The sequence below is a fragment of the Candidatus Edwardsbacteria bacterium RifOxyA12_full_54_48 genome (genome assembly GCA_001777915.1).
GTDB lineage: Bacteria > Edwardsbacteria > AC1 > AC1 > EtOH8 > UBA2226.
The window spans coordinates 280,001-337,671 of sequence record MFFN01000006.1; the positions used below are offsets into that span (position 1 = coordinate 280,001).

A 57,671-nucleotide genomic window follows, 5' to 3' on the forward strand; every position below is an offset into this window, starting at 1 on the left:
TGGTAAACGAATTGAATGACAGGGCCGGCACTATTTTGATTGCAGGGGTCATCCCGTAGAACAACCTGACATCAAGTTTTTTGCCGCCGCTCTCCCGGCTTTCCACCTTTTCCCAGTATATAGGATCGGCTCCGCTCAGCTCGAATTCCGAAGAAAATGAGATCTTTTGGAAACCCAGACCGGTCTGCAAATAGATATTGTCGCCAAAGATCCGGGATGCGCCGGCTTCAAAGCTCCAGATGCCGGAATGCGCCTGACGTTTTACCGCATCCGCCGGGATGGTATCGCTGAAATCATAACTTTTATCCCCCGAAGCCCGGGCGATGTGCAGTCCGGCCACCACCAGCCCCAGATCCCGGGCATATGATAAATGAAATTTATTGCCGGGCAGAGGAATGCTGTTGCGGGGTGACATCAGGGGATTGTTGGCTATGGCGGCGTTCAGGGCCGGGATCAAGGCTTCAATGTTTTTTTGATTAAACAGATCACCGAATCCCGCCCCAAAGGTGCCCAGCTTCTGTTCATCATCCGACCAGGTCCCCAAAAATGACATCCGGTTCCTGTCAAAGGGAAAGGAATCCAACTCCAGCGATAACAAGCGGGGATAGTTGTTCAATTCGGCCGGGAAAAGCCAGATATCGCCGGGATCGGTGGTAAATATGGCCGCCGGGCCCAGCGCGGACCGGGCGCTTTGGGTGGCAAAAGACGCTCCCCCTGAAAGCAGCAATGCCAAGGAGGCAAGCCCTAAAAAGGCTTTTCTCATACGTATTCTCTTAAAAGTTTTTTGGCAATCATAACTTCGGGAAATAAATAAATTAATAAACCTTATCCGTTTTTTGAACGTCCTTGTTGTCATGCCCGTGAAAACGGGCATCCAGGCCTGGATTCCCGCTGGAGTTTATCCTGAGCAAGGCCGAAGGGCGGGAATGACACATTGCGCTATTTATTTGCCAGAGTAATAAAAGGGCGAGTTCTGTCTGTTGAACTCGCCCTTAGATTTGGTAGAGATATTAGAACTTATAGGTGGCGGAGACCTGGGTGAACGGGGTGTTCGGATTTCCGCTCATCAGGTAACCTAAATCGAAGGGCTGTGCATCGTTCACTTTAACATCGATGTTCAGTTTGTTGAATTTGAAGCCCAAGCCAAAACCGAACTGGTAATCGGCGCTGGTGTATGTGCTTTCAATTTCCGTGTTGGCGGCGGTAGTGATGGTAGCGGTGGTTTTGGCTATATCCTTGCTGGCGCCGATCCTGAGGGTCAGCCATTTCAGCACGTCGGCTTCCACGGCTGCGCTGAAGCCCGGGAACAGGAAGGTGGAATACTTCTCCTCTGCAACGCCCATGCCCAGCACGCCGGTGGTATCCTCGATGGTTTCACTGGAGATACCAAAGTCCAAGCCGCCGATGACCCGGACGTTCTCCACCGGGGTGTAATTGGCACCGAACCCAGCCCAGAAATCGAAGGAGGACATTTCACCGCCCTCGGGATGCATGGAGGTGTCGCTGTAACTGGTTTTATAGCCGATAGATCCCATTGATATACCAGCAGTGGGCACCAGCTTGAGGTTATCGCTCATGCCGTACATAACCTGCAGGGCGACGTCAATGCCGGAGCCGCCGTCGGATTCCACGGTCTCGGTGTATGGCGTTATGGCCGGAGTGACATTGGGCCAGGTCAGATTCATCTCATCAGAGAAGGAATAGGTCTTGAAGGAGAACCCCAGGTTGGCCTCCATGTTCTCGGCCGGGGAATAACCCAAGCCAAAATTGAAATCCCATATCCCAGCTGATGTTTCATCATCATGATGAGGGGTAAAGGGATCAGTCACTGTATCGGAATAGGTGTAGGTGCTGGCATAGGCCGCCCGGGCAATATGCAGACCGGCCGACAGCCCTCCCAGGTCCCTGGCGTAAAACAAGTGCCACTTATTGTCCACGGGGGCCATTCCAAACGCAGTAGTAATCAAAGTATTGAACTCATCTTCGTTGGTGATCTTGTGGTTGATGTCCAAACCGGCCACGCCCCAAGTTTGTTCCTCGTTGGCAAAAGTTATTGCAGCGGAACCAAGATGGGATATTGAGTCAGGATTGGTGCCCAGTTCGGCCACTATCATTCTGGGATAGCTGGCCATGGCATTGGGATAAAAATAGATGTCCTCGAAGTCCCCGTCGTACATCCATGCCTTGCCCAAAGAGTTGACCCTGGCCTGGGTGGCAAATGTCACGTTGGCAATGCCGATAAGCATCACCAATGCCGATAAAATGGCTAATGACTTCCTCATTAAGTGGCCTCCTTAGTTGGTTGAATGGTTGTTTTCGGCGTGCTCAATGGTAAAGATATCACAAAAATCGGTTAAAAGTCAATAGTTAAAATCTGTAACTTAAAGCCGCCGAGGTGGCTGGCCAGGTCTTGCTCCCGCTGACGATATTCCCGCCGGAATACAGCAACTCTGGGTTGACCAGCAGATCCAGGTTAAGGTTGCCGGCCTTCAAGGTAAGGCCCAGATTTAGTTGATACGGTTGCTCCGAAGATTCGGAGCGGCTGGAAGTCCCGTCGGTAAAATCGATGCTATGTTTTACAGAAACCATACTCTGGGTGGCCCCCAGCCGGGCGGTGATCCAGTCGGCCAGATTGGCTTCCATCCCCAAGTGAAAGGCCGGAAAGGTCCATTCGGTGATGGTTTCCTTTATCTCGCCCGGGGAGCCGACAATCAGGGAATCCTCTATCAGCGACTTGGAATAACCCAAATCCGCCCCGGCGATCAGCTTAAGATGATTACGGAACTGGTAGTTCCAGCCGCAGCCCAGAAGGAACTGGGTGGTTTCGTCGCTGCCGGCCACAGAATTGGTGTCGCCGTTCTGGGTGTAACGATAGGCCATATGGGTATACCCGGCCTTTACCAGGGGGACGATCACCATGTCCTCGTTCAGGGCATAGAAGATCCTGCCATCAAAGGCCAGCCGCTTGGATCCGTCGGATAAGAACTCCTGGGCCGAATCCTGCCCCGAAAAGGAATAGCTGCTGCCGAAGGAAAAGTGGCTGTAGGAAACCGTGGCATCGGCCCTCAAATTTTCCCTGGGCTCATAACCGATCCCCAAACCCAGCTCGGTGATCCCGGCATCGGCCTTTCTTTCCTCGCCGGAATAGCTGTCAAGTCCCGACCAGGCCGAACGGCCCAATAAAATACCTCCGGTGATCTTATCAAATCTCCTGGAGTATAACAGATCGTAGGATGCTTTGGGCTGCTCGATCCCCATAAGGCGCTGCCCCAGGCCGCGGTCCTGCAGGCGGGTGATGATATCGACGCTGAAGGAATCGTTTTGAACCGGAAGCAGATGATCCAGCAGCTGGCCGTATCCGGCCGAATGATGGTTTATTGCCAGGCCGGCCACCCCAAAGCTCTGCTCCTGGTTGGCGTATAGCAGCCAGACCGAGCTTTGGGAAGCCACATCGGCGCCCTCATCTCCCAGTTCGGCCACCATCGAGCGGTAATAAAGCGGCCCAACGCTGGGAAATATAAAAACATTGCTGTTGTCCCAGACATAATCCGATGCACCGGACAGCGAAAGGACCCGGGTCTCGGTGGCCAGGGCGGGCGTTGATAAGAGGCCTATAGCAATAAAGACCCATTTAAATGGTTTTTTCATTTTATCTCCCAAGTTATTTTTTAGGCTGTTTATCCGAAAAATCAAACCTGAATTATTTTATCAGATTACAGGGATAAAAGCCATAAAAAAATGGCCGGTCAAAAGACCAGCCAAATGGTGTTCTCCGCCAGCGAACTATCGCCCGACAGGAAGCAATAATGGTGGGCCCAAGAAGAGTCGAACTTCTGACCTCGTCCTTATCAGGGACGCGCTCTAACCAACTGAGCTATGGGCCCAGACCTCTCCCTCATTCCCTCCCCTCGAGAGCCTGCCCCGAGACACGCTTGTATGGTGGCTATGAGGGGGGAGGGATGGGAGGGGTAAGAAAAAAGGTTATAGATTATAAGTTGTATACCTATAACCCATAACCTTCATAATATGAGGAAACTGAATAGGGTGGCACAGGGTTTGTTATCTCGCAATAATATCTTCTGGATTTATGCAGAACCCCATATCTCAATAAAGAGATGGTTCTACTGGTTCTCTAGAAAGGAGGTGATCCAGCCACACCTTCCGGTACGGCTACCTTGTTACGACTTCGTCCCAGTCACCAGTCCTACCTTAGGTACTGTTCTCCTTGCGGTTAAACAAGCAACTTTAGGTATTACCGGCTCCCATGACGTGACGGGCGGTGTGTACAAGACCCGGGAACGTATTCACGGCAGCATGCTGATCTGCCATTACTAGCGATTCCAACTTCATGTAGTCGAGTTGCAGACTACAATCCGAACTGAGAGGCCGTTTGGGGATTGGCTCCATCTTGCGATATTGCATCCCATTGTCGACCCCATTGTAGGACGTGTGTAGCCCTAGACGTAAGGAGCATGCGGACTTGACGTCATCCCCACCTTCCTCCCCGTTATCCGAGGCAGTCTTCTTAGAGGGTAATCCCAAAGGGAAAACAACTAAGAATAAGGGTTGCGCTCGTTGCGGGACTTAACCCAACATCTCACGACACGAGCTGACGACAGCCATGCACCACCTGTACTGATGTCCCTTACGGGAGGACCATGTTTCCATGGTTTTCACCAGCATGTCAAGCCTAGGTAAGGTTCTTCGCGTTGCGTCGAATTAAACCACATCCTCCACCGCTTGTGCGGGTCCCCGTCAATTCCTTTGAGTTTCAACCTTGCGATCGTACTCCCCAGGTGGGGTACTTAATGCGTTAGCTTCGGCACTCATCCTTTAAAAGAACGAACACCTAGTACCCATCGTTTAGGGCAAGGACTACCAGAGTATCTAATTCTGTTTGCTCCCCTTGCTTTCGCGCCTTAGCGTCAGTGCAGGACCAGAGAACCGCCTTCGCCACCGGTGTTCCTCCTGATATCTACGCATTTCACCGCTACACCAGGAATTCCATTCTCCCCTTCCGCACTCAAGGCCAATAGTATCGACTGCAGTTTCCCGGTTGAGCCGAGAAATTTCACAATCGACTTAAAAGCCCGCCTACACGCCCTTTACACCCAGTGATTCCGGACAACGCTTGCCTCCCCCGTCTTACCGCGGCTGCTGGCACGGAGTTAGCCGAGGCTTATTCCACTGGTACCGTCATTTTTATTTCGTCCCAATGAAAAGGGTTTTACATCCCGAAAGATTTCATCACCCACGCGGCGTCGCTGGTTCAGGGTTTCCCCCATTGACCAAAATTCCCTACTGCTGCCTCCCGTAGGAGTAGGGGCCGTGTCTCAGTCCCCTTGTGGCCGATCGCTCTCTCAAGCCGGCTACCCGTCGTCGCCTTGGTAGGCCATTACCCTACCAACTAGCTGATGGGACGCGGATTCATCTCTTAGCGAATTGCTCCTTTGATTTCAACAAGATGCCCTGTCGAAATATTATGCGGTATTATCCCCAGTTTCCCGGAGTTATCCCCCACTTAGAGGTAGATTATCCACGTGTTACTCACCCGTTCGCCACTATCATACATTCATATTGCTACAAACGCATGACCGTTCGACTTGCATGTATTAGGCACGCCGCCAGCGTTAGTCCTGAGCCAGGATCAAACTCTCCATAAAGAAAGTTTAATCATTTTAAACCTAGAATTTTCGAAGATCCATAAAGCTCAATAACAAACACACTGTGCACCATATTCAATTTTCAAAGAACTTAATCCCTTTCGGGCCAAGGTTTGTAATTATACACAAAACGGGTTCAGATGTCAATACCCTTTTACAAATAATTCAATATATTTTGCAATTATTTTTATATCTGCATTTTAAGCTTTCCCGGCCTTCCCTTATATAAGTGGTTGGGGCGCCGCTGTAAGTTATGCCCGGAACGAAAATATCCCTTAAAAACCGGTGTGGGCTTCATGTTATTTAGCCCACCGCTGCCGTCAAAGGCCAGTTATTCCTTCACTATCCTGGCCGTCAGCTTCTTGCTGAAATATCCCTTGGCAGAATAGGTGGGCTCAATGGTCACGTTGATGATGTATTCGCCGGGCGGGACCAGACCCCCCTTCTCGTCGGTGCCGTCCCAGACGATATTGTTCAGCCCCAGGGTCTCCCGGAACTCGTTGACCAGGTTTTTGACCAGGTTCCCGGCGCTGTCGGTGACCTGGATCTTGAAATCCCCCGGCTCGTAAAGGATCAGGGAGATGGTGGGCCCGGGAAAGTCTTTGCTCAGTTTCTTGGGATACAGTCCCTCTATATAGCCGTCTACGCCCACCCAGTAATACTGCACCGACTCCCGCTCCAGGACGAACACCTGGCCGTATCTCTTCCAGATGGCGATGCCCCGGGGCGATTCGAACTCGTTGTCGCCCTTTCCCTGCCGGCCGAACCCGGACACATATTTGAGGTCGTGGTCGAACTTGTGCACCTGGTGGTTGACCATATCGGTGGCATAGACGCTGCCATAGAAATCCAGGGCCAGCCAGGCGAAATAGGCCCCGGGCATGGCTATATCGCCGCCGGTGATCTCGGCCTTTATCTTGCCGAACTGGTCGAGCTTACGGACCCGGCCATTGACCGAGTCGGATACAACAATGACCGTCTCGTGGTGGAAATTCCACCGGTCGGCGAAATCGACCACCGCTATGGCCGATGGCCGGTCCAGTCTTCCCCCGACATCCATGATCCGGGTCCGGCGGCCCACCTTGTCATAAATCACAATGCGGTTATGATCGGTATCGGTCACATAAAGATTTCCGGCATCGTCCACTGCGCAGCCCATGGGATGTGACAGCTCGCCTTCCCCTATATTACGGATGAACTCCAGCTTCCCTTTCTCGTTGTACAGACAGACCACCCGGTTATTGTTCATATCGGCCACGTAGACAAAGCCGTCCTCGGTGGCCGCCACTCCCTGGGGATTATGGAACTGCCCGTTGCCGGACCCCAGGGAGCCATAGGCCGACAAACCGGCCAATCCGCGGTTATAGATTATCTGGTGGCGGTTTGAATTGGCGGCATAGACCGTCAGTTCGTCATCATCTTCAATGGTGGAGGGATCATCGGTGGATTTTAACTTTACCGCGGCGATGCCCTGCGGATCATCGAACCCGGCTCCCAGACTGAGTAAAATTTTTAAATAGAATTTCCCGGCCTTGTGAAAGCCATAGGAATGGCCATAGGGCGGCGGCACCAGCAGGCTGGGCCGGTATTCCTGGGCCGGCGCCGGCTTCCAGAAAAGTGCCAGCACAATGATCCCCACCCAACAGTGTTTTTTCACTGTAGAACAGATCCGGCTTTGCATCATAGTTTCTCCTCCAATAACCAACGGTATACGTAATAACCGACCATTACTTTTTTTATATAATTCCTGGTCTCCAGATAGGGTATCTCCTCGATCAGATAGTCGTCATCATTCCGACAGCGCTCCGATTTGAGCCACTGCTTGACCCGGTAAGGCCCGGCATTATAGGCGGCCAGGGTGTGAACGATTGAACCGTCGAACTGCTTAAGCAGGCTGGACAAAAATCTGGCGCCGTAGGCGATGGATGTTTCGGGGTGATACAAGGTATCGAGCCTGAATTTTTTCAAGCCGGACAGCCGCTGGCCGGTCTTGGGCATGATCTGCATCAGGCCCCTGGCCCCGGCCCGGGAGCGGGCGGCCGCCACGAATTTGCTCTCCTGCCTCATCACCGAAAGCACCAGGGCCGTTTCTACCGGGCTCTCCGCCAGGGCTGCTTCTATGGAGCGAAGATACCTTTGGGGATACAAGGTCTCTATCAAAGCCTTGGGCCGGGGCCCCATCCAGAGGTCAAACGATCTCTTGGCGCAATAGATGGCCTGGGGGTCCATCCCCGCCTGGCTGAAAAGCTGGGCCAGGTAATGAAGGGCCACCGGATCGTTCCAGCTGATCTTCCTGATGGCTTCGGCCAGCTTGGCAGCCTCATCCAGCAGGCCCATATCCACCAACCGGGATGCCTGGCTGAACCTCCGATGGTTTTTGATCCAGCTTTCCGGCTCAAGCTGGGGCTCGGCCACCGCGGAATCCAAAAAGGCCAGCTGGGCGACCTTGTCGGGAGAGAGGCTGTCCCCGGAAGGAGAGTATCCCATCAACTTTTCCCTGGCCCTCCAGCCGTAATAAGTATATTCGTATTTTGCGGCCAATTCCTGGTATTTCCCCCAGGCGGCCATGCTGTCGCCCCTCTCCTCCAGAGCCTTTCCCTGCCAAAAAACTGACACCTCTGCGAAATCACTCTGGGGGTATCTTCTCTGGGCCTCCCGCCAGTGTTTCAGGGCTCTGCCGTAGGCTTTCATTTTATACTGGCACCAGCCGGCCCTGAAAAGCGCCTCGTCAGCCCAACTGGTGCCGGGCTGAACCTCGGGCACCTTCAGATAGGCCCGGGCTGCCAGGGTCAGCTTGCCCTGCCGCTCCAAACATTTGCCTATCAGGTACTGGGCCTGGCCCAGCAGGCTGCTGCCCTTATTGAAACGGACGAACCTGGTCAGCAGGTTCCTGGCCGATTCATACTTTTTTTGGCTGATCAGCCGGCTGGCTTTATAGATGGTACCCTGGCGGACCGGCGGCGGGGCGCTGCCGGAGACCGACCCAGGCTGGGCCATCAATAGCGATATCAGCAGGCTATCGGGCCCTTGGTTGCTTCCGTCTGAAGCCAGGCTGTCAAAGATCCTGCCGGCCGTTTGGGACTGTCCCTGCTGCTGATAGCAGAACCCGGCGTTCATCCAGGCGATATCCGCCAGCAGGGGATCCTGCCGGGCCAGGTCCAGGAAATCATACAGGGCATCACGGTAAAGCCCGATCTTCTTCAGGCTGTATGCTCTCTGCCATTTGCAATCGATCCCCAGGGGAGAGCCGGGCCAACGCTGAAAAAAATCGTCCGCCTCCTTGATAGCGCGGTGATGATCGCCGGACAGGATCAACAGTCTGATTTTATTATGCTGCGAGAGGGAATCGCCCTGGATGCCTTTTAAGACATCCAGGGCCCTGTCGTATTCCAGCCACTCCCCCAGCATCATAGCCTGCTGTACCGCATCCGACGGTTCCTGGGAGGGAACGCTGCCGGGGGCCATGAACAGCAGGACCAGAAGCAGGTATTTCCTCATAGTCACATTTTAACCGATGCCGCAGTCATTTGTCAAAAGAAAAACGGGAAGAACAATTTTCTTCCCGTCGCCCCCGAGCCCGGCCACTATTTAAAAGTTTTTTTGAGATCGGCGATCAAGGGGTTGCTGCCGACCGGGGCCAACCCGACCTGGTATCTATCGCTGATGGCCGACGCAAGCCTGTCCTGCTCGGCGGAGTAAGCCTCCCTGGCGGCGATGGCTTTGTTCTCCCATTTATCGGAGATCATCCGCACTTCATCCCGGCGTTGGCTGGCATTTTTGAATTTGGTGCCGGCAATTACCGTCTGGTAACGAAGCAGGTCATTGCTGATGGACTGGGCCATCAGATCGGCAATATCCAGCAGCCTGATGAGATCGGCATGGAAAGCACTGAGTTTTTTATCCCCACCGCTGGCTTGGAGGCAAAACCCCGTTTTGATCTGGACCATATCCTGGGAATATTTTTGATAGAAATCCAGGGTGGCCTGTTGGGTGGAATAGGGCTGTTTTTCAAACTCCGATAAACGCCCCAGCGCTTGTTGATACTGCTCCACCAAGGGCTTGGTGGCAGCCAAATACTGCCCGCCGCCTCGGCAGCCGGTTATTGTTGCCAGCAAAGACCAGGCCAATAAGCAGGGGAATATCCTCCTCATCTATCTACCCTCCTTCCAAACAGTTTTTATTTAACTGTCAGCCACTGGCGCAATTATTTAAATGAACCCCCGTTTCCAGTACAGGGATATGATAGCCCTATTTGTCATGTTTTTCAAGGGGGGATCTCATTTATTTTCATCTAGCCTTGACCAGCGGCACCAGCATCTCCTGGAAGGTGGTTCCGCCGTGGTGGGCCTTCAAGTACACCTTTTCCTCGCCTAAAAGAAAATCCTTCAGGCACCACCCGTCTTCCATTATCAGCACAAAGTCGCCGATTCTTTCGGCCAGACGGGGATCGGCCGGACCCGGGCCGTAAAAGCCCTTTTGGATCACCTGGCCCCTTGAATATAATTTACCGGCCTTTCCCAGGCGAGAGGATACATATTGTTTAAACTGCTTTTCCCTGTCGGGGTGAATATAACAGTAGGCCACCCGCGGCTCCCCGCACAGGGGAAGGCTCAGGCATTGATTCAAATCCGGATGGTCCTTAAGCTCGATGACTTTTTGCTGGGGGGTGTCTGTCAGGCCGTGATCGGCCGTGATCAGCAGCAGCACATCCTCCCTTTTGACCGAATGCCAAAAGGAGGCGATCTTTTTATCCAGGCGGCGGAAGTGTGCCTTTACTTTGGGGCTGTCCGTCCCGTGCAGATGGCACAGATGGTCTATCTCCGGCCAATAGGCGGAGATGAAAGCCTGCCCCCTGGATCTTTTAAGGGTCGATCTCATCCCGGCAAACAGGCCGGATAGGTCCTGATATGGCACCGGAACAGCCCGGCCCCGGGTGGCTTTTGAAAAAGGCCCGTCGGCTATGAAGCCGGGGGTGACCATAAAGCTTTGAGCCTTTAATCTGTCAAATATGGGATCCCCTCCGATGAGGTTTTTGATGTCAACTCCAGCCTCGGGGAATTTGCCGCCGCCATAACGCGGCTGGCAGAACAGCACCTTGGACACCACCCCCAGCTCTTTCAGATAGACGAACCATCCGGTTATGGCATGCCGGTCGGGCGGAAGGCCGGTGGCAAAACTGGTGATGCCGCTGGCGGTGGTCGAGGGAAACACCGAGGTCATCCTGGCATGCAGATTCTCCTTCAGCCAGCTGTCCTCCCCCTGCTTCTGCAGAAAATGGTACCCCATTCCGTCCAGCACCAGCAGGATGATCTTTTTGTACGGCTTGAGGACGCTGGCCGGCAGCTGCCTCAGCTGGGCATACCCGGTCCTATGCCCGAACCTTCCGGCAATGCTGGCCATCAGGTTGACGATGCTGCCGCCGCTGTAATCGGGAAGGTATCTTTTGTCCATGGTATCCGCTTTATCGGTATTAAAATCAAATCCGGGCATTTCCGGCTTCCGGTCATTTCTGGCTGCTTTCCGGGGCCATTTTCCTTTTTATCGCCAGAACGACCTCATTGATCTCGGTCAGCCCGAAAAACTTGGCGGCCGCAAGGTAGAGCAGGATCAAAAGCGAAAGGAACCCGGTCAAAATACCGGCCTTGGGCCACAGCCCCAGCGAACCCATCTGCCGGAGCCAAAGGTCATTCAGGAAAAAGGCCCCAGCCCCGGTCAGCAGCGAGGCCGCGGTTATTTTTATCAGGGAGCGGGAAACAAGGCCCAGCCGGATATCGGGCAGGCGCTTTTTGATGAGCCACAGGCTGATCCCGGCGATAATGGTATAGGCCGCAGCATGTCCCAAAGCCAGGCCGGGGATCCCCAGCAGCCCGACCAGGGCAAAATTGATGATGGTGTTGGAGGCGTTGCCGACGAAGTTCAGCGCCAGCGGGGTGACGGTATCCTGCAGGGAGTAGAAGACCCGGTTCAGAAAGAGGTATATGGTAAAGGAGAACAGTCCCAGGGAATAGCATGACAGGACGGTGGCCATCAGCCGGGTATCCTGCAGGGTGAAACGGCCCCGCTGCATCAGCACCTGGACGATAGGCAGGCTCAGGGTCAGGTAGATGACCAGGGCGGGGATGATGACGATGGCGCTCCAGATGATCCCCTTCTCCACTATGCCGGCGAACCTCGGCCAGTCCTTTTTGACCGCCAGCCCTGAAAGTCCGGGAAGCAGCACCGTTCCTATGGATACCGCAAAAAGCCCGTGGGGCAGCACATAAAAGGCAAAGGCGTACTGCAGGGCCGACACCCCGCCCTGGAAGTTGATGGCCAGGTTGTTCTGGACTGTCAGATTTATCTGGTTCAATATGACATAGGCCAGCACCGGCAGCGACAGCTTGACTATTTTGATGACCGACGGATGCTTGAAATCAATGCTGAAGTGGTATTGCCATCCGGCTTTTTTCAAACTGGGGTACTGGACCAGGGCCTGGCCCAAAACGCCCAGGGTTGTCCCCAGGGCCAGCCCTATTATCCCAAACCCGGGCACCCAGCGATAGGCCGCCAAAGCGACGATAACTATGACATTGTTCACCACCGGAGCCAAGGCCACCACCATAAACCGGTCCCGGGCATTCAGGATGCCGCCGGCCAGGGCGGAAAGCCCGTATAAAATGATCTGGGGAACAAAGAAGATGAAGAAGAACAGCACCTGGCGGCGCAGCTCCGGACCGGCCTTGAGGGTCTGGATGTAGACCAATAGCGGGGACCCTATCCAGCAAAGCAGGGTGGTCGCTCCCAGGGCTATCAAGGCGGCATTGACGATCTGGCTGATGTTTTTCCAGGCCTGTTCTTTGTCCGGGGACGACAGTTGCTCCACCACCACCGGGATGAAGACCGCCGAAAGGATCCCTCCCAAAATCAGTTCGTAGATCATGGTGGGCAGGATATGGGCCAGGTTATAGGCGTCGGCTATGGGGGTAAAGCCCAGCACTGCGCCCATAAAGGCCCACTTCACAAATCCGGTGAGCCTGGAGAACAGAGTTCCCAGGGACATTCCGGCCATATGTTTCAAGTGTCGGCTCAAATCAATACCCCGAAATTTGAAGATACTGCTGCCTTGATAAATTAAAAAGGGCTTGATCGCTCAAGCCCAAATATCAAGCTAAGATCAGTTTTTCACCGCATGTACCAACGACAGCCCTGCTATGAAAAGGAATCCGAACCAGTACAATAGCATGAAAGGGATGGTGGCCAGCTGGGCATGGTCAATGGCGTACCACAGGGCGAAGGTGGTGTAGACCGCCAGCAGGATCTCCAGGATCACGGTCAGTTCAAATTTTACCCGGTATTTTTTCTGCTGCCAGCTTCGGCTCTTGCCGTTCAGATTGTACTTCGGGGTCCTGACGAATCCGCTCTGGCGGTTGAAAAGCGCTCCGAAGACCGCTTTGGTGTTTATCACCGAAAGCCCCACCGCTCCGGCCATCAGTATCGGCAGGGACATCACCCGTCGTTTCCAGTCGGGATATATTTCCTTCTGGGCGTAGATATAGAACAGGGGGTAGCTGAAGGCGCAGATGGTGAAGGCGGTGGCCCCGATGAAGAACCCCCGGGAGGTTGATTCGGTAACCTTGATCACCAGCATCGGCCAGGACAGGATCGAAAGCAGCAGCATTAACGGAAAGACTATATGGTTGGTCAGATGAACCGTGGCTTCCCATTTGACCAGCAGAGGAAGGGTCCGGTCCCTCCATATTCTGGGCAGGAGTTTTTTGGCGGTCTGAATGGCCCCCTTGGCCCAGCGGTACTGCTGGCTCTTGAAGCCATGGACGTCGACCGGCACCTCGGCCGGGCAGACCACATCATTGACATAGACGAACTTCCAGCCGGCCAGCTGGGCCCGGTATGATATATCCATATCCTCGGTCAGGGTGTCGTCCTGCCAGTTCCCGGCATCGATAATGGAAGCCTTGCGCCAGATGCCGGCGGTGCCGTTGAAGTTCATGAATATGCCCGAAGAATTTCGGGCCCCGTGTTCGATCACGAAATGAGCATCCAGCCCGATAGCCTGGCCTTTGGTCAGCCAGGAACAGTTGCCATTGGTATGCCCCCAGCGGGACTGCACCACGCCGACCCGGTGGTGGGAAAAATAGGGCATCATCTTTTTCAAAAAATCGGCCGGGGGGATGAAATCAGCATCGAATATGGCCAGAAACTCTCCCCGGGCGACAGCCAGGCCCGCCCGCAGGGCCCCGGCCTTGAAGCCGGTCCGGTCATCGCGGTGGATATATACCACCTCCACCCCCTGCTTTCGGTAGTCATCCACCAGCCGGCGGCACAATCCCTGGGTTTCGTCGGTGGAATCGTCCAGCACCTGCACTTCAAACCTGTCGCGGGGATAATCAATGCTGCAGGCGGATTTGATCAGCCTCTCCACCACGTACTGCTCGTTGAAGATCGGCAGCTGGACGGTGACCCGGGGCCATTCCGAATATATTTGTTGGTGCTTTTGACGAGATCCCCGGTTCTTCCGGTAAAGATACACCATCAGGTAGGCATGGAAGGAATAGATCGACAGCACTCCCATCAACAGACCATAGACCACCAAAAGCGTGATTTCCAAGTTGGACATGATCTTTTTATAAAACCTCAATTGAGTTTAGATAAATAAAATATACTCCCAGAATTCCTTGATACCCCCTTGTTTCGGCACCAAATTACTGAGAGTCTATGGTTACATAATTATTTAACTTATAAGTATACAACTTTTTCCGTTTTTTTTCAAGTTAATTTATCGTCAAAAATTCCCCAGCGACAACATCACCAAAGTGCAGGCCGTAACCCCCTTGATGCCATTTGCCTCCAGCCTTTCCATCAGGCCGGGGTTCTCTGCCCCAGGGTTGAAAATCACCCTCCGCGGTTCGGCGGCAATGATCTCCACCGCCAGCGGCCCTGAACGATACGGCGCCAGATAGACGGTAATGGTATCCGCCTTCTCGGGCAAAGAGGCCAAAGAAGGATACACTTTCAGGCCTTCAATTTCCACCAGATTGGGGTTGATGGGAAATACCTTATGGCCCTTGTCGATCAAAGATCTCAGGGCCCGATAGCTGTAGCGGTCTTTTTTGGCGCTGGCGCCCAGAATAGCGACATTCATTCCCATTCCTTTAATTTCATCACGATGTCACACTGAGAATGCCCACTTGCCAGACAAGATGAACGTGTGACCCATTTCATCCTACGGCCAGCCACGCTGGCAAGAATCCTCAGGATGACCTGTATTTTCTCACCAAGACACAAAATTCCCTAAGGAATTGGAGCCTTATCCCAATGCTTTAAGTCGGAGGGAAAAATCCAGGGCCGGGGCCGAATGGGTCAGCGCCCCGATGGAGATGTAATCCACCCCGCATTCGGCTATTTTTCTGACATTGTCTATGCTGACATTCCCGGAGGCCTCGATCTTGAGCCGGCCCTGGTCCCGGGCCGGCGACGACCACACCATCCGGCAGGCCTCGGCCATCATCTCGGGCTTCATGTTGTCCAGCATCACCACGTCCGGGGCCAGGGCGATGGCCTCTTCCAATTGGGAAAGGTTCTGAACTTCGACCTCCATCTTGATGTTCTTCTTGCCCCCGTCCCTCACCAGCTGGACGGCCGCCGAGACCCCGCCGGCCGCCTCGATATGGTTGTCCTTGATCAGCACCATGTCGTATAGTCCCATCCGGTGGTTCTCCCCCCCGCCGCAGGCCACGGCGTATTTCTCCAGCCGGCGCCACCCCGGTGTGGTCTTGCGGGTATCCAGTATCTTGGCCCGGGTGCCGCCTACCGCTTCTACGAACCGGGCGGTCAGCGAGGCGATCCCGGAAAGGTGCTGCAGAAAATTCAAAGCGGTCCGTTCGGCCGCCAGGATGCTTTGGGCCTTTCCCTGGATGTTCATGACCACCTGGCCCAGGTCGACCGGCTGGGAGTCATTGGTATTGACCTCTATGGCCAGTTCGGGATCCGTCTGCAGAAAGACCTCCCGGCAGATGTCGATCCCGGCCAGCACCCCCTGGTGCTTGGCCATGATCAGGGCCAGCCCGTTGGCCTGCGGATCGATGGTGTATCGGCTGGTGATGTCGCCCTTCCCGATGTCCTCCTTCAGGGCCTGCTTGATCAATGGGCGAGCCTTAGCAATATTGAATTTCATAAGTTTTGATTCTTTTATATTATTCAACATACAATTCCTCCCATCTTGGGTTATTCAGTTCTATCAACTCGATTTTCTTTTGACGCCGCCATGATTTTAATTGTTTCTCTCTGGCAATAGCGCATCTGATATCTTTGAAATATTGATAAAAAACAAGTTTACTGCAACTATTGCCCTTTGAAAAACCGGGCACGATCTTTTGTTTATGCTCAATTACTCGGCGCTTAAGGTTATCGGTAACGCCGATATAAATAATCTTTTTCGAATTGCATATTATATAGACGTAATAATCGTACATGCTGGTCCTCCATTTGTCACCCTGAGTCCGGCATCCCGCCCGACAAGCCGAACGGATGATACTGCCATCCTTCAACTTGTGTTGCCTCTAAGTCCCCTCATGATGACAATCCGTTCTGTCACCCTGAGCCCGGCATCCCGCCCGACAAGCCGAACGGGTGATACTGCCATCCTTCAGCTTGTGTTGCCTCTAAGTCCCCTCATGACGACAATCCATTCTGTCACCCTGAGAAGTCTATCCTGCCCGACATGCTGAATGGGTGACCTTTGTCATCCTACGCCCAGCCACGTTTGAAAGTGTTCTCAGGATGACAAAGAGCCATTATTTCTTGTACTCCGGCGCCCACTCCAGCTTGGGCGGCTCCATCAGCGAGCCCCACAGGTACTTCTCGATTTTTTCCCTCAGCGATTTGTCGATCTCTTTGTTGACCGGATATATCTTTGAATTCAGCACTCTGTCCAGCAGATTTACGGCCGCGGCGATGGTGGGCTCCAGGCCCCGCTGGGAGGTATGCTTGACGTCGTCGCCCGGGGTGTGGATCATGCCCGAGGCCTGCCCCCCAAAGCGGCAGATATTGACGGCCGGCACCTCGTACACCGCGAACGGCATGCAGTCGCTGCTGTAGATGTCCAGCTCGGTGCGGAAATAATGCCCGGTCTCTTTGGTGACACCGTCGGCGTAGCCCTGCAGCTGCGGGGTGCCCAGCACGATCAGCTCGTTCTTGCCCAACTCGTCGCCGGCCACGTCCACGTTGATCACCAGTCCCAGCCGCTCCCTGACCTCCTTTTGGTGTTTCTGGGCGTAGGCAAAACTGCCCCGCAGGCCCAGCTCCTCACCGGAGAACATGACGATCCGCAGGTCCCGTTGCGGCTTATTTATGGCAAAATGCTCGGCCGCCTTGAGCAGGGTGACGATCCCGCCGGCATTGTCGGTGGAGCCCGGCGAGCGGGCCACGCTGTCGTAATGCCCCACCGCCAGGGTCAGGTTGTCGTCATATCCCCGGCCCTTGATGTCTATCACGATATTGTGCCCAATGCGCTTCCCGGAGCTTTGCTTGATGGCCAGTTCTATTTTGCTGCCGGACAGGGATGAAAGCTTCAGCCCGTCCTCGTAGCTGACGGTGACCGAGGGAACGTAGCCCTGGGCGTACATCTTCTGGCGGTAGGACCAGCTGGGGGCCTGGCGCAGCGGGCTGCCGATGGCGATGCAGGCTTTTATCCCGGCCGGTTTGAAATGCTCGGCGATCTTGCGGGAGAAGGTGTAGGTCAAAAGTATCTTGCCCCTGTAGGCTCCTTTGTTCCGCAGCATGATATCGGCATCCTCCAAAAAGACCATCTCGCCGGAGATCTTGTGGTCGTGCGAAAGCCCGAAGGGGTGGGCCTTGAAGGTCTGATTTTTTACCTTGATGGAGGCGGTGCCGGTGTCGAAGGAATTGACCGCGAATGGTTCCAGGTGATATTTTACTTTGAGCTGTTTGAGGTATTTGGTGATGACAGTGATGGCCTTCTTCTCCCCGGCCGAGCCGGTCAGCCGCTCGAAGTTGAGCTCTTTGAGGATCTGGTGGGCGTTGATCATGGATGGAAACTCCGTTTATATTAATTATAAAATTCTGTGCTCTCTGTGCCCTTTGTGGTAAATGGATTCTTTGCTTGTTTAAATAAAAAGCACTTCACAAAATGACGAAACCGCCGTCTCCCCTAATAACTATCGCCATCCTTCAACCTGCCAAGCCTCTAAGTCCCCTCAGGATGACAATCCTTTCTGTCACCCTGAGCCTGGCACCCTGCCTGACAAGCTGAATGGGTGACGGTTATTCATCCCTCAACCTGCGTTGCTTTGAAGTGCCCTCGGGATGACAGTTATTTCTTCCCCCGCTTCCTGGTATAGGTCACCCCCATGTCCGGCTGGCCGGTCTTCTTCTTGGAACGCTTCCCCCCGAATGGCTTGGCCAGCGGCTCCTGCCCCTGCAGCTTTCTTATCTGGTCCCGGATGGCGGCGGCCTTCTCGTATTCCATGGCCGAGGCGGCGTCGAACATCTGCTTCTCCAGCTGGACGATGATCTCCTCCTGGCTTAAGCCCGAGACGATATAGGCCTCCATCTCCTCCTTGACCAGCTCCTGCCGGGAATCGGCCACCGAGGTGGACAGCATCACTTGCTCGATGGACTTGATGATGGACTGCGGGGTGATGCCGTGCTTTTCATTATAGGCCAATTGTATCTTTCTCCGCCTTTCCATCTCGGCCAACGCCCGTTTCATGGAATCGGTGACCCGGTCGGCGTACATGATGACCTTGCCGGACAGGTGGCGGGCCGCTCGGCCCGAGACCTGGATCAGTGAACGCTCGGAGCGCAGAAAGCCCTCCTTGTCGGCATCCAATATCGCGACCAAAGAAACCTCCGGCAGGTCCAGCCCCTCGCGCAGCAGATTGATGCCCACCAGCACGTCGAACTCGCCCAGCCTTAAGCCCCGCAGGATCTCGATCCGCTCGATGGCATCGATCTCGGAATGCAGGTAGCGCACCTTGATGCCGGCAGAGGCCAGAAAGTCGGCCAGGTCCTCGGACATTCTTTTGGTCAAAGTGGTCACCAGGGTCCGCTCTTGGCGCTCCACCCGCTGTTGGATCTCCTCCATCAGGTCGTCCACCTGGCCGGCGATGGGCTTGATCACCACCTCCGGGTCCACCAGGCCGGTGGGCCGGACGATCTGATCCACCACCACCCCGGCGGATTTTTTGAGCTCGTAATCGGAGGGCGTGGCCGAGGTATATATCACCTGATGGGCCAGCGATTCGAATTCGTCGAATTTGAGCGGCCGGTTGTCCAATGCCGAGGGTAGGCGGAAGCCAAAATCCACCAGGGTCTCCTTGCGGGAGCGGTCCCCGGCGTACATGGCGCCGATCTGGGGCACGCTGACGTGCGATTCGTCGATGATCAGCAGGTAATCTTTGGGAAAGAAATCGATCAGGCAGAAGGGCCGGTCGCCGGGCTTTCGTCCGGCCAGGTGCCGGGAGTAGTTCTCGATGCCCGAGCAGTAGCCCAGCTCCTTTATCATCTCCAGATCGTACTTGGTGCGCTGCTGGATGCGCTGGGCCTCCAGCAGTTTCCCGGCATTGGTCAGCTCGGCCACCCGCCACTTGGCCTCCTCCTCGATGTCCTTGAGGGCCTCCTCCAGCCGGGGATTGGAAACCAGGAAATGCTTGGTGGGATAGATGGCGATCTTTTCCTTGATCTCGGTGACCTTGCCGGTCAGCGGCTCGAAGACCGACAGCCGGGCCACTTTGTCATCCTCCAGCTCTATCCGCAGTCCGATGTTCTCGTCGCCGGGATGGACCTCGATCACCCCGCCCCGCACCCGGAAGGTGCCCCGGTCGAAGCTGACGTCGTTGCGCTGGTACTGGATTCCCACCAGCTGTTTCATCACCGCCTCGCGGTCGGCCGCCTGGCCGGTCTCCAGCATCAGGACGAATTCCTTCCATTCGTCGGGCGAACCCAGCGAATAGATGCAGGAGACCGAGGCCACTATGATCACGTCTCGCCGCTCCAACAGGGCCGAAGTGGCCCGCAGGCGCAGCCGCTCGATGTCGTCGTTGCGGGAGGAATCCTTTTCGATGTAGGTGTCGGATGACGGGATGTAGGCCTCGGGCTGGTAGTAATCGTAATAGGAGATGAAAAACTCCACCGCGTTCCGGGGGAAGTACCCCTTGAACTCGCCGTAGAGCTGGGCGGCCAGGGTCTTGTTGTGGGACATGATCAGGGTGGGCCGGTTGACCTTCTCGATGACATTGGCCATGGTGAAGGTCTTGCCCGATCCGGTGACGCCCAGCAATACCTGGTGGTTGATGCCCCGGTTCAGCCCGTCCACCAATTGCTCGATGGCCTGCGGCTGGTCCCCGGCGGGTTTATAATCGGATGCTAATTTGAATTGGTTCATTTATTTTGGACGCAGATTGTCGCAGATTGATATTATAGTTATTTTAAGTGAATGAGTTTTATTACCGAAGAACTGTTCCCGGCCGATACCCTGCAGAAGTAAACACCCGTGTTGCGTAACGGCCCGTTCCATTTCCAAGTATGCATCCCCGGCTCCAGTCGACCCTCAAAGAGCCTTTCCACCAACCGACCGGCGATGTCATAGATCCCGACCACAGTTTTAGTGGGTGTGGCGCAATTATATCTAACGGTAGCCGAAGTTTTAAAGGGATTAGGCCAACAAACGAGCGAAAGCCCATGCGCGGGAAAGGGCGTTTTATCCCCGGTCACCCCGGTTGTCGGCGCCCCATAGTAGCCGGAATGCCGCTCATCGTGCATGAACTGGCCCCACTCGATCTTACCATGAATCACGCCCACCGAGTCCCGGTCCAAATCGAAGACCCAGACTTTGTCTAGAACTCCGCTTGTGTCCGCACTTAATGTGCTAGTAATAATAATTTCATTATGTCCATCAAGGTCCAGATCGCTTATGACAGGTACAGTTCCCGCACCTATTGTCAATTCCATTGGGAAACCGTTCACATAGGATCCATCGTGATTAAGAACGTGGACGCGCCCAAAATTCGAGTAATTTGTTGTCACTACTATCTCCGGGAGGCTATCACCGTCCACATCACCAACTGCAGGTGCGGAGTTGCCGGTGTATTCGGTTGCAAACGGGATCGGCCAGCCAGGAAGCGCCGACCCAAAGCCATCAGTAACGCAAAGTGAATCATTACCCTGGATAATGATATCTGGGATATCATCACCATTCATGTCAGCGATAGCAGGGCTGATTCTGTTATATATATTTCCATGCAATATCCACTGGCGCTTCTCAATACCTGAGGGAGTTAGGATCCGGGTCCAATACACCGAAGGCATTATTGAATCGACTGAATGTATAATTATTTCCTCCGTTCCATCGCCATCGATATCACCGATGGCCGGGAAAGCCACATCGGCAAGATGGTATTCGATGCTGTCCCAACCGGGCTCGGGCACCCCGTTTTCATTTAACAGCATAATTTTAGAAATACTATTTGCGGTACCGCTTATAGAAAGGACCTCTATTTGGCCGTCATGGTCAATATCACAGACTGCAGGCGTTTGCCATTCCTGGCTTTGCAGGAAATAAAACGGCCAACTGGAATATTCCGCCCCGCTAGACGAAAGGCGGCCATGGATCTTCCAATCTTCCTCGCCAATAAAAAGGCATTCCCCCGATTGCGATGGTATATAAGCAACCGAAGGTGGTCCCGAGACGAAATTGCCGGCCGTCAGCTGCCACACGAATTGCCCCATCGAATCTACCATGGCAATATCCCCATTGGCACTGCCAAGCACAATATTTCGCCCACTCACGGCAGGATATACGGCGCCTCCATTGGCAGTCGTCACTGGCCACCCAGCCAACACCAAGCCGTCTGATCCGATGCAATACAGTGGACCGGAACACAACCCGCTTACGAGAATCTCCTTCCGACCATCACCTTTGATATCACCGACAACCGTGCATTGGGATCGAACTGTAAAATAGCCGCTTACTTGGTTTATTTTTACCGGAAATCCGTTCTCAATTATTGAATTGTAAAACACACTGTCAAATTTTGCCTTTTTATTAGCTGGCACATTTTGGGCGTACAATACTGTCAGGTTGGCAAGCAAAGTCACGACATACACCATTAAAATACCATTCTTACGTATCGCCATTTCCTTTGCCTCTTAAGGGTTTGAGGTTTGCCTTGTATCTAGTGGAATTAATGACCATGTGGCAGAGACCACAGGGTATATATTGGTCTCTTGATCATTTGGAAACCTGCGGGTTTCAAACTTTCCCTTTGTATGGTTACCCTTTGGCAAAGACCAAAGGGAATAACAAGTTTAAAGTTAGATATTAATTTGAATTGGTTCATTTATTTTTGGACACGGATTAACACGGATTTTTCTTTACAGTTTAACCAATAAGAACACAAAGCTTGTCTAAGGGAGTACCAAGGTTATTTTATAAAACCATTTGTCATCCCGAGGGCACATCGAAGCAGAACAATTTGAGGGATGACAGTCACCCATTCAGCTTGTCAGGTGAAAAGTCTTCTCAGGGTGACAATTTATGTTATCACATTGCTTGCGTTTTCTGAGACTTGCCCTGAGCGGTGTCAAAGGAAGCACGAAGATTATTCAGGATATCGTGGATTGCTTCAGTTGCCAGGCATTGATGTCTTCTCGCAATGACTGCGCATAGGCCTCTCTCCGCAACGGGGAGAGGTATGGAGAGGGGTCAAATAAAGGCCCTGCATGCAGGGCCTTTACTTATGATACCTAGGCCTCGGTCAGGCCGGTGAAGTGGAAATTATTGACCTTCAGCGGCGGGACCACCATGTTCTCCTGGCTCTCAGGGATGCCCAGCGTCTCCACGTTGTTGAAGAACTCCACCAGATCCTGATTATAACGCATGTTCTTGACCCCGCAGGATATCTTGCCGTCCTCTATCAGGAAAGTTCCGTCCCGGGTCATCCCGGTGATGATGGGGATCTTGCGGTCCACCACCCGGTTGTACCAGAATCGGGTGACCAGCACCCCACGCTGGGTGGACTTGATCATATCCTCCAGGGTCGAGTTTCCGCCCTCCAGGATGATATTACGGGGCATCGGCCCGTAGGTGTTGGGCTGGGGCAGACCGTGGCCGGTGGTCTCGGTGTTATCCTTGGCCGCGGTCTTCAGGTCGTACACCGGCCCCCTGGCCACGCCCTTTTCTATCAGGGTCACCTTCTTCTTGGGCATGCCCTCGGAATCGAAGGGCTCGGCCCAGACCGCCAGCGGATGGTAGGCGTCGTCGCTGATGGTGATATTGTCGCCCATCAGCTTCTGTCCCAGCTTGCCGGACAGACAGCTCAGGTTCTCCTGGACCGACTGGGCGCCGAACGACAGGTAAGACAGGAACATCAGCGGAGTGGTCACCGCCTCCGGTTCCAGGATGACGGTGTATTCGCCCGGCTCCAATGCCCTGGCATTGAGCCCGCCCAGGCATTTTTTTATGGCGATGGAGGCCACCTTCTCCGGGTCCAGGTCGCCGGCCTTTCTTACAGTTTGGGCATAACGGCCGGCGGTGATCCCGGAACGGGCGGTGATCTCCATGGTCAGCTGGCTCATCCGGTGGTAGGCGAACAGGCCGTTGCTGTTGGCCAGGGCGTTCACGTAGAGCAGGTTGCTGACCAGCCCGGCCAGCTCCACCTTCTCCTGCTTGGCCAGATTGACGGCCTTCAGGACCATCTCCGCCCGCTGCTCCGGCTCCATCAAGGCCGTGCTTTGGTCGAAGGACTGGATGTCCCGGTATTTCTGCGGCCCCATCAGCGGGGGCAGCTCCTGCTGGCCGGTTATGGCCTTGGCTGCTTCCGAGGCCTTGCGGGCCAGGGCTTTCAGGGAGTCGTCATCGAACTGGTTGGTGGCGGCCCGCCCCGAGCGGCCGTCGATGTCCACCCGCAGGGAGAGGCTGATGTCCGAGGTCTCCACGTTCTGGTGGATGGTGTTGTTGGCGATCCGGGTCAGCGGGCTGACCGTCTGGACCATGTTCACCTCGGCCTGCCCCTCTTTTACGAAGGACATGGCCTTTTGGCAGATCTCCTGGGCCTGATTCTTGTCTATCATCATTTTAATTTCATCCATCAATTTGATTTATTTCTTTCCCGGTATGACGCCGACCTTGATCTTGCGGAAGCGGGCCGGTGAACAGCCCTGGGCGGTGCGGGCGGTCTGGGAAGGCTCACCCTTGCCGCAGTTGGCGGTGCCCCAGATCTTCCAGTCACCGGGCCCGGCGATGGCGTCGCAGGCGTTCCAGAACTGCGGGGTGAAGCCGGTGTAGGTGGCGTTCTTGATCATCCGGCCCAGCTGGCCGTTCTTGATCTCCCAGGCGATCTCGGTGCCGAACTGGAAGTTGGAGCGCCGGTCGTCTATGGAGAAGCTCTTGTTGGTGGCCATGTAGATGCCGTCGTCGGTCTCGGAGATGATCTGCTCGGTTGATTTGGTTCCCGGCTCCAGGTTGATGCCGGTCATCCGGACTATGGGCATATTATCCCAGCCGTCGGCCCGCATGGCCCCGGTGGATATCTTGCCGATCTTGTGGGCGGTCTCGCGGGAGGAAAGGTAGTTGACCAGCAGGCCCTTCCTGATCAGGTCGTGCTTCTGGGCCTTGACCCCCTCGTCGTCATAGCCGAAGCTGCCCAGCCCCATGGGGCAGGTGGGATCGCTGGTGATGTTGACGATGTCAGAGCCGTACTTAAGCTTATCCAGGTTGTCGGTGGTGGCAAAGCTGGTGCCGGCGAAGTTGGCTTCGCTGCCGAACACCCGGTCCAGTTCCAGGGGGTGGCCGACCGATTCGTGGATCTGCAGGGACAGCTGGGAGCCCTCGATGATGATGTCCTTCTCGCCGGAGGGGCACTGCTCGGCCGACAGCAGGGCCACCGCCTCCTCGGCCGCCTGCTGGGCGTGGCCGGGAAAGTCCAGGGCCTCGATCATCTCGTAGCCGTTGGATTCCCACTGCCCGTCGTGAGAGCAGGGATAGGAGCGGTACTGCACGTCGCCGTCCCTGATGGCGGTGGCGGTGTATCCCCCTCCGCACTGGACGATCCGCTGCTCGATGAAGGAGCCGACGGTGGAGGCGAACAGCTGGTCCTCCACCCAGGCCGCGATCTGGGATTCGGTGATGTTGACCCCCTTGACCTTCCTCATGATCTCGTCGGTCTTCAGCAGCAGGGCGATCTTGTCCTCGATGGGCACTTCCAGCGGGTTCTTCTTGTGCGGGGTGACGTACTTGTCGATATACTTCTCCACCGGGGCCAGTTCCAGGTCCCGGATCTTGAGCAGGGCGCTGGCCCGGGCCACCTTGACCGCCTGCTTGGCCACCCGCTCGATCTCGGCTTTGTCTGTCTTGGGGCTGGAGGCGAAGCCCCAGGCCCCGTTGGCGATCACCCGGATGCCGAAGCCCCCCGAGGTCCGCCGGTTGATGCTGCCCACCCGGCCGTCCTTGACCTCCACCCGCTCGGATTCATCGTTGATGATGCGGATGTCGGCGTAGCTGGCCCCGGCCAGCTCGGCCACGTTAAGGGCGTGTTGCGCTAGGTCTTTCAAGAATATATCTCCTTTTATTTACCTATCATTTTTCTTGTTTATAATAGATGTAGCTGTTTTAATATTAGAACATAAATAATAATCGATATTTGTTAAGAACAACACATATTACTTTACTCTATGTTTTTTACAATATTCCATAAATCAGATGACGGATACCTCTCAATTAACGACTTTATATTATGCTTTGCACGGTGCTTCTGTTTTATATCCCATAAATCGAACCATTGCATGAATCGCTTCAATGCATCATAATCTTTGTTAATATCTAGAATGCCATAATAAATAAGAGTACCAACCTTTTGTACATATGAAGCACGTTGTATATTATAATGCGGTTTATAATTGTTACCAAATGACTCAGGATGCCTTAACCATTTAACAAAAAGTTGATCTGTTTTATCTTTTATTTTATCATTTAATTTTTCTGGTAATTTTTTACGTGGGTAGTCAATAAGATAAGATAACAGCGTCATAATTTGGCTATGTTTTATATTTTCAATATTGTTAGTTATGAATAAACTTTCAAGCACTTTTTCCAAGGTTAATATAACGTCTTCCGCAACTTCAGTATTAAATAGATTTATGCCTAGCTGAGTCAATCGCCATAAAACGTCATCGTTAGTCGGATACTTGCGGCACCATTCCAAAATGTCTTGCAACACTGGTGTTGGCAAATCTTTTATTTTGGCTAGATACTTAATTGCGTAACCAGTTGCTTCGTCTGTCTTATGTGCCTTCAACCAAACAAGCAATGAATCCCAAACTATATCCAGTTCGCCTCCGGCATCTAACCATGATTTATAGATAAAATCTGCCTTAGCGTCGGCTTTATGAACGGTCAGCCAATCTTTTATTGCTGATTCAACCAACGATTTGTCGCCTCCCGCGTTCAGCCACGATTTATAGATAAAATCTGCCGTAGCATCAGCCTTGTGAACGATCAGCCAATCTTTGATTGCTGATTCAACCAATGATTTGTCGCCTCTGGCGTCCAGCCAAGAACTGTATACGTAACTTGCCTCTTCTTCGGCCTTGTGAACGTTCAGCCAATCTTTGATTGCTGATTCAACCAATGCTTTGTCTCCTCCCGCGTTCAGCCAGGAATTGTATACGTAATTTGCCTCACCTTCGGCCTTATGAACGGTCAGCCAATCTTTGATTGCTGATTCTACTAATGCTTTTTCACCACCAGCCTCTAACCATGAACAGTACACGTAATGTGCCTCTGCATCGGCTCTATGGAGAAATAACCAATCATTTATTGCTGAACCAATTAACACTTTATCCCCGCCTGCCCTTAACCATGATTTAAAAATAAAACGGGCCGAAGCTTCTGATCCGTATACTGCCAACCAGCTATTGATTGTTGGTTCAATCAATACTTTATCACCTCCGGCATCCAACCAAGCTTTTGCTACAAAACTCAAATGAAATGCCTTCGTATGCTTATTACACCACTGCTGTATGTATATTGCGACGGTTTGTGTTGGTAAGCCGCTTTCTAACCAAGCGACCATAACGTAATGTGTTTGGAATGAAATTGGCCGCGTGCTTATCCAATGCAAGGCGCTATCCTGCAAAACTGTCGGTGCAAGTCTTAGCCCCCAAGTAATAACAAAATTACTCGCCTCAACAAATGGCACTACCTTTAAGATATATGAAATTATGGTCTGTTTGTAAATTTCTGGAATATTTTCATCACCACAATTAACAAGCCAACGAGCGAACCAACCAAGCGTGTTTTGAAAACTTATATATTGGTCATCATCAATCCAAACGTTTTTGTAATTGTGTAACAATGCTATCATGTCTGGTACTGCAAGAAGTGAAGTGCGCGTTAGCAAATGTCTGACTTCACGCCATTGTGACTCTTTGGTTTTCATCTCATTTGCAATAATTTTTGCCCAAGGCATAACCTTTAATGGTGGTATGTCTGCAATTCTTTGCAAAGAAATAATTGCTGATTCTAAACAGCCGTGATCTGCAGCAACTGATAGAAGTTCTATGACAAACGTTTCAGCTGTGTGGGGAATGCTTTTTAAATATGTTGCCAATATCTGGTCGGCGAGAACATCATGTGCTGTGACCCACTCCTTTATATTAGTAACGACATTTGTGCCAGATAATTCAATCCAACCATCGGTTGCTAAACGGTCGAAGGCAGGTCGATAGAGATCCGTAGGCAAAGTGGACGCAGTTGTCGTCGACATGGGGAATAATGCAATAAGTAACGCCAACTCATGCGATACATCATTATTGGGAAATGTAAGTTGAACACGCTTTGCAACCCATCTACCAAAATCAACCTCTGTAAGCAACTCTTTTAGGTCATTAGCTCGTCCTGAGGTGTAGAGGTAGGCTAATAAAACAGCCAAAACTGGCAGATCATGGCAAACAGCTATATGCTTCTCTGTTACCACAATACCAGCTTTAGCCAATATCCATCCTGCAATGCTACTACGGTATTTAGCATACCACTCAAGTTCGTCGGTACCTGGTGGTGGAGTAAGTTCAACGGATTGGTGTTTGCTTATAGCATTAAGAGTTTTATAGTAATAACTTGTACGGCAGGTTGCTATATAACATAAGCGTGTAATGCCTTGCTCAATGAGTACATTTAGGTTTTCAATCAAATCACTGAAACTACTCTGTGTTTCAATATAATCGAATAGTAATAGGGCCGGCGTTGTTGGTGTAAGCTTTTCTACAAGTTTTTCTATAGCATCATTTTTTAGACTACCTTTGACCTTCAGAACAACCCAACCTCTGTTTAAAGCTTCTAAACCAAGCTCCAACATAAGTCTGCTCTTGCCAATACCGCCTTTACCGTTTATCACTAACCCAGTGATATCATTGCTTTTAAAACAATCAAGTAAACTATTCTCATCCCAAATTTTTAAATCCTTTGGTTTGGCCGTTTTTTTAATGTGTTCAACAAGACTATAATAGGGTGATTTACTGCTGTTCAAATATGAACGGAATGTGCCAGTATCTACCGTTTCATTTAAAGGTATTAATCCGTTTGGTCGTGTTTCTGGAAACCATCGAAAAATCGTGTGCGGCCGTTTTCTAAGGAGGTCGCATAAGTCACTCCAATCCTTGACCGTGACTTCGATTCTAGCAAGATGAGAAAGATGCGAATGTTTCCCAGCAAGAACCAGAAAGAATTCCGCAATTACCTTTTGTAGGTCACGCCGTTGCTCTTCATTTTTTAACTCTGCACTTATTGCAAATACATACTTACATATTGGGGTATCGGTTGTATACCACGGTCCATATTGCGATTGACCATGCGTAGGTCCATTAGGGTTTTGTAGGTGTTCTTCTAGTTTTTTCCCAACCTCTCTCCATCGCTGAACCACTACCGCAGCATTATCCTCACCAACAACTTTACATTCAACAACAGTGCATGTATTGGTTACCTCGATAGAATCTATCCCCCCATCTTTTCCACCACCGGGGTAACAATGCAATTGGCTATACTCCGGCAATAATAACTCGTGAACAAATCGTTGGAATGCGTCACCAATATCAGTTTCAACTAATCGTGGATTTAGGCACCTATTTTCAAATCGTGGAATTTCCATAACCAATTAACGATAAATAACAGAAGTTTACTTAGTTAATTACAATGTGACAATCAGTTTTATTCATTTCAAACCTAATACGATCTAATTTATTTATTTCCTAAATGCACTTAATAAGTTTATAAATAGACCCATGTGTTAATTTTCCTTTTTCAAGTTACCCCAATATATCCCGGTAATCTATCTTCATGGCGGTCTTGGCCCGGTCCAGTATCTCGCCGGAATACTCCTGCCCTTTTATGATCCCCTTCCGCAGGACATCCTTAACATAACCCAGGTCGTTCCCCAATTCCATGCGCTTCTGCCGGATCGGTGCAAAATAGGCATTCATGTTGGCGATCAGCTCCTTCTTGCAGACCACGCAGCCCCGCCCGCCCTTTAAACATTCTTCCTTAATGGCGGCGTGACCGGGGGTGAATATCTGGTGATAGGCATAGACCATGCAGCCGTCCGGGTGGCCGGGATCGTCCTTGCGGGCCTTGGCGGGATCGGTATAGGCGCTCATGATCTTCTTGGCGGTCTCCTCCGCACTGTCCTTGATGTCAATGGCGTTGTTCAGCGACTTGCTCATCTTGGCGTTGCCGTCAAAACCCTTGATCCGCCCGAAGGAACCCACCTTGGCCTCCGGCTCCACGAACACCGGCCCGTAGATCCGGTTGAAATCGCGGGCGATCTCCCGGGTCATCTCGATCATCGGCACCTGATCGTCCCCCACCGGCACCAGGTCGGCGTTGAAGGCCAGGATGTCGGCCGCCTGGGAGACGGGATAGGCGAAGAACCCTAAGGGCAGTGATTCCCCGAAGCCCTTCTGCTTGATCTCCTCCTTGACGGTGGGGTTGCGGCCCACCCGGGCCACCGTCACCAGGTTCATGAAGAACACGGTCAGGTCGGCGATGGCCGGCATCTTGGACTGGATGACGATGGTGGCCTTTTCGGGGTCTATCCCGGCCGCCAAGTAGTCCAGCGTGACCTCGATGATGTTGTCGTGCACCTTTTGGGGATCGTCAAAGTTGTCGGTCAAAGCCTGAACGTCGGCGATCAGGATGAAGGTGCGGTACTGCTCCTGCAGGGCCACCCGTTCTTTGAGCGAGCCGAAATAGTGCCCTATGTGCAGGGGGCCGGTGGGCCGGTCCCCGGTAAGGATCGTTTTCATGGGGTTTTGTCCTTTATATTATCCATATTTATTTTCTTATTTGTCATTCCCGAGAAGTCGGGAATCCATTTATAGACCTCCCCACATCCCCTCCTTGATCAAGGAGGGGATCAAAGGGGTGGTAATGCTATCTCCTCCTCCACTCCAGCAGCACCATCCAGATCGGCAGGTCGTGCCGCCAGCCGGTGCCCTTGATCACCTTCTTGTACCAGGGGTTCCGCGGGAACACCATCTCCAGCTTCTGCCCCTCCAGCATACCAGCCAGCTTGCGGGCCTCCTTTAGGACCAACTGCAGAGTTTTTATGTCCCGGCCTATGGTGTTTCCGAAGGTAACGTATTTCTTGTCCTTGGACTGGATCAGCATGGTCACCCCGGACAGGCCCTGCCGGTCGAAATAGACATAGACCCGTTTCTCCTTGATCAGCCTTTGCAGCAGGCTTTCGTCCAGGGTCAGGGCCTTCCAGCCTTCCAGATAGAATCCCTTCCAAAGTTTATAGCGGCTGTCCCTTTTCAGCAGGGCCATGATCTCACCGGCATCCGACGGCCGGGCCGGGACCAGCTTGGTCTCGTCGGCCCTGGGCGCCTTGCACCACATCTCATCATAAGTATTGATGATCTTCATGCCCTTGGATCTTCCCAGATGGATGGAGATCTTGTTGTAGGAGCCGGTGGCGTAGCGGATGAATTTAGGCTTGAACGACAGGGCCTTGACCCAGGTGAAATCCTGGATGGCCCGCCCGATGCCGTGCCCCCGGAAGGTGGGATCCACCCTGAGCCCCTCCAGCCACAGCTCTCCCGGCCGGTGTTCGGTGATCTTGCCCAGCCCGATGGCGGTGCCGTGCAGGTCGGCCACGAAGAACATGCCCTTCTTGTCCTTGAGCCACTGGTCCCATACCTCGGGGATGTAGTCGCCCCACCGCCCGAATGTTTTCTGGCAGAAATCCAGCACCGTGGCCTTGTCCGAGGGTTTGGCCTGGCGGAATCTGACGTCCTTTATCTCGAAATAATTTTTCTTTTTCATGATATTTTCCTCTCTTGTCATATGCTGTTCACAGAATCTTGTGACTTTGATATGTCAGATCTGCGAAAGCAGGTATCCAGGTTTTTTATGGATTCCCGCCTTCGCGAGAATGACAATACTCTTCATTGATCATTTATCTTTTCAATCAAATATCTCCAGGGTTACGGGCTTTCCACCTTGCTCCAGGGCGTGAAGCCATGCCCCAGCACCTCCTTGGCGTCGGTCACCACCATGAAGGCCTTGGGATCCAGGGCTTTTACGATCTCCCGGAGCTGGGCCAGCTCCCGGCGGCTGACCACGCAGAACAGGATGGTCCTCTCGGTGCCCTTGTAGAATCCCCTGCCCACCCACATGGTGCCACCCCGGTCCATTCCCAGCACCACCTCGCCCCGGATCAGTTCGTAATGATCGGAGATGATGTAGGCCGCCTTGTTATAAGACGGGCCCTCTAATATGACATCCAGGATCCGGCCCGAGATATACAGGGTGGTGAATCCCAGCAGGGCCAGGTCCACCTGCCGGAAGGTCAGACCGGCCAGGGCGATGATGAAGAAATCCACCATCATGATCCCCATGCCCGGGGTGAAGTTGGTGTGCTTGGCCAGGATCTGGGCCACGATATCCGAGCCGCCGGTGGTGGCCTGGTGCCTGAAGGCCAGGCCCAGCCCCACGCCCAGCAGCACCGCTCCGTAGATGGACGCCAGAATGGTGTTCTGGGTGGCGGCCTTGAGATGCCAGGTGGCCTGGAAGAGATCCGTCAGGAAGGAGGTCATGAAAACCGCATAGATGGTGCGGAACCCGAACTTCTTGCCGAATTCTTTAAGTCCCCATATGAACAGCGGGATGTTGATCACGAAGATCATGGTGCCCACCGGCAGTTTGAACAGGTAGTGAAAGATCAACGCCAGGCCGGCCGCCCCGCCGGCCACGATCTTGTGCGGCACCAGGAACAGGTCGTAGGACAGAGCCATGAGGGCCGCCCCCAGGGTTATCATGAAGAAATCCCAGATGACCTTGGGCAGCCGGGGCTTCACTATTATCCGTTTTATTTTTATATCCATAGCAGATCTTACTTTTCGGATTTCCGGTAGGCCGCCATCGCGGCGCTGAATATTTTTCGCAGGGGCGCTTTAAACTTTTGAGCCGCCGAGAGGCAGGCATCGTATTCCGGCTGGAACTTTTTCTCTCCGTCAGGCAGTTCCGCCACCTTGCCCTCTACGATGCCGTATTCGGTCCTGACTTTGATCGTCTTCCGGGGAAGGACATAACGATCGAGCGGCGTCCGGCGGATGCCCAAAGTGGTGGTCTCCCGCATGAGGATATCCACCGCCTTCTTTTCATGGGACGGAGCGACCAGGGCCGAAAGCATCACGGCCGGGCGGTTCTTCTTCATCTGGATGGGCGTGAAATAGACATCGCAGGCCCCGGCCCGGAAAAGCAGATCCATCACCTGGCCGTATATCTGGGGATTCATGTCGTCGATATTGGTCTCCAGCAGCACCATCTGCTCCAGATCCCTCCCGCTGGCATAAGACTCCCCCACCATCGCCCGCAGGATATTGGGCACCGGCAGATCCATGGTGCCGGCCCCGTGGCCTGTCTTCTCCAGGGACATGGCCGGCATCGGACCGAAGGAATCCGCCAGATAGGTCATTAACAGTGCGCCGGTGGGGGTCACCAGCTCCCCGGTCAGTTCGTTCTGATATATCTTGACATCTTTCAATAACAAAGCTGTTGCCGGGGCGGGCACCGGCAGAATGCCGTGGCGGCATTTGATCGTTCCTTTCCCGATGTTCAGCGGTGAGCAATATGTTTTTTCGATGCCCAGATCGTCCAGGGCCAGCATGGTCCCGGCGATGTCGATGATGCTGTCGATGGCCCCCACCTCGTGGAAGTGTATCCTCTCCACGGTGGTCCGGTGCACCCCGGCCTCGGCCCTGGCCAATATGGTGAAGGCTTCGATGATCCGTTTTTCGATCATCGGTTTGAACTTTGCTTTTTTGATCAGGGCGGTGATCTGGGAAAGGTTGCGCTCCGGCTGTTTCCGGTATTCTACCTCCAGATGAAGCCCGCCCACCCCCTGTTTGGCCACCTGCTTGAGACGGATATCCCAGCCGGAGACCGGGATCCTTTTCAGTTCCCGGAGGATCTTTTTCCTGTCGGCTCCGGCGTCGATCAATGCCGCCAGGATCATGTTGCCCGAGGCCCCGGTGGGGCAGTCGAAGAATATCGTTCTCACTTCTTGCAGCCTTTCAAAATCGTCGCCGCCAGGTACCCGGCCCCGAAGCCGTTGTCGATGTTGACCACCGATACCCCCGGCGAACAGCTGTTGAGCATGGCCAGCAGGGCGGTGATCCCTCCGAAGCTGGCCCCGTAGCCCACGCTGGTGGGCACCGCGATCACCGGGCAGGCCACCAGGCCGCCCACCACGCTGGGCAGGGCGCCCTCCATTCCCGCCACGGCGACTATCACCTTGGCCTCCCGCAGTATATCGATCTTATCCAATAGGCGGTGAAGCCCGGCCACACCCACATCCCACATCCTGACCGCCCGGAACCCGAAGATCTCGGCGGTCAGGGCCGCCTCCTCGGCCACCAGTATGTCCGAGGTCCCGGCGGTAATGACCGCGGCATAGTCGCCGCTCTTTTTGGGTTTGACCCTGGCATTGGTGATGATCCTGGCCCGGGAATGGTAGACCGCAGCCGGGCAAAGTTTTTTGACCGCTTTATAGTGCACGGCATCGGCCCTGGTGGCCATCACCAGCCCCTGCATCTTCTGGAAGATCAGGGCCGCCTGAGCCGGGGTCTTGCCCTGGCAGAATATCACCTCCGGCAGCCCCCGGCGCAGGGTCCGGTGGGTGTCGATGTTGGCGATGCCGATATCCTGGTAAGGCAGGGCCGCCAGCGTTTTCAGCACCTCCGGTTCGGAGATTTTGCCGGCCTTGTACTTTCGCAGCAACTCGTTAAGTTTTTCTTTTTGCATTTTTCTTTCCGTCATCGTAACACCCCTTTTGATAACCGGCCAGATCGAGGGTCACGAATTTATAGCCTGCCTCACGCAAGAATTCGATGATCTTATTTTTTAATTTAAGCGCTTGGTTGAACTGCGCCGTCGGGATCTCTATCCGGGCCAGATCTCCGTGATGCCTTACCCGCAGGTGGCCGAAACCCATCTTTTTCAAGGGAGCTTCGGCCCTTCCGATCCTCTTAAGTTCCGGGATGGTTATTTTCTGACCATAGGGTATCCTGGTGGCCAGGCAGGAATTCGACGGGGCATTCCAGTTGGGCAGTCCCATTTTTTTAGATAACGACCTGATCTCAGCCTTGGTCAGGCCGGCCTCGGCCAGCGGGCTTTTGATGCCGTATTTGATCGAGGCTGCCTTTCCGGGCCGGTATTCCTTTTTATCGTCCGCGGTGCTGCCATCGATGATGGCTGATATCCCTTTTGCCTTAGCGATCTTCTTCATCTCCCGCCAAAGCAGGCTCTTGCAGTGATAGCACCTGTCGGGTGGATTGGCCAGAAATGCTTTGTCCTTCAATTCTCCGGTCTTTATTGCCAGATGATTCAGGTTGTATTTTCCGGCAATTGTTAGGGCGGTTCTTGTTTCATCCCCGGAGTGTATGGCCGAGACCGCCGTCACCGCCAGATGATCTTCGCCCAGGATCTTCTTGGCCGTCACCGCCAGAAAAGTGCTGTCTATCCCGCCGGAATAGGCCACAAGGATGCTGCCATAGCTTCTGAGCAATGATACGAGTTTTGTCTGCTTCTCCCTCAAACCCATGACTTGCTCTGTGTCTCGGTGACTCTGTGGCATATTATAGTTCCACGATCCGGCCGCTCATATCGTCCAGTTCCACCACCGCGCAGGTCGGCTTGCCGGTCAGATAGCCGCAGGCTTCGCCGGGATTGATCACCAGGGTTCCCTCCTCGTAGATGTCCACCTTGTGGGTGTGCCCGTAGAGGATCAGGTCATAGGTCCCGGCCTTGATCAGGCTTTCCAGGCAGCGCGGCTCGTGCATCATGCAGATGCTCCGTTCGCCGATCTTCAATTCGTAAGGGCCGCTGTGCAGTTCGAATCCGGCCTCCTCGAAGCGTTCCTTGAGATATATCTTCTCCCCGTCGTTGTTGCCGTAAACTGCTATTAGTTTGAGCCTGGCCTTGGCAAAGACCGGGACGATGAAGGGGGCCACGAAATCCCCGGCGTGAAGGACGATCTTGACGTCCTCGTCGAAGAAGGCTTCGCAGGCCTTCTGGCAGGCCTCAAGATTATCATGGGTATCGGAGATCAAACCGATCTTCATAGATTTTGTCCCCTATTATCTATTCACTAGAATCTATTGACTATCTCTGGCACTTCGGGCACCAATAGGTCCCCCGTCCCCGGAATATCTCCTTGACGATGGTCCCTCCGCACCTTCGGCATTTGTTTCCCTGCTTGCCATACACCCGGTGCTTCACCTGGAACCAGCCCTTCTTGCCCTGCCCGTCGCGGTAGGTGTCCACCGAGCTCCCCCGGGCGGCGATGGCCTCTTTCAGGACTTGAATGATGGCCCGGTGTAGTTTCTTCAGCTCCGGCCCGCTTAGCTGGTCGGCCGGCCTCTGGGGTGCGATAGCCGCCCGGTGCAGGGCCTCCGCGGCATAGATATTGCCCAGTCCGGCCACGATGCTCTGGTCCAGCAGCAGCGGCTTGATCGGCCCCCTGCGCCCGCCCAGGCGCTCCTTCAACGCTTCGGAAGTGAAATCTTTCTCCAGCGGCTCCGGCCCCATTTCTTGAAGCGACGGGATGGTGCCGGCATCGCCGGCCAGTTCGATGGATCCGAACTTGCGCTGGTCGGAGAACACCAGCCGCTGACCGCCGCTAAAGTAAAAGATGATTCTGGCCGCCCTGGGCAGAGAATCACCTTTTTGCTGGTATTGCAGCACTCCGGTCATCTTCAGGTGGACCACCAAAACCTTCCCGGTGTCCAGGTGCAGGATCAGATATTTGCCCCTCCGGCCGAACCGGGTGAAACTTCTCCCCGAGATCTCGCCAAGAAATCCTTTGGGCGTTGCGCCCTTCAGGGAGCCGGTATTCAGTATCTCCACCTGCGTGATCCGCTTTCCGGCAAGGCTCCGGGTCAGGTCCCGGCGGACCGTTTCAACCTCCGGCAGTTCCGGCATGGTCTCAGTTGTCCTCGCCCAGGTTCTTCATATCGTTCTCCAGGGCATCCAGCTCGGCCAGCAGGTCATCGGCCTCGCTGAGGGTATTCTCGTTCCTGGTCCTGATGGCCTGGTCAGCCTCGGCCGACTCCTGTTCTCCGGCAATGGACTCAGGCAGCTCGATCTTTATTTCGGGAATGCCGGTTTCCGGCTGGCTCATTTCGCCGGGGAACACTATCTCCGGCCCACCCGGCTCATCGATCTGGATGGGGGCCATCTGCGCCGGAGGCTGGGCCTGCGGGGCGTTCATCCCGGCATACTCCTGGATCAGCATCCGCTGTCGCTCCCGAAGCTGCGACATCTGCTCCTCCAGTTCGTGGTTCCTGACGGTCAGTTCCTCGTTGCGGTCCCGCAGATCCTTGAGCACCTTCTCCCACTTCTGGCGCTGATCCTGATACTTGAGTTGTATATCCTGGATCTTGGCCTGCACCTCCACCCGTCCCTGGGCCATGGCGTTCTGGACGTCGTTCTGGCGCTGGGCCTGCATCTGCTGGATCTGAGCCTGCATCTCGGAACGGGTCCGGGCCACTGCGCCCTGGACCTCGCTGTGGTGCTTAAGCTCCAGCTGATCGATCTGGTCCTGCATCTCCTGGCGGACCTCGTTGACCGCGGCTTCGATCTGCTTATAGGTGGACTGCAAGGCAGCCGGGCCGGCTGGCGCAGCCGGCTGAAGCGGCGGCGGCTGGGGTATGTTGAAAGCCGGCGGCGCAGCAGGCCTGGGAGCCGTTTGCGGCGGGGGTGGCGGGGCCGGGGCTTCCTGGATTGGCATCCTGGCCGGTGGCTGCGGTGCGCTGGCGGCCGGGGGCGCTGGCGGCCGGGGCGCCATTTGCTGCGGCGGAGACGGCGGTTGCGGTATGTTGGCGGCCGGAGGCGCCGGCGGCCGGGGCGCCATTTGCTGCGGCGGAGGCGGCGGAGCCGGTTTGGGCATGGCCGGAGCCTGGGGCGGCGGAGCGGCCGGGGCCGGACCCTCGTCGGTCACGATCTTGCCGAAGATATCGTCCAGTTCGTCGTCCAGGCCGGCGCCCAGCAGTCCGCCGGCGCTCGGCATCCCCGCAGGCTTTCCTATCGGAGCCCTGGGGGCCGCCGGGGCTTGGCCCGGCGCGGCAGGCCTGGCCGCAGGTTTGGGCGCCAGGTTGGTAAGCCAGGCGTTGAATTGCCCCGCATCCTTCTGTTTGTCTTCCGGTGGTACCATATATTCAGACCTTTCAAAATTTACAAAAGCATTGATCTATTTAATTTTTATGATTTCAATCGCCCACTGTGATTTATAGCATTCAGGGCACTTTAAATATTTCTTTCCCCATACATGCGGTGTCAGAAAAGCATTTATCATTTTGATGTCAAACTCATGAGTGCAGGCAGGACACCGGTACCCGAATTTATTTGTCTGCCATTTGGCAAGCACCAACAATAGCATAGCGATGAAACCAAGAAATATTACAAGTCCGAATGGCCACTTTAATGGCGCCAAATAAGCACCGCCAACCGCAATCAAAATAAGGGCGAATAAAAGCAACAACAAGTTGGTTCTTTTATCCGTTTCATTATGTTCTCTGTACTGCACCATTTCCTCTTTACCTATCCGCGTAAATCAGTTTCATCCTTTGAATCCGTGTTCCATTATTTCCCCACGCCGCAGCACTTCTTGTACTTCTTCCCGCTGCCGCAGGGGCAGGGGTCGTTGCGCCCCACGTCCGGGCCGGACTTGACCACCGGGGCCTGTTTGGGCCGGCCCTCTTCGTCGCGGGGGATCATTCTCCGGGCGGCCGGGGCCTGGCTGCCGTCCTCGATCGGCCCGGCCGCCTTTGGCGCGGCCAATTCCGGCTTGAAGGCGGTCATGGCCACAGGCCTTGACTGGGGCGGCGCCACGTTCACCGGATGGGCCTTGAACAGCAGTTCGATGGTGGCCGAATCGATGGTATTATTCAGCTCCATGAACATGATATAGCTTTCCTTCTTGTACTCTATCAGGGGATCCTTCTGCCCGTAGGCCCTCAGGCCGATGCCCTCCTTGATGGCGTCCAGGTTGCTCAGATGCTCCCGCCACTTCTCGTCTATGGTCTGCAGCAGGGCAAAGTGCTCGATCCGCCTCATCAGTTCGGACCCCAGACTCTCCTCCTTCTGCCGGTATCGCTCCCGGACCGCTTCTTTGAGGTATTTCTCCAGCGAATCTATGGTCATCCCGTGATACTGGTCCTGGGAGACCGAAAGGTCCATCAGAAAATGCCGGCGCAGTTCGTCCTTGATGCCGCCCCAGTTCCAGTTCTCGGGATATTCCTTTTCATCGGTATCGGCGGCCAGGATGGCATCCACCACCCGGTCCATCATCTCGGCGATCTTATCCTGGAGGTTCTCGTCGGTCAGGGCCTCGTGCCTTATCTGGTAGATGGCCTCGCGCTGCCGGTTCATGATGTCGTCGTATTCCAGCAGGTGCTTGCGGATGTCGAAATTGTGGCCCTCCACCCGTTTTTGAGCGGTGCCGATCTGGCGGGTCAGCAGGGGATGGGTGAGCACCTCGCCCTCCTCGGCCCCCAGCTTCTCCATCACCCCGGCGATGCGCTCCGATCCGAACAGCCGCATCAGGTCGTCCTCCAGCGCCAGGAAGAAGCGGGACGATCCGGGATCGCCCTGCCGCCCGGCCCGGCCCCTCAGCTGCCGGTCTATGCGGCGCGATTCGTGCCGTTCGGTGCCGATGATGTGCAGTCCGCAGGGGACCTTCTCCCGGCACTTGAGCGTTTCGTAATGGGGGCATTGCTCCGGGGAGCCGTCATCGCTGACCAACCGGCAGTGCGGGCTCTTGACCACCCCCGGGCCCAGCTTGATGTCGGTGCCCCGCCCGGCCATGTTGGTGGCGATGGTCACCGCCTTGGGCTGCCCGGCATTGGTGACGATCTCGGCCTCTTTCTGGTGGTGCTTGGCGTTGAGCACCTTGTGATCGATGCCCTTGCGGGCCAGCATCCGGGAGAGGGTCTCCGAGACCTCCACCGACACCGTGCCCACCAGCACCGGACGGCCGGCCAGGTGCATCTGCTCGATCTCGTCGATGACGGCGTTGTATTTTTCGCGCCGGGTCCGGTAGATGACGTCGTCGTAGTCGGAGCGCCGGATGGGCTTGTTGGTGGGCACCACCGCCACGTCCAGCTTGTAGATCTCGAAGAACTCCGAGGCCTCGGTCTCGGCGGTGCCGGTCATGCCGGCCAGCTTGGCATACATCCGGAAATAGTTCTGGATGGTGACGGTGGCCAGGGTCTGGGTCTCCCGCTCGATGGCCACGTTCTCCTTGGCCTCGATGGCCTGGTGCAGGCCGTCGGAATATCTCCGGCCCGCCAGGATCCTCCCGGTGAACTCGTCCACTATCAGCACCTTGCCGTCGCTGACCACGTATTCCACGTCCTTCTCGAACAGGGAATAGGCCCGCAGCAGCTGTCCGATGTTCTGGTTCTTCTCCGACCGCTCGGAGAAGGTCAGCTCCAGCTTGATCCGGGCCTCGGCCTTCTGGGCCTCGCTCAATGATTCGTCGCTGTTGATGCGATGCATCTCCTCGGACATGTCGGGGATGATGAACAGCTCCGGCTCCTTGGGGGAAATGGTCTGGCGCCCCTTCTCGGTCAGGTCCACCACGTGCGATTTCTCGTCGATGGAGTAGAACAGCGGCTCGTCCAGCTCCCACATCTTCTTGTCCCGGATGTAGTCGTTCTCCACCTCCTGCATCAGCCGCTTGTTCTTGCCGTCCTGCAGCAGCTTGGAGAGCTTCTTGTTCTTGGGCCCGCCCCGGTAGGCCTGCAGCAGCTTGATGCCGGCCTGGTACTCCTCGCCCTCGGCCAGCAGTTTCTCGGCCTCGGCGGTGATTCGGTTGACCAGCAGGATCTGGCTCTCCACCAGTCGTTCCACCGGCCGCTTCAGCTGGTCGTAGCGGTGGGTGGAGTGCTCCACCGGACCGGAGATGATCAGCGGGGTGCGGGCCTCGTCGACCAGGATGGAATCCACCTCGTCGATGATGGCGTAATAATGCTCCCGCTGGACGCACTGCTCCAGGCTGCCAGCCATGTTGTCCCGCAGGTAATCAAAGCCGAATTCGTTGTTGGTGCCGTAGACGATGTCGCACTGGTAGGCGTCCCGGCGCTCCTGAGTGCCGGGCTCGGTGTCGTCCAGGCAGCCCACCGTCAGGCCCAGGTATCGGTAGATCTGGCCCATCCACTGGCTGTCGCGCCGGGCCAGGTAGTTGTTGACCGTCACCAGGTGCACCCCGCGCCCGCTTAGGGCGTTCAGGTAGACCGGCATGGTGGCCACCAGGGTCTTGCCCTCGCCAGTGGCCATCTCGGCGATCTTGCCCTGGTGCAGGACTATGCCGCCCAGCAGCTGGACGTCGAAGGGCACCATCTCCCAGGGAAGCTCCATGCCCACCACCGTCCAGCTTTTACCCGTATGGCGGCGGCAGGCCTCCTTGACCGCGGCGAAGGCCTCGGGCAGCAGGTCGTTCAGGATCTCCTGGTCTTCCCGCCCCTGCTGGCGTTCCTGGGCGATCCTAGCCTTGAACTCGGATGTTTTACCCTGAAGATCGGACTCCGAGAGGTTTTTATATTCCTCAAAATACCGGTTGATCTCATCGATCCTGGGCTGGAGTTTTTTGGCATCCCGTTCATACTTGCTGCCGAACAATTGTGTCAGTATCTTCCCGAACATAATATCTTATAACATTCTTAAAATTTAAACACTTATCCAAGCAAATTTAACATAATTTTGGTGATTTTGCAAGCAAATAAGAAGGGGAACGGCCTTTTGACCGGTCCCCTGTTGTTTACAGTTTGTACTTATTCCATGACGCTGTGAAAAACATCCATCACCTTACCAGGAGAATCGGCCTGTTTCAACTGCTGGCGGACGGATTCCCGGCCCATGGCCTGACCTATCAGTTTAAGCACCTTCAGATACCCCTGGATATTCTCCCCGGCCGAGATCATCAGAACGATCTTGACCGGCTGGCGGTCGTCGCAGACATAACCCGGTATGGGTCTCTTGAGCGATATATAGATGATCACCACCTCGTCGGTGGCCGCTCCGGACCGGGAATGCGGTATGGCGACCCCCTGCCCCAGGGTGGTGGGCGAATCCTGCTCCCGGTGCCACAGGCTTTCCAGGAACGCCTCCCGGTCGAATACGTATCCCTTTTCTACCGCCAGATCGACCGCCTTTTCGAACAATTGCTTCTTGTCCGACACCTCGGCTTCCAGCATTATCAGGTCGCTTTTTAAATAATCGGACAGGTTCGGCTGGCGGTTCTCGGCCAGGGAAACGGCGTAATCTATGGCCTTCTCCAGGTCGTCGGGGAAGCTATCGGCGCCAACGTTCTGGATGATCTCCAGCTCGTGCAGGATCTTCCTGACCTCCGGGCGCATCCCGGATATCAGCACCCTCTTTTTTCTGCCCCTCATTTTCTGGATGATGCTCTCCACCGCCTGGGCCCCGGAGGCGTCCACTATGGAGACCCCCTTCATGTCCAGGATCAGGGTGTCCGGCATGGCATTGGTGATCGCTTTGGAAAAGCTTCGAACCGCACCGAAGAACAGCGGGCCCTCGATCCCGAACACCGATATCTTGTGCCGCTGCATGATCTTTTTGGTATCTTCGGAGATGGATGACAGATCCCGTTCCAAAGCCGGGATGATGCCCAGCTGGCTCACCCGGTTGATGAACAGGAAGGTGGCCATCAGCATGCCTATCAGAACGGCGGAGATCAGATCGGCAAAGACCGTCACCAGCATGGTGGTGACAAAGACCAGGGAATCGGCCAGCGGTGTCTTGGGCAGTATTTTTATCGGCTCCCACTCGAACATGCCGACGGCCGCCATCATCAGCACCCCGCTGAGGGCCGCCAGCGGTATCCTGGCGGCAACGGGAGCCAGGGACAGGATAACAACCACCAGGATCAGCCCGCAGATCACTCCGGACAGCTTGGTCTTTCCCCCGGAACGGATGTTGATCATGGTCCGGACTATGGCTCCGGTGCCGGCTATCCCGCCGAACAGGGCGGCCGCCGAATTGCCGATGCCCTGCCCCACCAGCTCCCGGTTGCTGTTATGCTCGGTGTTGGTGACGCTGTCCACCACCACGCTGGCCAGCAGGGTCTCCAGGTACCCCAGCATGGCGATGGCGAACCCGGCCGGGATGGCCCGGTGCCAGCTGGCCCAGCTGGCGTTGGGCCAGGCGGGAAGCTGCAGGACGTTGGGAATGCTGCCGACGATTCCGATGGCCGGCGATCTTATAAAAGCCAAGCTTTTCCAGTCGAAGCTGTACAAAAAGGCCCCGATCCGGTCCCCCAGGAAAAAGGTGATCAATGACCCGAACAAAAGGCCCAGAAACAGTTTGGGAAGCGATCGGTTGATCAAAGGGACGATTATTATGAATGCTATGGTGATCAGGGCCACCAGCGGGGCGCTGAAAAAGGTTTTCAACTGCTGGCTGAAGATCAGGATGGCGATGCCGTTGGTGAAGCCGGAGATCACCGGCTGGGGGATGAAGCTGACGAACTTGCCCAGCTTGAACAGTCCCATGGCTATCTGCAGGATCCCGGCGATCAGGCAGGCCAGCAGCAGGGCGTTGATGTCGTGGAACTGCACGAATATCTGGGTCAGGATCACCGTCATCCCGCCGGTGGGCCCGGTGATCTGCTGCGGCGTGCCGCCGAACAGCGAGGCGAATATTCCGGTGAACACCGCACCGTAAAGCCCGGCCACCGCCCCGCTGGGATCGCCGTTGGTGGCCAGGATGCCGAACCCCAGGGCCAGCGGCAGGGCCACTATGGCCGAGGTCAGCCCCCCGGAGAGATCGCCCTTAAAGCTGGTAAGGTCAAATTTTAGATAGTCCTTGAAATCGAATTCCCGGAAATACTCCGCCGGGTCGAATTTTTTAGCCAATGCCTGGAGCCTCATGGGATGACGCCTTTCTTAATCAAAAAGTTTATGTAGGGACAGCCCGGCCTTCAGATAGGCCCTCTGAATGAAGGACGGATCATAATGTTTACCGAAATAATAATATAACGATCGGCGGTGCTCCTCGGCCATTTTTCGTTTTTCCTGTTCGGTGCTCTTCCCCCAGTAATGGATCAGCTCGGCCCGCGGCACCACCCAGCTCTCCCAGCCCTTCAGATGTGCCCGGTAGCACAGGTCGGTATCCTCCAGGTACATGAATATATTTTCGTCGAACGGACCGACATCGTCAAGCATCTCCCTGCGCATTATCATGCAGACCCCGCCCAGGGCCTCCACTCTGCGGGGCTGGTCCAGAGAGATGTCCTGCTGCAGGTATTTTTTAGAACCCGGGTTGTCCGCCCAGAGTGACGATAAAGGGGATTTTCGGGCAAAAAGAATATTGCCGTAAGTGGGAAATCTTCGGAATGTCGGCTGAAGAGTCCCATCTTCATTCAGAACCTTGGGGCCGGCCAGTCCCGCCTTCGGGGTGTGATCCATGAATTCTATCAAAGATTGAAACAGGCCCTTTCTTATGACCGTATCGGGATTGAGGATCATCAGGTAACGCCCGGAGGAAACAGCCATCCCCTGATTGCAGGCCCGCCCAAAACCGCGATTATCGGGGTTCTTGATCAATTTGACATCGGGGAAACCTGCCGATATTGCTTCAGCGCTGCCGTCGCTGGAGGCGTTGTCCACAACGATCAGTTCCAGCCCCTTGTCCGGCCAGGGCCACTGGGAGCGGACCGATTGCAGGCACTGTTTCAGCAGCTCCCGGACGTTCCGGTTGACTATTATTACGCTCAGTTCGATCATTTTCATCCCTAAAGAAAATAGAGACGAATGTTTCCGTCTCTAAAATATTGTCTAAAAGCTGTGCTGGTTATAAGCGGCCCAACAGGCGAATCAGCTGCAGGCGCCATACCATCCAGACCGCCTCGTAGATGATCTTCCGGGACATCTTGGACTGCCCCACTTTGCGCTCCTCGAAGATGATGGGCACCTCCACCACCTTGAATTTCTTGTAATAGGCGTTGAAATGCATCTCTATCTGGAAGGCATAACCGTTGGATTTTATCCGGTCCAGGTTGATGGCCTCCAGCACCCGGCGGCGGTAGCATTTGAATCCGCTGGTCAGGTCCCGCACCGGCACCCCGGTAATGATCCGGGCGTATATGTTGGCGAAGTAGGACAGCAGCAGCCTCTTAAGGGGCCAGTTGACCACGTTCACCCCGTTCAGGTAGCGGGAGCCGATCACCAGATCGTATTCCTTGATCTTCTCCAGGAAGACCGCCAGGGTCTTGGGCGGGTGGGAGAAGTCGGCGTCCATCTCGCAGACCAGATCGCATTTGTGCTCCAGCGCCCACTTGAAACCGGTGACGTAGGCGGTGCCCAGGCCCATCTTGCCCGGCCGGTGGATCGCCTGGACCCTGGGGTTTCGGGCCGCGATATCATCGACGATCTGGCCGGTGCCGTCCGGCGAATTGTCGTCAATGATCAGCACGCTGATGATCGGATCGATCGACAATATCTGCTCGATGATCGGGGTGATGTTACCTTTTTCGTTGTAGGTCGGAATGATCACCAGACAATTCATTTCTTTCTCCCAATGATCGCCAATGCTGTTATCCCGGAAAGGATCATTATAGCAGAAATTATGCTGATTGTTAACCCTAATATGAAATATTTCGAATGGTATTTGAATTCAATCCGGTGCCTTCCCGCCGGGACCGGGACCGCCCGAAAGGTGTAATTGGCCCGGAAAACCCTGGCCGGAGACCCGTCGATGAAGGCCTGCCAGGCCGGGTAGTGGTTGTCGCTGAAGACCAGGATGCCGGGCTTGTCGGCCTCGGCGGTCATCAGCACTTGATTGGGCTGGTAGGAATCGATGACCACCTGGCCGGCCACATTTTCCGAGGGAATAAAATCAGCCGGATCCTCCTCCAATATGACCGATTTCGAGGGGTCGAAATCCGGTTGTTTCATCCGGTCCAGAATGCCGTCGCCCTGGGCAATATTTTCATAACGACCCACTATCCAGGCCCGGGGGAGGACGGCCTGATTTTTGAATATCTTCACCCGTCCGTTATAACAGGAATCGGCCAGCACGAAGCTGGGATGGTTCACCGGCTGCTGCATCAGCAGATATTTTACGTTGAGGATGTTGAGAAATGCCGGCGCCTGGAAGAGATTGTGGAAGTCGGGAAGCAGCCTTTTGGGATCGGTGCCCACGAATTCGCCGTACCGTTTCAGGGGGTTGGGATGCTCCCCCCCCACCGTCTGCACCCCGAACAGCGAGAGGTAGTTGCCCTGCTGGTGAACCTGCAGGGGCCAGGTCCGGTGGATGCCGGCGTCTTTCTCCAGGGTCCGGACCACCTCATCCTTGGCGAAATATTCCTCCGGCCCGGCTACGATCTTGATGAATTTGGCATCAACCCGCCATAGCTCGAGGAAGATCAACAACGCAATTGCAATTGACCACCACCTGAAGGGCAGTCGTTTTCTGGTCAGCAGCACCGTAAGGATGGCGCCGGCAGCCAGGAAGGCGTAGGCGATCCAGAAGCCCCCGACCATCTCGGGAAAGCCCTGCCACAGGGCCTGGGCGCCCCATCCCTTGGCGGCAAATGCGGAGAGCAGGGAGGTCATTCCATCCTTGGCCGCAGAGAACATGATGCCGAAAAGCAACACCATTCCCAGGGCGACCAACAGCCCATTATGCATTTTCTCCTTATACTCCCCGTTAATCAGGGACTGAATGCCCATTGCCATCAGGACCACGGTGGCAAAGGAAAACACATTGAATATCATGGCCGGACTGCGGAATTTGGCCATGCCCGGTACAAGATAATAGATCAGGTAATACAGCGGAGTGAATCCGCCAAAAGCAACAATTAAGGCAAAGCCCCCCAGGCCCAGGAAGAATATCTTCAATTTCTTTCTTCTGCTGTATAACAATCCCAGCAGGGCCAGCAAGAACGGAATGACCCCGAGGAATTCGGTATGAAGTTTAAGGTCCCTCCTGCCCCAATACCAATGGGTCGGTCCCTGCTCGGAGTTCTTGTCTATCATGCCGGAGAACTCCGGCCAGACGATATTGACTATCTCCTCCGGCGGCATGGAATATGAGGTGGCGAATTGGTATCCCTTGTCCTGTCCCCGGGGGGAGAATTTCAGGTAATGGTTCAAGGGAATGGCCTGCACGGCATACAGGGAAAAACCAAAACCAAGGATTATCGCACCCCTGATCAGGCCGGACGATAAAACTTTTTTCAACGGCAGGCCGTTCTGGTGCCTGGAGTACAATCTTGCCACAGCAAAGAAGAACCCGGTGATCAGCAGGTAATAGGTCATCTGGACGTGGGGGGAAAGCAGTGCCAAACCTATCACCAGCGCCGAGCATAGCGACCACAGCAGCCATTTCTTCCAGACATCCGACTCTATCGATCTGTAGATGAACAGCAGCAGCCAGGGCAGCAGACTGGATACGATGATCTTCCCGTCGTGGCCGGCATATATCAGGCTGACCATGGCCCCGGTGAACATATAGGCGATGCCGGACAGGAATGAGGCCGTGCCGGAGAACCTGAGGCTGCGCAGGAATAGGTAGGTCCCGAACCCGGCCAGGCAGACATGGATGAAATAGTTCCAGGCTGTCATCTGATGGGCCGGCATAAAAAATCTTAAAATCAGCGACGTTGGATAAAAAAGATCTCCCGCCACAGCATCCACATAAGGCAAGCCACCAAAAACATCGGGGTACCATAGCGGAAATTGGTGCAAATTGTTTATGACATGAGCGGCAAAACTACGGCTCATAAAAGCACCGGCTACGAAATCGGTGCCAAAAACCATAAAATTGGATAAAAGACCCTTGCCGAACAGTACTCCGGCAAATATTGTCATTATCAATAATGCCGTCCAGGGTTTATCAAATATATCGCTATAATGAATGTCTTTGGGTGTTTCTTTTATAGCGTCTTTTAATTGTTTTTTCTTCATAGTGGTTTACTTTATTATTGTTTTCTAAATTTCAATCCAATAAGAGCCATAATTATCTCGAACAGGGTCATCCACAATCTTGCCAGAGCGGAAAGAATAATAGCAATCGGTAGCGGCATATAAAACTTAGAAAGAACCGTCAAGGCCCCTTCCCGTACGCCAAGCCCTCCAGGCGCAATAAAGCTTAAGAAACCCACCGCCCAAGAACCGTTGTATATGCCGATGATATCGGGAAGCAACCGATACTCGATGCTATAGAAAGATCGTATCAACAAGAAGAACGCGCCTCCCTGAATGATAGCGGATATGGCGAACAAGCAAAAAGCCTTGAAAAGGTGGGCTTGTTTTATTTCAAGCTTGATCTCCTTTTTCAAGAACCTGCTGGCCAGCCATTTTAAAGAGATTGGCAAAAGTGGTGAAAAAAACACTGCCAGGGCAAAAGGGATCGGAATCAGCAGATACCATATCCAAAAAGGCAGGCCGTGTTTTATTAGAAACGGCAAGCTGAAGCAAAAGGCGGTCAGAGAACCTAATAACAGGGCCGTCATTTCCAAGATCATTGCCGTACCGCTGATCTTCTCTGAAATCCCTTCGGCTTTGCATAAATAAACCCTTCCACCTATCGACCAGATGTGCCCTGGTATATATTTTGCCAAATAAGAGCCGGTTATAACCCACCAGGACTTGCGAAATCCCATACCGCCGCCCAGAGCCTTTAAGATATGCTGCCAGGCTATTACCGAGCAGAAAAAGGAGCCGGCCAGCCCGACAAAAGAAAGAAGGACAAGAATATAGTTAAGTTTTATTTTATCAAAAGGGATATCATTCCAAGTAAAATATAGTTTCCGACTCAGGTAAATTATGATTATTGAGACCAAAAGCAAGCCTATTGCTTTTGACAGAAATCTTAATGTCTTTTTTTCTATTAACATCATACGTCGTACAATTATTTACTTGATCTCGGCTCAGCCACGACCAGTATATCATAACAAAACCCCGGGCGTTTGGAAAAATATCTTTGCAGGGCTCTGATTGGAATAAAGCCCAGCTTCCCTCTAACATGGATGATGTTGAAATATTTGTCACAGATCTCCATCAGTTCCGTCAGAGATAATTCCGTATAATGTGTCGGATCAGGGGACTTCCCGCCGAACCAGGACCAAAGCTGGACGACATACTTATAAACCACCTTATTGGGCGTTGTCAGGACCAGCCGTCCGTTGGGCTTAAGAATCCTGATGAATTCTCTTAACGCCTCCTCCTGGGCCTGTTTGTTTGGCAGATGCTCCAGGACCTCAACGAATAATATCGTATCAAAAGAATTATCCTTAAATGGCAGGACCAATGCGTCACATTCAGCCAGCCTTCGATTGATCGATTTTATTTTTTTTAATCTTGTATGCGACAGGTCCGCTGAAATGACGTTTAAGCCTTTTTTAATTAAGGGAATGCTAAATGCTCCATCACCGCTGCCCAGATCAAGGATATCACCGGCAGCATAAGATAGAATATCTCCAACCCAGTCTGAATACTTCGAAGCATTATATTCCCTGGATTGTGCTTCGCTTTCTATCAACTCTTTTCTTGCATCAACGGACATATTCACCTAATATCATAATCGTTTGCAATAATATCATAATACAACAACTTACGTCAATAAAAAAGGCATGCCGCAAAAGCATGCCTTTTTCACTCATAACTGACCTTATTTTATGAATGGTATTGTTTTTGTGTATGTTTTATTGGCAATGCTCATTCTGCAAATATAAATTCCCGCAGATACTTTGTTTTGCCCAGCGTTTATCCCCTCCCATTTTATTGCATGGCTACCGGCTGGTTTAACTTCATCACATATTAATTTTATCAACCGCCCCGTGATATTATAAATGGCAATTTTGACTTTTTGGCTGCTATTAAGATTGTATTTTATATTTGCTCCTTTAAAATTGGGCAGCAAATTAAATTCTATCCTGTCATTATTGTTGTTAAATAAACCTGAGATACCCGAAGCCAAGGTGTAATCTATCGACACTTCTTCTATAACCGGTGATTCAAAATATTTATTTGCAGTGGATGTCAGCTTATATTGTACATATTTGGAATTAGGAATGCTGGTCTTGGCTCCCTTTGCAGCAACATCCATCCACATCGACCAGCTTCCGTCTTCCGGATCGGTTGTATTCCCGGATCTTAGTGAAACTGACAAACCGGTGCTGTCTGGTGCTTGGGCTGTCCAATTTACACTTCCCCATTCATAAATATTCAGGCCGTCACCGAATACCGAAGACCCGTATATCTCGGTATCGCCTTTATTGTGAACATTGCCATTATCTTTTGTGGAAATATGGCCATAGGAAGAAGGAAGGGAATCGTAACTTAGATACCCTGTTTTAGAAACACCGTGAAAAATGTAACTCCATCCCCCGTAACTGTTGGTGATCAAAACGTCATTGACGCTATTATTTGATATTTTTCCCACCAGTGCGCCATGGGCCCCGTTGGTGGGAAGTTCGGTTCGAGAGGTAAAATTTGGCCCCCAATAAACATATGAATTGATCTTGTGCGACACATCGTTATACCAATTGGCAAAGATTATATCGTTATCGCCATCCCGGTCAAGATCTACGATCGTGTTCCCAATGGCAGAATGGGTTTCAAGCTCTTTTCGCGGCCTGGTTTTAAATCCTGTGGCACTTCCCCAATAAATATAAGAATTGATATTGTAGGTTGATCCATTATGGTGATTACTGAATACTATGTCGAGCCAGCCGTCCTTGTCAACATCACCGATAGAAACACAGTATGTGCCGTATGTTTCCAGCGAGTCCTTGGAATTATTATTATAAAATATGGAATCCTGTATTTTCTGGCCATAATAGATGTACGACGGAATACTGAATGTAAACCCACCTGCTGGGGGGTAACTACCCTGTTTATTTGGAACCACAATATCCAAAATGCCATCTTTATTCAAATCTGCCACAGCTATATCAGATGAACTAAAACCGCCAAGGGTTGTTCTGTTAAAACTCCGCCGGTTGTGTTTATTGCCCCAAAATATATACACCTCCGTGTTATACATGCTCGAAACCAGAAGATCAAGCGCACCGTCATGATTCAAATCAGCCAGGCAGTTGCCGTGCCCGCCAGAGGTCTGAAGCAACGTTGTGTCGCCGTTTGTAAAACCATTCTTACTTCCCCAGTAAATTGTAGAAAAGCTCCCGTAAAAATTACTTATCAATATATCAAGATTGCCATCCCTGTCAATGTCGTCAATGGAATTTCCCGTTGAACCATTGGATGGAAGATATTGGCAGCTATCGCTGGAATAGGTCCAGTCATGTTTTCCCCAATAGATGTAAGTACTGGAACCCTCAAGGTTACAGATCACCAGATCCGCCCTTCCATCCTTATTGAGGTCATAAAGAGCACCCGGGGCAGTTTTAATACACCCGCTGTCGGATCCGTCGGTGGAGGTGAAAACATTGGCGTTGAAGTCGCCGTCGGCGAAATCGGCCTGGCTGGCCTCACGCCAGGTTCCGGCCCATGCATTGTGACCGGCTACAAATAAACAGGCCATAATGATGACCACCGCTATCTTTTTCATTGTTTTGCTCCAAGCATTATTTTTCAGAGTATGACCATTTATACTAGAAATATACTCCTAATAATATCCTGTGTCAAGAAAAAAATAAATATTTTTATCCGAAGACTTTTTTATAAACCGCCAAGGTCTCTTCCGCGGTATTGCCCCAGCTGAACCTTTTGGCCCGGGACAGTCCCTTTTGGGTCAATTTCCCAGACAACTGGCCGTTCTCCAGAACCTCCAGAATCTTGTTCTTCAGCGATTCCTGGTCGGTGGGATCGATCATTATCCCGGCACCCCCGGCCACTTCGGGCAGGGAGGTGGTGTTGGAGGTTATCACCGGGCAGCCCGAGGCCATGGCTTCCAGCACCGGCAGGCCGAATCCCTCGTATAACGAAGGAAAGGCCAGGATATCCGAGGCGGCGTAATAAAACGGCAGATCGTCACCTGGGATATTATCCCTGACCAGGACCCTGCCGGAAAGGTCATTCGATGACAGGTAGACCTGATCCGATTTCGATATCCGCCCCACCTTTATCAGGACGACGTCCTTTCGGACCTTTGCCAGTTGACGGAAGGCCTTCAATACCGTGATGAAATTTTTCCGGGGGGCAGGGGTCCCGACATGAAGTATTATCCTGTCGTCTACCGCCAGGCCCAGTTTCTGCCGGCATTCTGCCTTGTCCCGGGGATGGTATTCCGGGGAGACCCCCAGCATGACGGGCGTGATCTTATCCGGATCTATCCGGTAGATCCTGACCAGGTCATCCTTGGTAGCCTGGGAGATGGAGATGATGTGGTCGGCTTTTTTTAGGCCCGAATATAATATCCGGCGCCAGTATTTTTCCAGGAGCGAGTCCGGCATTATAAGCGGGATCAGGTCCAGGCAGGTTATTATCCGTCTTTTGCCGGGCTTGAGGAAGGATAGGTTCTGGCTGAGGATATGGATGTTTTCGCCGTGGGCATAGGCCCGGCTGCAATTTTTCCAGAAAAGAGGCCTGGCGGCCGATTTAGCTGCCTTAAGTCTGCTGTCCAGGCCGTTTTTGCCGTAAAAATCACAGGAGCCGCCCTGGTAATTATAATGGACAAATCTTATGCCGGGCTGGCCCTTTAAGGCCCGGTGCAGATTCCAGGCATATACCCCGGCTCCGCTGTGTTCCGGTTGATCGTTGATGAGGTCTACATTCATGCGACCCGATCTTCCCTTGTTAAGTTTAAATAAAAAACGGGCGGTCAAAGCCGCCCCGTGATCAGGACCTTCTAGATCTCCAGCGACAGATCCAGCCTCATGGGATGGCCCAGACCGGGGAAAGGCGTATAGGCATAGTCTATGGAATATTTTTTGTATCTGATGCCGAAGCCGGCGCCCAGGCCGGCAAAGTCGTCCAGATCCGACCCGTTCTGGATGTTCCCCAGGCTCCCGTTGTATCCCAGCCTGAGGGACAGATGTTTCATAAAGTTCAGCTCCGTGCCGAAATTCATTTTAAAGGGATTGTCGACGGCCTTGTTGCCGGCCAGCAAAATGACCAGCCGGTCGGAGAATGGCCGGTACTCCATTCCGGCCCGCACCGTCAAAGGCATCTTCTCCTTGGTGGCGACGAAAGCCTTGGCCGCCATTCCGAGGTTGTTGACCGACAACCCCAGTTTCAGGCTGGTTCCGTAGTTCCGTTTCTTTTTGGCCATAAAAATCTTTTGAGCCACCGTGGCCGGGTCCAGCTGATAGATGCAGCCCAGGTCGACCGCCCCGCCGGCCGCCGAATAATCCAGGGTCTGGTCGTAGATGCCCTTGAGGCTGGCGCCGGCGTAAATATCCTTAAGCAGCTCCCGGCCATAACTGGCCTGGAGGACAAAGGACGAGTAGCTAAAATCCCCCAGCCCCGCTCCGGTGGGATCTAAAAGAGTGGTCTGTTTGATATCTCCGCTGTTCAGGTAGGACAATGACAGTCCGGCGGTGGATCTCTCCTTTAGGGGATGTATATAAGTGACATTGCCGATCTGGATATCGGCAATATAGTTGACATATCCGGCCGAGATCTTTTTGGCATTGCAGTAGGGCAGGGCCCCCGGATTGTACAAAATGCATGAGGCGTCCCCACCCATGGCCACGGTGGCCTCGCCCAGTGAGGCCGGCAGGGCCTTGACCGGCACCCGCAGGAAAGAGAACCCGCTGTCCTCGGCCCGGACCGGCAGGGCGGCGGCCAAAATAAAGCCCGTCAATATGATGATCTTTTTGATCATTCCTTGATATCCCCCTGGTTATTGGGCGACAAGAAGAACACCTTCTGCCAGCGGTCGTCCGAATCGATGATCTGGCTGTTGTCGAAATTGAACGACGGGCGGGCCAGCACCGAGGCAAACTCCTGGCGGTGCATCCACAGCCAGTCCTGAACCTCCTCGTGCTCCAGGTTGTTCAAAAAATGCACGAACTCCTCCAGGGCAAACCCGCTCTGAGACCGGCTCTCGAACCAGGCCTCGATCTCGGAACTGTCCAGGCTGGACAGCAGTTCGAACAGATCGCCCCAGTCCTTCTCCAAACCGATGGTATTTCTACTATAGCTTTTGAAATAGGTCATTATATCCTCAATGGTGTGAATGATTCCGGTCTAATGTTACCCGAAAAGCAGCCGATTGTCAACCTAACCGTAATCCAATATAAATGAGGCTTTATTGCCGGGATACGGTATTAAGCCCTTTCTTGCTGTTGTGGCGGGGATGTTTGGCCACGGCTCCTATGGCGTTGACCAGCGCGGCAATGACCTGCACCTTCAACTGTGAGGTGGACATGTTGACCATGGTATGTATATGCCCCCCCTCGCTGGCAACATAGTGGGATGGGAGCTTATTAAGGGCAAAGGCCATGATATCCAGCTGACAGGTGCGGCAGTGGCAAAGGTCGCCCCGGGCCAGCAATACATTTTTCAGCTCCTCTTTTACCAGCTTTTCGGTATAATTGGTGAGCTTTGCCATCGGTCTCTCCTTTTGTTTTTATTTGGCCCGGCCCAGCAGGGCGGCCCCTATCTGGCTGGCATGAAAATTTATCCGTTCGAAATCGCTCAGCAGGTCCAGATGCATGGTGCTGGTCTCCCGGGATTCCTTGAATCCCGCCTGCAGCCTTCCCAAGTGCTTTTTGTAAAGCTCCTTTTTCAGCGCCAGCACCTGATCCTTGCGGTTATGGGCATTTCTGGCCAGCTCCAAGTCGCCGGAGGCCAGGGCCCCTATGGCCAGGTCCAGGGTGGCCAGGGTTTCCCGGTAGAGCGATCTGATCTCATCCAGCCCTCCCTCGGAAAAGGCCAGATGCTGTTCGATCTTCTTGGCGGCATGTCCCATGATGTTCTTGCTGATGACATCGCCGATATTCTCGATATCATTGACGATATACAGCAGCTCCACCCCGCGGCTGGACTGGTCGCCGGAGAGGTCCTCCTGGGTTATCTTCACCACGAAGGGGGTTATGGCCTCCTCCAGCAGGTCCACCTTGTCGTCGTCGGCCACCAGCTGGTTTCTCAGGCAGATGTCGTTCTTCTCCAGAACCTCACAGGAGCGGACCAGCATATCCCTGACCAGGTCGGCCATTCTCAGCAACTCCTGGGATACTTGGCCGATGGCCAGCGAGGGCGTCTCCAGAGCCCGGTCGTCAAGATATTTTGGGGCAAATGTTTTTTGCTCGGGGGAGACCATCGGGATCATCTGGTTGAGGAATTTTCCGAAGGGCTTAAGCCAGGGCAGAAAAAGCAGCGAGGCCAGGACGTTGAAAATGGTGTGGGCATTGGCTATCTGCCTGGCGGCATCGCCCCCGAACCTCTGGACCAAGGCTATAAAAGGAGCGATGAAGATCAGGGCTGCGATCCCGGCCAGGACCTTGAAGATGGTGTGGCCCCAGGCCACCTTGATCGATTCCTGATTGCCGCCCCAGGCCGCCATCAGTGCCGCTCCGCAGGTGCCGATGTTGGCCCCGATGATTATGGGCATGGCGGCCGGCAGGGCTATCAGGTCCTGAAAGGCCAGGGTCAGCATTATCCCGATGGTGACGGCCGAGGACCTCACCAGCAGGGTGAACATCACCCCGATCAGCACCCCCAGCAGCGGGAGGGAGCCCATCCCGGCGAACAGGGCCAGGAACCAGGGCATGGATTTCAGGGGCAGCAGCGAATCGGCGGTCAGCTTCATGCCGAAGAAAATAAGGCCGAAGCCGAACACTATCTGGGGATAATATCTCCAGGGTCGCTTTCCGGCTATCATCATGGCCAGGAATCCCGCCACCACCAGGGCCAGGCAGTAGTCGGACAGTTTGAAGGCGATCAGCTGGACGGTGATGGTGGTCCCGATATCGGCCCCCAGGATCACCCCCAGCACCTGGCTTAAGGATACCAGTCCGGCGTTGGTCAGGGACACCAGCATCACGGTGGTGGCGGTGGATGATTGAACGATGGCCGTCACCAGTATCCCCACCCCCAGGCCCTTAAAGCGGTTGTCGGTCAGGCTCCACAGCATCTGCTTCAGCTTGGTGCCGGCGGCCTTCTGCAGACCCCGGGAGCAGAATCTGATGCCGAACATAAAGAGCACCAGGCCGCCGACGGCCCCCAGCAATGATATCAGCCACCAGTGGTTCTGGTAGGAGTTGAAAGAAAAGGTGACCGCCTTTTTGGGGTTGGCGGCCAGGTGCGCCTGAACGTAGATGGTCTCCAGCTGCTTATGGGGAATGATCCGGGAGATGGCATTGCCCTTGAGGTCGGAGGCCGCCGTATCGGGTTCCAGCTGGGCGGTGCCCTCCCCCACCGGAACGAAGACCACCCTGGCCCCGGCCACCGGCCGGCCCCGGGCATCGGTGATCTGCACCACCAGGGGATGGCCGGCCGGCTTCCCGATGGTCACCGCCTGGCGGTCGCCGGAGACATCCCTGCCCAGAGCGTCCACCGCCTTGCTGATGCGGTGGTTGGCCCCCCACAGCGGCATTGAAAAAAGCGATGCCGCCAGGCCCAACAGCAGTATTTTTGGGATCCGGCTCACTCGGCCAGGTTGACCTCTATCACAAAGATCCCTTTATATCCCAGGGCCTTGGCCCGGCTCTTGAGATTATCGGCGTCCTGGCGGGTAAGGTTGTTTCCCACCTGGACCTTGTAATAGGGCTCGGCCTCGGAGACGTAGACCTGTTGGTCGCCGAACTTCCACCGGGCGTCCTCGGCCACCTTGCGGGCGTTCTCCAGGGTGGACGAGGCGAATATCTGGACCCTCCAGCCCCAGACGCTCTGGACCGCCCCCTTGCTGCCAACATACTGGCTCCCCGGGGCCTCCGGGGCCGGAGGGGCCGGGGTGACCTCGGTGAACGGCTCCTTGGCCGGCTCCTGGACAACCGGCTCCTTGACCGGCTCCGGCACCGCCGGTTTTTGGGCGGAGCATCCCGCCAGAGCCGCCAGGATCAGGACAATTGATAAATGTTTGATCTTCATTCAAGCCTCCTTCGCCCATGAAAATTGTTTATAGATATCCCTTAAGGTCCTGGTTGGCCCTTACCTGCTCCAGCAGTTTCCTTACCTCCTGGGCCTGGGCCCGGGGGCAGACCATCACCGCGTTCCCCGATTTGACGATGATCAGGTCGTTGACCCCCACCGCCGCCACCAGGCCCTCATCGCACAGGGCGATATTGTCCCGGCAATCCAGCATTTCCACCTGGCCCAGTTTTATGTTGCCCCGCTCATCCCGGGGATGGAACCTCTCCAGGGCCTCCCAAGATCCCAGGTCGTCCCAGCCGAACTCCCCCTTGATCACCGCCACCTTGTCGGCCTTTTCCATGATCCCGTAGTCGATGGATATCTTCTCCACCGCCTGGTAGAATTCGGAGAACTTCTCAGTGCCGGCCGCCAGGCCGCCCTGGGCCTGCCACTCCATCAGCTGCCCGTGGAGTTTGGGCAGGTGCTGTTTGAAGCTCTGCAGGATGGCGGCCGCCCTCCAGATGAAGATCCCGCCGTTCCAGTAAAAATACCCGCTGCGAAAGAACCGGTTGGCGGTGTCCCTATCCGGCTTCTCCCGGAAACTTTTGACCATGAAGCAGGGGATCCGGCAATTCGGCAGGACCTCCCCCCGCTCGATGTATCCGTAGCCGGTCTCGGGCCGGTCGGGCTTGAGCCCGATGGTGACCAGGTAGCCCTCTTCGGCCAGCTCCACGCCCTGCAACAGCACCTGACGGAACATCTCGACATCGACTATATGGTGATCGGACGGCAGCACCATCATCACCCCGGAGGGGTCTTCTTTGAAGATCTCGGCCGCCGCCACCGCGATGGCCGGGGCGGTATTGCGCCCCATCGGCTCGCCGATCAGCCTGACTTCCCTTATCCCGCTCTGCCTGATGGGATCGATCAGGTCGGCGCTGGTCACCACCCACTGCCTCTCCCGGCTGGTCAGGGGCTCCACCCGATCCAGGGTCTCCTGCAGCATGCTGTCCCGGCCGGCCAGGGCCAGCAGCTGTTTGGGTTTGTTCTCCCGGCTTTTGGGCCAGAATCTCTCTCCTTTGCCCCCGGCCAGGACCACGGCATAGATGTTGCTCATTTTACCTTTTCAGCTGATTTGTTGGTTCTTTATCATGGCCGCCAGCAGGGGCAGCATTATCTCATGGTGGCCGGTGATGGAATACCCCTGGCCGCCGCAGGAGATCGGGCGGCGGACCACGTTGAGGTTGGGGCGGTAGTGCTGGATCATGTCGAAGTTGGCGGTGGTGAAGTTTTTGGCCGGATGCCCCAGGTTGCGGGCCACGGTCAGGGCCTTTAAAAAGACCTCCGGCAGGATCACCGACGACCCCAGGTTGATGACCACCCCGCCGGACAGCTTCGAGACCTCTTCCGCCAGTATCCGGAAATCCCGGTGGCTGGCGCTGCCGATGGCCGCCCCGTCGGCCGAGGGATGCTGGTGGATGATGTCGGTGCCCAGCG

At 54.3% G+C, this 57,671-nt stretch carries 44 protein-coding genes, 1 tRNA gene and 1 rRNA gene (2 of these 46 running past the window's edge); all 46 read right to left on the reverse strand.

Annotated features, from left to right (window positions below; genetic code table 11):
• On the reverse strand, window positions 1-763 hold the 5' portion of the coding sequence (locus A2273_01125; GenBank protein OGF06838.1) for a hypothetical protein. It extends 554 nt beyond the left edge of the window; the window shows 763 of its 1,317 coding nt (coding positions 1-763); the start codon lies at window positions 761-763; the stop codon falls past the left edge of the window.
• Between the two features lie 247 nt (window positions 764-1,010).
• Entirely contained in the window at window positions 1,011-2,282 is a 1,272-nt protein-coding gene (locus A2273_01130; GenBank protein OGF06839.1) for a hypothetical protein, read from the reverse strand.
• A gap of 85 nt (window positions 2,283-2,367) precedes the next feature.
• Complete coding sequence (locus tag A2273_01135) at window positions 2,368-3,648, reverse strand: hypothetical protein (GenBank protein OGF06840.1); 1,281 nt, start codon at window positions 3,646-3,648, stop codon at window positions 2,368-2,370.
• A gap of 159 nt (window positions 3,649-3,807) precedes the next feature.
• A tRNA-Ile gene (locus A2273_01140) sits at window positions 3,808-3,884 on the reverse strand.
• Between the two features lie 250 nt (window positions 3,885-4,134).
• Window positions 4,135-5,660 (reverse strand): 16S ribosomal RNA (locus A2273_01145).
• 334 nt (window positions 5,661-5,994) lie between these two features.
• On the reverse strand, window positions 5,995-7,347 hold the full coding sequence (locus A2273_01150; protein OGF06841.1) for a hypothetical protein: 1,353 nt from the start codon (window positions 7,345-7,347) through the stop codon (window positions 5,995-5,997).
• Window positions 7,344-9,161 carry a hypothetical protein gene (locus tag A2273_01155; GenBank protein OGF06842.1) on the reverse strand — a complete coding sequence of 606 codons (1,818 nt, stop codon included), beginning with the start codon at window positions 9,159-9,161 and terminating at the stop codon, window positions 7,344-7,346. Before A2273_01155 ends, A2273_01150 begins: the two co-directional genes overlap by 4 nt.
• An 86-nt stretch (window positions 9,162-9,247) precedes the next feature.
• The gene (locus tag A2273_01160) at window positions 9,248-9,814 is read right to left on the reverse strand and encodes a hypothetical protein (protein ID OGF06843.1); all 567 of its coding nucleotides are present in this window, start codon (window positions 9,812-9,814) and stop codon (window positions 9,248-9,250) included.
• Window positions 9,815-9,950: 136 nt separating this feature from the next.
• Complete coding sequence (locus A2273_01165; protein ID OGF06844.1) at window positions 9,951-11,153, reverse strand: hypothetical protein; 1,203 nt, start codon at window positions 11,151-11,153, stop codon at window positions 9,951-9,953.
• A gap of 13 nt (window positions 11,154-11,166) precedes the next feature.
• On the reverse strand, window positions 11,167-12,711 hold the full coding sequence (locus tag A2273_01170) for a murein biosynthesis integral membrane protein MurJ (protein OGF06845.1): 1,545 nt from the start codon (window positions 12,709-12,711) through the stop codon (window positions 11,167-11,169).
• Between the two features lie 105 nt (window positions 12,712-12,816).
• Window positions 12,817-14,277, reverse strand: coding sequence for a hypothetical protein (locus tag A2273_01175; GenBank protein OGF06959.1), 1,461 nt, complete (start codon window positions 14,275-14,277; stop codon window positions 12,817-12,819).
• Between the two features lie 165 nt (window positions 14,278-14,442).
• Window positions 14,443-14,808, reverse strand: coding sequence for a hypothetical protein (locus A2273_01180; protein ID OGF06846.1), 366 nt, complete (start codon window positions 14,806-14,808; stop codon window positions 14,443-14,445).
• Window positions 14,809-14,967: 159 nt separating this feature from the next.
• The gene (locus tag A2273_01185; GenBank protein ID OGF06960.1) at window positions 14,968-15,834 is read right to left on the reverse strand and encodes a nicotinate-nucleotide diphosphorylase (carboxylating); all 867 of its coding nucleotides are present in this window, start codon (window positions 15,832-15,834) and stop codon (window positions 14,968-14,970) included.
• A 19-nt stretch (window positions 15,835-15,853) separates the two neighbouring features.
• The gene (locus A2273_01190; protein ID OGF06847.1) at window positions 15,854-16,132 is read right to left on the reverse strand and encodes an endonuclease; all 279 of its coding nucleotides are present in this window, start codon (window positions 16,130-16,132) and stop codon (window positions 15,854-15,856) included.
• Window positions 16,133-16,453: 321 nt separating this feature from the next.
• On the reverse strand, window positions 16,454-17,707 hold the full coding sequence (locus A2273_01195) for a hypothetical protein (GenBank protein OGF06848.1): 1,254 nt from the start codon (window positions 17,705-17,707) through the stop codon (window positions 16,454-16,456).
• Between the two features lie 284 nt (window positions 17,708-17,991).
• Entirely contained in the window at window positions 17,992-20,064 is a 2,073-nt protein-coding gene (locus A2273_01200) for an excinuclease ABC subunit B (protein ID OGF06849.1), read from the reverse strand.
• A 38-nt stretch (window positions 20,065-20,102) separates the two neighbouring features.
• Window positions 20,103-21,815: a hypothetical protein gene (locus A2273_01205; GenBank protein OGF06850.1), complete on the reverse strand. Its 1,713-nt coding sequence runs from the start codon at window positions 21,813-21,815 to the stop codon at window positions 20,103-20,105.
• 609 nt (window positions 21,816-22,424) lie between these two features.
• Window positions 22,425-23,753 (reverse strand): hypothetical protein, encoded by a 1,329-nt coding sequence (locus A2273_01210; GenBank protein OGF06851.1) that lies wholly within the window; start codon window positions 23,751-23,753, stop codon window positions 22,425-22,427.
• A gap of 24 nt (window positions 23,754-23,777) precedes the next feature.
• Complete coding sequence (locus A2273_01215; GenBank protein OGF06852.1) at window positions 23,778-25,229, reverse strand: peptidase C69; 1,452 nt, start codon at window positions 25,227-25,229, stop codon at window positions 23,778-23,780.
• 113 nt (window positions 25,230-25,342) lie between these two features.
• Window positions 25,343-28,201 (reverse strand): hypothetical protein, encoded by a 2,859-nt coding sequence (locus A2273_01220; protein ID OGF06853.1) that lies wholly within the window; start codon window positions 28,199-28,201, stop codon window positions 25,343-25,345.
• A gap of 775 nt (window positions 28,202-28,976) precedes the next feature.
• Entirely contained in the window at window positions 28,977-29,972 is a 996-nt protein-coding gene (locus A2273_01225) for a tryptophan--tRNA ligase (protein OGF06854.1), read from the reverse strand.
• Between the two features lie 127 nt (window positions 29,973-30,099).
• Window positions 30,100-30,993: a hypothetical protein gene (locus tag A2273_01230; GenBank protein ID OGF06855.1), complete on the reverse strand. Its 894-nt coding sequence runs from the start codon at window positions 30,991-30,993 to the stop codon at window positions 30,100-30,102.
• Between the two features lie 161 nt (window positions 30,994-31,154).
• Window positions 31,155-32,054 (reverse strand): hypothetical protein, encoded by a 900-nt coding sequence (locus A2273_01235; GenBank protein ID OGF06856.1) that lies wholly within the window; start codon window positions 32,052-32,054, stop codon window positions 31,155-31,157.
• 8 nt (window positions 32,055-32,062) lie between these two features.
• Window positions 32,063-33,232, reverse strand: coding sequence for a TIGR00299 family protein (locus A2273_01240; protein ID OGF06857.1), 1,170 nt, complete (start codon window positions 33,230-33,232; stop codon window positions 32,063-32,065).
• Complete coding sequence (locus A2273_01245; protein OGF06858.1) at window positions 33,229-33,975, reverse strand: 1-(5-phosphoribosyl)-5-amino-4-imidazole-carboxylate carboxylase; 747 nt, start codon at window positions 33,973-33,975, stop codon at window positions 33,229-33,231. The genes A2273_01240 and A2273_01245 overlap by 4 nt, the downstream gene beginning before the upstream one ends.
• On the reverse strand, window positions 33,956-34,774 hold the full coding sequence (locus tag A2273_01250; GenBank protein ID OGF06859.1) for a TIGR00268 family protein: 819 nt from the start codon (window positions 34,772-34,774) through the stop codon (window positions 33,956-33,958). Before A2273_01250 ends, A2273_01245 begins: the two co-directional genes overlap by 20 nt.
• A gap of 34 nt (window positions 34,775-34,808) precedes the next feature.
• Window positions 34,809-35,294, reverse strand: coding sequence for a YfcE family phosphodiesterase (locus A2273_01255; GenBank protein ID OGF06860.1), 486 nt, complete (start codon window positions 35,292-35,294; stop codon window positions 34,809-34,811).
• 40 nt (window positions 35,295-35,334) lie between these two features.
• Window positions 35,335-36,153 carry a DNA-formamidopyrimidine glycosylase gene (locus A2273_01260; GenBank protein OGF06861.1) on the reverse strand — a complete coding sequence of 273 codons (819 nt, stop codon included), beginning with the start codon at window positions 36,151-36,153 and terminating at the stop codon, window positions 35,335-35,337.
• Window positions 36,154-36,157: 4 nt separating this feature from the next.
• Complete coding sequence (locus tag A2273_01265) at window positions 36,158-37,384, reverse strand: hypothetical protein (GenBank protein ID OGF06862.1); 1,227 nt, start codon at window positions 37,382-37,384, stop codon at window positions 36,158-36,160.
• A 36-nt stretch (window positions 37,385-37,420) separates the two neighbouring features.
• Window positions 37,421-37,759 (reverse strand): hypothetical protein, encoded by a 339-nt coding sequence (locus A2273_01270; protein OGF06863.1) that lies wholly within the window; start codon window positions 37,757-37,759, stop codon window positions 37,421-37,423.
• Window positions 37,760-37,812: 53 nt separating this feature from the next.
• On the reverse strand, window positions 37,813-40,875 hold the full coding sequence (locus tag A2273_01275) for a preprotein translocase subunit SecA (GenBank protein OGF06864.1): 3,063 nt from the start codon (window positions 40,873-40,875) through the stop codon (window positions 37,813-37,815).
• Window positions 40,876-41,003: 128 nt separating this feature from the next.
• Window positions 41,004-43,121, reverse strand: a complete 2,118-nt coding sequence (locus tag A2273_01280; GenBank protein OGF06865.1) for a hypothetical protein — start codon at window positions 43,119-43,121, stop codon at window positions 41,004-41,006.
• Between the two features lie 15 nt (window positions 43,122-43,136).
• Complete coding sequence (locus A2273_01285) at window positions 43,137-43,982, reverse strand: hypothetical protein (protein OGF06866.1); 846 nt, start codon at window positions 43,980-43,982, stop codon at window positions 43,137-43,139.
• 61 nt (window positions 43,983-44,043) lie between these two features.
• Window positions 44,044-44,757, reverse strand: coding sequence for a dolichyl-phosphate beta-D-mannosyltransferase (locus tag A2273_01290; GenBank protein ID OGF06867.1), 714 nt, complete (start codon window positions 44,755-44,757; stop codon window positions 44,044-44,046).
• On the reverse strand, window positions 44,754-46,832 hold the full coding sequence (locus A2273_01295) for a hypothetical protein (GenBank protein OGF06868.1): 2,079 nt from the start codon (window positions 46,830-46,832) through the stop codon (window positions 44,754-44,756). The genes A2273_01290 and A2273_01295 overlap by 4 nt, the downstream gene beginning before the upstream one ends.
• Before the next feature lie 341 nt (window positions 46,833-47,173).
• Window positions 47,174-48,094: a hypothetical protein gene (locus A2273_01300; GenBank protein ID OGF06869.1), complete on the reverse strand. Its 921-nt coding sequence runs from the start codon at window positions 48,092-48,094 to the stop codon at window positions 47,174-47,176.
• A gap of 11 nt (window positions 48,095-48,105) precedes the next feature.
• Window positions 48,106-48,759 (reverse strand): hypothetical protein, encoded by a 654-nt coding sequence (locus A2273_01305; GenBank protein ID OGF06870.1) that lies wholly within the window; start codon window positions 48,757-48,759, stop codon window positions 48,106-48,108.
• A gap of 105 nt (window positions 48,760-48,864) precedes the next feature.
• A complete protein-coding gene (locus A2273_01310; protein OGF06871.1) occupies window positions 48,865-50,766 on the reverse strand; it encodes a hypothetical protein in 1,902 nt (633 codons plus the stop codon).
• A gap of 94 nt (window positions 50,767-50,860) precedes the next feature.
• Entirely contained in the window at window positions 50,861-51,934 is a 1,074-nt protein-coding gene (locus A2273_01315) for a hypothetical protein (GenBank protein ID OGF06872.1), read from the reverse strand.
• Window positions 51,935-52,005: 71 nt separating this feature from the next.
• Entirely contained in the window at window positions 52,006-52,983 is a 978-nt protein-coding gene (locus A2273_01320) for a hypothetical protein (protein ID OGF06873.1), read from the reverse strand.
• Entirely contained in the window at window positions 52,980-53,318 is a 339-nt protein-coding gene (locus A2273_01325) for a hypothetical protein (GenBank protein OGF06874.1), read from the reverse strand. The genes A2273_01320 and A2273_01325 overlap by 4 nt, the downstream gene beginning before the upstream one ends.
• A 91-nt stretch (window positions 53,319-53,409) precedes the next feature.
• Window positions 53,410-53,712 (reverse strand): hypothetical protein, encoded by a 303-nt coding sequence (locus A2273_01330; protein ID OGF06875.1) that lies wholly within the window; start codon window positions 53,710-53,712, stop codon window positions 53,410-53,412.
• A gap of 18 nt (window positions 53,713-53,730) precedes the next feature.
• Complete coding sequence (locus A2273_01335) at window positions 53,731-55,752, reverse strand: hypothetical protein (protein ID OGF06876.1); 2,022 nt, start codon at window positions 55,750-55,752, stop codon at window positions 53,731-53,733.
• Entirely contained in the window at window positions 55,749-56,192 is a 444-nt protein-coding gene (locus A2273_01340; GenBank protein OGF06877.1) for a hypothetical protein, read from the reverse strand. The genes A2273_01335 and A2273_01340 overlap by 4 nt, the downstream gene beginning before the upstream one ends.
• 28 nt (window positions 56,193-56,220) lie before the next feature.
• Complete coding sequence (locus tag A2273_01345; GenBank protein OGF06878.1) at window positions 56,221-57,291, reverse strand: hypothetical protein; 1,071 nt, start codon at window positions 57,289-57,291, stop codon at window positions 56,221-56,223.
• A gap of 9 nt (window positions 57,292-57,300) precedes the next feature.
• On the reverse strand, window positions 57,301-57,671 hold the end of the coding sequence (locus tag A2273_01350; GenBank protein ID OGF06879.1) for a hypothetical protein. Its footprint extends 577 nt past the window's final position; the window shows 371 of its 948 coding nt (coding positions 578-948); the start codon falls outside the window, past its right edge; it ends in the stop codon at window positions 57,301-57,303.

What these genes read in the sequence shown, in the direction of transcription:
- A2273_01345 (OGF06878.1), bottom strand. Translation starts at nt 57,291, where the DNA reads ATGAGCAACATCTATGCCGTGGTCCTGGCCGGGGGCAAAGGAGAGAGA.
- A2273_01290 (OGF06867.1), bottom strand. Translation starts at nt 44,757, where the DNA reads ATGAATTGTCTGGTGATCATTCCGACCTACAACGAAAAAGGTAACATC.
- A2273_01330 (OGF06875.1), bottom strand. Translation starts at nt 53,712, where the DNA reads ATGGCAAAGCTCACCAATTATACCGAAAAGCTGGTAAAAGAGGAGCTG.
- A2273_01130 (OGF06839.1), bottom strand. Translation starts at nt 2,282, where the DNA reads ATGAGGAAGTCATTAGCCATTTTATCGGCATTGGTGATGCTTATCGGC.
- A2273_01315 (OGF06872.1), bottom strand. Translation starts at nt 51,934, where the DNA reads ATGAATGTAGACCTCATCAACGATCAACCGGAACACAGCGGAGCCGGG.
- A2273_01210 (OGF06851.1), bottom strand. Translation starts at nt 23,753, where the DNA reads ATGATGATAGACAAGAATCAGGCCCAGGAGATCTGCCAAAAGGCCATG.
- A2273_01195 (OGF06848.1), bottom strand. Translation starts at nt 17,707, where the DNA reads ATGATCAACGCCCACCAGATCCTCAAAGAGCTCAACTTCGAGCGGCTG.
- A2273_01160 (OGF06843.1), bottom strand. Translation starts at nt 9,814, where the DNA reads ATGAGGAGGATATTCCCCTGCTTATTGGCCTGGTCTTTGCTGGCAACA.
- A2273_01305 (OGF06870.1), bottom strand. Translation starts at nt 48,759, where the DNA reads ATGTCCGTTGATGCAAGAAAAGAGTTGATAGAAAGCGAAGCACAATCC.
- A2273_01235 (OGF06856.1), bottom strand. Translation starts at nt 32,054, where the DNA reads ATGGATATAAAAATAAAACGGATAATAGTGAAGCCCCGGCTGCCCAAG.
- A2273_01150 (OGF06841.1), bottom strand. Translation starts at nt 7,347, where the DNA reads ATGATGCAAAGCCGGATCTGTTCTACAGTGAAAAAACACTGTTGGGTG.
- A2273_01285 (OGF06866.1), bottom strand. Translation starts at nt 43,982, where the DNA reads ATGAAAATGATCGAACTGAGCGTAATAATAGTCAACCGGAACGTCCGG.
- A2273_01245 (OGF06858.1), bottom strand. Translation starts at nt 33,975, where the DNA reads ATGCAAAAAGAAAAACTTAACGAGTTGCTGCGAAAGTACAAGGCCGGC.
- A2273_01155 (OGF06842.1), bottom strand. Translation starts at nt 9,161, where the DNA reads ATGAGGAAATACCTGCTTCTGGTCCTGCTGTTCATGGCCCCCGGCAGC.
- A2273_01205 (OGF06850.1), bottom strand. Translation starts at nt 21,815, where the DNA reads ATGGCGATACGTAAGAATGGTATTTTAATGGTGTATGTCGTGACTTTG.
- A2273_01255 (OGF06860.1), bottom strand. Translation starts at nt 35,294, where the DNA reads ATGAAGATCGGTTTGATCTCCGATACCCATGATAATCTTGAGGCCTGC.
- A2273_01320 (OGF06873.1), bottom strand. Translation starts at nt 52,983, where the DNA reads ATGATCAAAAAGATCATCATATTGACGGGCTTTATTTTGGCCGCCGCC.
- A2273_01190 (OGF06847.1), bottom strand. Translation starts at nt 16,132, where the DNA reads ATGTACGATTATTACGTCTATATAATATGCAATTCGAAAAAGATTATT.
- A2273_01265 (OGF06862.1), bottom strand. Translation starts at nt 37,384, where the DNA reads ATGGTACCACCGGAAGACAAACAGAAGGATGCGGGGCAATTCAACGCC.
- A2273_01185 (OGF06960.1), bottom strand. Translation starts at nt 15,834, where the DNA reads ATGAAATTCAATATTGCTAAGGCTCGCCCATTGATCAAGCAGGCCCTG.
- A2273_01230 (OGF06855.1), bottom strand. Translation starts at nt 30,993, where the DNA reads ATGAAAAAGAAAAATTATTTCGAGATAAAGGACGTCAGATTCCGCCAG.
- A2273_01225 (OGF06854.1), bottom strand. Translation starts at nt 29,972, where the DNA reads ATGAAAACGATCCTTACCGGGGACCGGCCCACCGGCCCCCTGCACATA.
- A2273_01340 (OGF06877.1), bottom strand. Translation starts at nt 56,192, where the DNA reads ATGAAGATCAAACATTTATCAATTGTCCTGATCCTGGCGGCTCTGGCG.
- A2273_01280 (OGF06865.1), bottom strand. Translation starts at nt 43,121, where the DNA reads ATGAGGCTCCAGGCATTGGCTAAAAAATTCGACCCGGCGGAGTATTTC.
- A2273_01295 (OGF06868.1), bottom strand. Translation starts at nt 46,832, where the DNA reads ATGCCGGCCCATCAGATGACAGCCTGGAACTATTTCATCCATGTCTGC.
- A2273_01170 (OGF06845.1), bottom strand. Translation starts at nt 12,711, where the DNA reads ATGGCCGGAATGTCCCTGGGAACTCTGTTCTCCAGGCTCACCGGATTT.
- A2273_01250 (OGF06859.1), bottom strand. Translation starts at nt 34,774, where the DNA reads ATGGGTTTGAGGGAGAAGCAGACAAAACTCGTATCATTGCTCAGAAGC.
- A2273_01165 (OGF06844.1), bottom strand. Translation starts at nt 11,153, where the DNA reads ATGCCCGGATTTGATTTTAATACCGATAAAGCGGATACCATGGACAAA.
- A2273_01270 (OGF06863.1), bottom strand. Translation starts at nt 37,759, where the DNA reads ATGGTGCAGTACAGAGAACATAATGAAACGGATAAAAGAACCAACTTG.
- A2273_01260 (OGF06861.1), bottom strand. Translation starts at nt 36,153, where the DNA reads ATGCCGGAACTGCCGGAGGTTGAAACGGTCCGCCGGGACCTGACCCGG.
- A2273_01300 (OGF06869.1), bottom strand. Translation starts at nt 48,094, where the DNA reads ATGATGTTAATAGAAAAAAAGACATTAAGATTTCTGTCAAAAGCAATA.
- A2273_01275 (OGF06864.1), bottom strand. Translation starts at nt 40,875, where the DNA reads ATGTTCGGGAAGATACTGACACAATTGTTCGGCAGCAAGTATGAACGG.
- A2273_01135 (OGF06840.1), bottom strand. Translation starts at nt 3,648, where the DNA reads ATGAAAAAACCATTTAAATGGGTCTTTATTGCTATAGGCCTCTTATCA.
- A2273_01175 (OGF06959.1), bottom strand. Translation starts at nt 14,277, where the DNA reads ATGTCCAACTTGGAAATCACGCTTTTGGTGGTCTATGGTCTGTTGATG.
- A2273_01310 (OGF06871.1), bottom strand. Translation starts at nt 50,766, where the DNA reads ATGAAAAAGATAGCGGTGGTCATCATTATGGCCTGTTTATTTGTAGCC.
- A2273_01325 (OGF06874.1), bottom strand. Translation starts at nt 53,318, where the DNA reads ATGACCTATTTCAAAAGCTATAGTAGAAATACCATCGGTTTGGAGAAG.
- A2273_01200 (OGF06849.1), bottom strand. Translation starts at nt 20,064, where the DNA reads ATGAACCAATTCAAATTAGCATCCGATTATAAACCCGCCGGGGACCAG.
- A2273_01180 (OGF06846.1), bottom strand. Translation starts at nt 14,808, where the DNA reads ATGGGAATGAATGTCGCTATTCTGGGCGCCAGCGCCAAAAAAGACCGC.